The 56,614-nt window shown below is 62.4% G+C and carries 54 protein-coding genes (2 of these 54 cut by a window edge); 17 read left to right on the forward strand and 37 right to left on the reverse strand.

Features of this window, described 5'->3' with window-relative positions; translation table 11 throughout:
- Positions 1–471, forward strand: the 3' portion of a protein-coding gene (locus CS1BSM3_RS06100; protein ID WP_072386124.1) for a GNAT family N-acetyltransferase. It extends 429 nt beyond the left edge of the window; the window shows 471 of its 900 coding nt (coding positions 430–900); its start codon lies beyond the left edge, outside the window; its stop codon occupies positions 469–471.
- 111 nt (positions 472–582) lie between these two features.
- Here the strand turns inward: CS1BSM3_RS06100 and CS1BSM3_RS06105 are convergent, their stop codons facing one another.
- The gene (locus CS1BSM3_RS06105; RefSeq protein WP_072386125.1) at positions 583–1,056 is read right to left on the reverse strand and encodes a VOC family protein; all 474 of its coding nucleotides are present in this window, start codon (positions 1,054–1,056) and stop codon (positions 583–585) included.
- A gap of 183 nt (positions 1,057–1,239) precedes the next feature.
- Entirely contained in the window at positions 1,240–2,145 is a 906-nt protein-coding gene (locus CS1BSM3_RS06110; protein WP_072386126.1) for a LysR family transcriptional regulator, read from the reverse strand.
- A gap of 120 nt (positions 2,146–2,265) precedes the next feature.
- Between CS1BSM3_RS06110 and CS1BSM3_RS06115 the strand changes: the two genes are divergently transcribed.
- Positions 2,266–2,901 (forward strand): pyridoxamine 5'-phosphate oxidase family protein, encoded by a 636-nt coding sequence (locus CS1BSM3_RS06115; protein ID WP_072386127.1) that lies wholly within the window; start codon positions 2,266–2,268, stop codon positions 2,899–2,901.
- Between the two features lie 51 nt (positions 2,902–2,952).
- Here the strand turns inward: CS1BSM3_RS06115 and CS1BSM3_RS06120 are convergent, their stop codons facing one another.
- The 22 genes from CS1BSM3_RS06120 to CS1BSM3_RS06225 all read right to left on the reverse strand — a co-directional run bounded on the left by CS1BSM3_RS06120 (position 2,953) and on the right by CS1BSM3_RS06225 (position 28,102).
- Positions 2,953–3,861, reverse strand: a complete 909-nt coding sequence (locus CS1BSM3_RS06120) for a DMT family transporter (protein WP_072386128.1) — start codon at positions 3,859–3,861, stop codon at positions 2,953–2,955.
- A gap of 52 nt (positions 3,862–3,913) precedes the next feature.
- Positions 3,914–4,717 carry an ABC transporter permease gene (locus CS1BSM3_RS06125; protein ID WP_072386129.1) on the reverse strand — a complete coding sequence of 268 codons (804 nt, stop codon included), beginning with the start codon at positions 4,715–4,717 and terminating at the stop codon, positions 3,914–3,916.
- Positions 4,714–5,472, reverse strand: coding sequence for an ABC transporter ATP-binding protein (locus CS1BSM3_RS06130; RefSeq protein ID WP_244540435.1), 759 nt, complete (start codon positions 5,470–5,472; stop codon positions 4,714–4,716). Before CS1BSM3_RS06130 ends, CS1BSM3_RS06125 begins: the two co-directional genes overlap by 4 nt.
- A gap of 50 nt (positions 5,473–5,522) precedes the next feature.
- Positions 5,523–6,503 carry an ABC transporter substrate-binding protein gene (locus CS1BSM3_RS06135; RefSeq protein WP_072386131.1) on the reverse strand — a complete coding sequence of 327 codons (981 nt, stop codon included), beginning with the start codon at positions 6,501–6,503 and terminating at the stop codon, positions 5,523–5,525.
- Positions 6,504–6,551: 48 nt separating this feature from the next.
- The gene (locus CS1BSM3_RS06140) at positions 6,552–7,283 is read right to left on the reverse strand and encodes a TetR/AcrR family transcriptional regulator (protein ID WP_072386132.1); all 732 of its coding nucleotides are present in this window, start codon (positions 7,281–7,283) and stop codon (positions 6,552–6,554) included.
- Entirely contained in the window at positions 7,273–9,021 is a 1,749-nt protein-coding gene (locus CS1BSM3_RS06145) for a hydantoinase B/oxoprolinase family protein (protein WP_072386133.1), read from the reverse strand. The genes CS1BSM3_RS06140 and CS1BSM3_RS06145 overlap by 11 nt, the downstream gene beginning before the upstream one ends.
- Positions 9,018–11,117, reverse strand: coding sequence for a hydantoinase/oxoprolinase family protein (locus CS1BSM3_RS06150; protein WP_072386134.1), 2,100 nt, complete (start codon positions 11,115–11,117; stop codon positions 9,018–9,020). The genes CS1BSM3_RS06145 and CS1BSM3_RS06150 overlap by 4 nt, the downstream gene beginning before the upstream one ends.
- 222 nt (positions 11,118–11,339) lie before the next feature.
- Entirely contained in the window at positions 11,340–12,164 is an 825-nt protein-coding gene (locus CS1BSM3_RS06155) for an LOG family protein (RefSeq protein ID WP_143149091.1), read from the reverse strand.
- Positions 12,165–12,436: 272 nt separating this feature from the next.
- On the reverse strand, positions 12,437–13,057 hold the full coding sequence (locus tag CS1BSM3_RS06160) for a ParB-like protein (protein WP_072386136.1): 621 nt from the start codon (positions 13,055–13,057) through the stop codon (positions 12,437–12,439).
- On the reverse strand, positions 13,054–14,709 hold the full coding sequence (locus tag CS1BSM3_RS06165; RefSeq protein WP_072386137.1) for a SulP family inorganic anion transporter: 1,656 nt from the start codon (positions 14,707–14,709) through the stop codon (positions 13,054–13,056). The genes CS1BSM3_RS06160 and CS1BSM3_RS06165 overlap by 4 nt, the downstream gene beginning before the upstream one ends.
- A 376-nt stretch (positions 14,710–15,085) precedes the next feature.
- A complete protein-coding gene (locus CS1BSM3_RS06170) occupies positions 15,086–15,901 on the reverse strand; it encodes an ABC transporter permease (protein WP_072386138.1) in 816 nt (271 codons plus the stop codon).
- Positions 15,898–16,665, reverse strand: a complete 768-nt coding sequence (locus tag CS1BSM3_RS06175; RefSeq protein ID WP_174263633.1) for an ABC transporter ATP-binding protein — start codon at positions 16,663–16,665, stop codon at positions 15,898–15,900. Before CS1BSM3_RS06175 ends, CS1BSM3_RS06170 begins: the two co-directional genes overlap by 4 nt.
- A gap of 59 nt (positions 16,666–16,724) precedes the next feature.
- Entirely contained in the window at positions 16,725–17,741 is a 1,017-nt protein-coding gene (locus CS1BSM3_RS06180; protein ID WP_143149093.1) for an ABC transporter substrate-binding protein, read from the reverse strand.
- A 41-nt stretch (positions 17,742–17,782) separates the two neighbouring features.
- Positions 17,783–19,201 carry an MmgE/PrpD family protein gene (locus CS1BSM3_RS06185; protein ID WP_072386141.1) on the reverse strand — a complete coding sequence of 473 codons (1,419 nt, stop codon included), beginning with the start codon at positions 19,199–19,201 and terminating at the stop codon, positions 17,783–17,785.
- 35 nt (positions 19,202–19,236) lie between these two features.
- Positions 19,237–20,805: an acyl-CoA carboxylase subunit beta gene (locus CS1BSM3_RS06190; protein WP_072386142.1), complete on the reverse strand. Its 1,569-nt coding sequence runs from the start codon at positions 20,803–20,805 to the stop codon at positions 19,237–19,239.
- Positions 20,806–20,810: 5 nt separating this feature from the next.
- Complete coding sequence (locus tag CS1BSM3_RS06195) at positions 20,811–21,032, reverse strand: acyl-CoA carboxylase biotin carboxyl carrier protein subunit (protein WP_072386143.1); 222 nt, start codon at positions 21,030–21,032, stop codon at positions 20,811–20,813.
- 9 nt (positions 21,033–21,041) lie between these two features.
- On the reverse strand, positions 21,042–22,385 hold the full coding sequence (locus CS1BSM3_RS06200; protein ID WP_072386144.1) for an acetyl-CoA carboxylase biotin carboxylase subunit: 1,344 nt from the start codon (positions 22,383–22,385) through the stop codon (positions 21,042–21,044).
- A 9-nt stretch (positions 22,386–22,394) separates the two neighbouring features.
- Positions 22,395–23,936, reverse strand: coding sequence for an acyl-CoA carboxylase subunit beta (locus CS1BSM3_RS06205; RefSeq protein WP_072386145.1), 1,542 nt, complete (start codon positions 23,934–23,936; stop codon positions 22,395–22,397).
- Positions 23,933–25,198, reverse strand: coding sequence for a CaiB/BaiF CoA transferase family protein (locus tag CS1BSM3_RS06210; protein ID WP_143149094.1), 1,266 nt, complete (start codon positions 25,196–25,198; stop codon positions 23,933–23,935). The genes CS1BSM3_RS06205 and CS1BSM3_RS06210 overlap by 4 nt, the downstream gene beginning before the upstream one ends.
- A gap of 238 nt (positions 25,199–25,436) precedes the next feature.
- Positions 25,437–26,582: a CaiB/BaiF CoA transferase family protein gene (locus CS1BSM3_RS06215; RefSeq protein WP_072386147.1), complete on the reverse strand. Its 1,146-nt coding sequence runs from the start codon at positions 26,580–26,582 to the stop codon at positions 25,437–25,439.
- Positions 26,583–26,594: 12 nt separating this feature from the next.
- The gene (locus tag CS1BSM3_RS06220; protein ID WP_083528351.1) at positions 26,595–27,461 is read right to left on the reverse strand and encodes a GntR family transcriptional regulator; all 867 of its coding nucleotides are present in this window, start codon (positions 27,459–27,461) and stop codon (positions 26,595–26,597) included.
- Positions 27,462–27,610: 149 nt separating this feature from the next.
- Positions 27,611–28,102: an Lrp/AsnC family transcriptional regulator gene (locus CS1BSM3_RS06225; protein WP_072386149.1), complete on the reverse strand. Its 492-nt coding sequence runs from the start codon at positions 28,100–28,102 to the stop codon at positions 27,611–27,613.
- Between the two features lie 128 nt (positions 28,103–28,230).
- Between CS1BSM3_RS06225 and CS1BSM3_RS06230 the strand changes: the two genes are divergently transcribed.
- On the forward strand, positions 28,231–28,644 hold the full coding sequence (locus CS1BSM3_RS06230) for a RidA family protein (protein WP_072386150.1): 414 nt from the start codon (positions 28,231–28,233) through the stop codon (positions 28,642–28,644).
- A 149-nt stretch (positions 28,645–28,793) separates the two neighbouring features.
- Here CS1BSM3_RS06230 and CS1BSM3_RS06235 read toward each other — a convergent pair whose 3' ends face one another.
- Both CS1BSM3_RS06235 and CS1BSM3_RS06245 read right to left on the reverse strand, forming a co-directional pair.
- Complete coding sequence (locus CS1BSM3_RS06235; protein WP_244540436.1) at positions 28,794–29,627, reverse strand: sulfatase family protein; 834 nt, start codon at positions 29,625–29,627, stop codon at positions 28,794–28,796.
- Positions 29,628–30,047: 420 nt separating this feature from the next.
- Positions 30,048–30,773, reverse strand: a complete 726-nt coding sequence (locus CS1BSM3_RS06245) for a hypothetical protein (RefSeq protein ID WP_072386152.1) — start codon at positions 30,771–30,773, stop codon at positions 30,048–30,050.
- 99 nt (positions 30,774–30,872) lie between these two features.
- Between CS1BSM3_RS06245 and CS1BSM3_RS06250 the strand changes: the two genes are divergently transcribed.
- Positions 30,873–31,451, forward strand: a complete 579-nt coding sequence (locus CS1BSM3_RS06250; protein ID WP_072386153.1) for a MarR family winged helix-turn-helix transcriptional regulator — start codon at positions 30,873–30,875, stop codon at positions 31,449–31,451.
- Positions 31,452–31,730: 279 nt separating this feature from the next.
- On the opposite strand, the gene CS1BSM3_RS06255 is transcribed toward CS1BSM3_RS06250, so the two are convergent.
- The 4 genes from CS1BSM3_RS06255 to CS1BSM3_RS06270 form a co-directional block, all read right to left on the reverse strand.
- The gene (locus CS1BSM3_RS06255) at positions 31,731–32,975 is read right to left on the reverse strand and encodes a cytochrome P450 (RefSeq protein ID WP_072386717.1); all 1,245 of its coding nucleotides are present in this window, start codon (positions 32,973–32,975) and stop codon (positions 31,731–31,733) included.
- Between the two features lie 214 nt (positions 32,976–33,189).
- Positions 33,190–34,431, reverse strand: coding sequence for a serine hydrolase domain-containing protein (locus CS1BSM3_RS06260; protein ID WP_072386154.1), 1,242 nt, complete (start codon positions 34,429–34,431; stop codon positions 33,190–33,192).
- Positions 34,432–34,631: 200 nt separating this feature from the next.
- The gene (locus CS1BSM3_RS06265; RefSeq protein WP_072386718.1) at positions 34,632–35,171 is read right to left on the reverse strand and encodes a flavin reductase family protein; all 540 of its coding nucleotides are present in this window, start codon (positions 35,169–35,171) and stop codon (positions 34,632–34,634) included.
- 184 nt (positions 35,172–35,355) lie between these two features.
- A complete protein-coding gene (locus tag CS1BSM3_RS06270) occupies positions 35,356–36,189 on the reverse strand; it encodes an SDR family NAD(P)-dependent oxidoreductase (RefSeq protein WP_072386155.1) in 834 nt (277 codons plus the stop codon).
- Positions 36,190–36,551: 362 nt separating this feature from the next.
- On the opposite strand from CS1BSM3_RS06270, the gene CS1BSM3_RS06275 reads away from it, so the two are divergent.
- Together CS1BSM3_RS06275 and CS1BSM3_RS06280 are read left to right on the forward strand one after the other, a co-directional pair.
- Positions 36,552–36,935 (forward strand): hypothetical protein, encoded by a 384-nt coding sequence (locus CS1BSM3_RS06275; RefSeq protein ID WP_143149095.1) that lies wholly within the window; start codon positions 36,552–36,554, stop codon positions 36,933–36,935.
- 51 nt (positions 36,936–36,986) lie between these two features.
- Positions 36,987–37,424 (forward strand): universal stress protein, encoded by a 438-nt coding sequence (locus CS1BSM3_RS06280; RefSeq protein WP_072386157.1) that lies wholly within the window; start codon positions 36,987–36,989, stop codon positions 37,422–37,424.
- A 120-nt stretch (positions 37,425–37,544) separates the two neighbouring features.
- On the opposite strand, the gene CS1BSM3_RS06285 is transcribed toward CS1BSM3_RS06280, so the two are convergent.
- A complete protein-coding gene (locus CS1BSM3_RS06285) occupies positions 37,545–37,757 on the reverse strand; it encodes a ChaB family protein (protein WP_072386158.1) in 213 nt (70 codons plus the stop codon).
- A 195-nt stretch (positions 37,758–37,952) separates the two neighbouring features.
- On the opposite strand from CS1BSM3_RS06285, the gene CS1BSM3_RS06290 reads away from it, so the two are divergent.
- The 3 genes from CS1BSM3_RS06290 to CS1BSM3_RS06300 all read left to right on the forward strand — a co-directional run bounded on the left by CS1BSM3_RS06290 (position 37,953) and on the right by CS1BSM3_RS06300 (position 41,469).
- A complete protein-coding gene (locus tag CS1BSM3_RS06290) occupies positions 37,953–38,576 on the forward strand; it encodes a hypothetical protein (protein WP_072386159.1) in 624 nt (207 codons plus the stop codon).
- A gap of 513 nt (positions 38,577–39,089) precedes the next feature.
- A complete protein-coding gene (locus CS1BSM3_RS06295; RefSeq protein WP_244540437.1) occupies positions 39,090–40,238 on the forward strand; it encodes an MFS transporter in 1,149 nt (382 codons plus the stop codon).
- 271 nt (positions 40,239–40,509) lie between these two features.
- Entirely contained in the window at positions 40,510–41,469 is a 960-nt protein-coding gene (locus CS1BSM3_RS06300; protein ID WP_072386161.1) for a VOC family protein, read from the forward strand.
- A gap of 444 nt (positions 41,470–41,913) precedes the next feature.
- Here CS1BSM3_RS06300 and CS1BSM3_RS06305 read toward each other — a convergent pair whose 3' ends face one another.
- From CS1BSM3_RS06305 to CS1BSM3_RS06330, 6 genes are all read right to left on the reverse strand, one after another.
- A complete protein-coding gene (locus CS1BSM3_RS06305) occupies positions 41,914–42,615 on the reverse strand; it encodes a GntR family transcriptional regulator (RefSeq protein ID WP_072386162.1) in 702 nt (233 codons plus the stop codon).
- A 21-nt stretch (positions 42,616–42,636) separates the two neighbouring features.
- Complete coding sequence (locus tag CS1BSM3_RS06310; RefSeq protein ID WP_072386163.1) at positions 42,637–43,593, reverse strand: beta/alpha barrel domain-containing protein; 957 nt, start codon at positions 43,591–43,593, stop codon at positions 42,637–42,639.
- A gap of 25 nt (positions 43,594–43,618) precedes the next feature.
- Positions 43,619–44,869, reverse strand: a complete 1,251-nt coding sequence (locus CS1BSM3_RS06315) for a CaiB/BaiF CoA transferase family protein (RefSeq protein WP_072386164.1) — start codon at positions 44,867–44,869, stop codon at positions 43,619–43,621.
- Between the two features lie 96 nt (positions 44,870–44,965).
- Complete coding sequence (locus CS1BSM3_RS06320) at positions 44,966–45,313, reverse strand: DUF4387 domain-containing protein (protein WP_072386165.1); 348 nt, start codon at positions 45,311–45,313, stop codon at positions 44,966–44,968.
- Between the two features lie 2 nt (positions 45,314–45,315).
- Positions 45,316–46,674, reverse strand: a complete 1,359-nt coding sequence (locus CS1BSM3_RS06325; protein WP_072386166.1) for an acyclic terpene utilization AtuA family protein — start codon at positions 46,672–46,674, stop codon at positions 45,316–45,318.
- Between the two features lie 42 nt (positions 46,675–46,716).
- Positions 46,717–48,471 carry an ABC transporter permease gene (locus CS1BSM3_RS06330; RefSeq protein WP_083528357.1) on the reverse strand — a complete coding sequence of 585 codons (1,755 nt, stop codon included), beginning with the start codon at positions 48,469–48,471 and terminating at the stop codon, positions 46,717–46,719.
- A 272-nt stretch (positions 48,472–48,743) separates the two neighbouring features.
- Between CS1BSM3_RS06330 and CS1BSM3_RS06335 the strand changes: the two genes are divergently transcribed.
- The 8 genes from CS1BSM3_RS06335 to CS1BSM3_RS06375 form a co-directional block, all read left to right on the forward strand.
- Positions 48,744–49,757 carry an ABC transporter substrate-binding protein gene (locus CS1BSM3_RS06335; protein WP_083528359.1) on the forward strand — a complete coding sequence of 338 codons (1,014 nt, stop codon included), beginning with the start codon at positions 48,744–48,746 and terminating at the stop codon, positions 49,755–49,757.
- 17 nt (positions 49,758–49,774) lie between these two features.
- Positions 49,775–50,908, forward strand: coding sequence for an ABC transporter ATP-binding protein (locus CS1BSM3_RS06340; RefSeq protein WP_072386167.1), 1,134 nt, complete (start codon positions 49,775–49,777; stop codon positions 50,906–50,908).
- A 744-nt stretch (positions 50,909–51,652) separates the two neighbouring features.
- A complete protein-coding gene (locus tag CS1BSM3_RS06350) occupies positions 51,653–52,438 on the forward strand; it encodes an IclR family transcriptional regulator (RefSeq protein ID WP_072386169.1) in 786 nt (261 codons plus the stop codon).
- Complete coding sequence (locus CS1BSM3_RS06355) at positions 52,435–53,466, forward strand: extracellular solute-binding protein (protein ID WP_072386170.1); 1,032 nt, start codon at positions 52,435–52,437, stop codon at positions 53,464–53,466. Before CS1BSM3_RS06350 ends, CS1BSM3_RS06355 begins: the two co-directional genes overlap by 4 nt.
- A gap of 1 nt (position 53,467) precedes the next feature.
- Positions 53,468–54,547 carry an ABC transporter ATP-binding protein gene (locus tag CS1BSM3_RS06360; RefSeq protein WP_072386171.1) on the forward strand — a complete coding sequence of 360 codons (1,080 nt, stop codon included), beginning with the start codon at positions 53,468–53,470 and terminating at the stop codon, positions 54,545–54,547.
- Positions 54,544–55,404 (forward strand): ABC transporter permease, encoded by an 861-nt coding sequence (locus tag CS1BSM3_RS06365; RefSeq protein WP_072386172.1) that lies wholly within the window; start codon positions 54,544–54,546, stop codon positions 55,402–55,404. Before CS1BSM3_RS06360 ends, CS1BSM3_RS06365 begins: the two co-directional genes overlap by 4 nt.
- Positions 55,401–56,180: an ABC transporter permease gene (locus tag CS1BSM3_RS06370; protein WP_072386173.1), complete on the forward strand. Its 780-nt coding sequence runs from the start codon at positions 55,401–55,403 to the stop codon at positions 56,178–56,180. Before CS1BSM3_RS06365 ends, CS1BSM3_RS06370 begins: the two co-directional genes overlap by 4 nt.
- A 19-nt stretch (positions 56,181–56,199) precedes the next feature.
- A protein-coding gene (locus tag CS1BSM3_RS06375) for a dihydroorotase (protein WP_072386174.1) crosses the window boundary here: on the forward strand, positions 56,200–56,614 show its 5' end (the start). Its footprint extends 998 nt past the window's final position; only the first 415 of its 1,413 coding nucleotides appear in the window; its start codon is at positions 56,200–56,202; its stop codon lies beyond the right edge, outside the window.

Genomic DNA, 56,614 nt, shown 5'->3' on the forward strand with positions numbered 1-56,614 from the left:
AGCGGCACGCGCGATGCATTGGTAGGCCGCCTCAATGGAGACAAGCTGCGCTGCACACCTATCGAACCGAGAGCTCCGCACTTCGAGCTTTTGGCAAAGCTCGATCTAGGCGCCCTCGGCATCTCTCGTGAAAAGCATCACCGCTATCTTCTCGGCGACGCTACGATCAAAGGCGTTTTCCTCCATGACGCCGACGATTGCGTGGGCTACGCGTACATCTCAGCGTCGGGTCACGTGGGCCCCCTGGCCGTCGCTCAAGCGCGACAGATGGGCCCCGCTTTCCGTACCGCGTTGGACCTGGCTTCAGCAGGCACAAGCGCGCAAGTGTCGGCGTTTCTTCCCGGAGTGAGCGAGGCCCTCGGCATCGCCGCCGAGCATAGCTTGCGCATCACATTTCCGATGGTGCTGGTATCGACGCATGATTTCGGCGACTGGACGAGGTATCTCCCGCGAAATCCCGGCTTCATGTGATCACGCGTCGCTGATTGCAGTGTCTGCAGTTGCACCAACTGCAGATACTCGAGGCACGCAATCCGTAGCGGAAAGCTGCATGGAATGCGGCACCCCGCAAGTCGAGGGGGATCAGCCGCGTCGCGCGGCCTCGATCTTGGCGACGTCGATCTTCTTCATGCCCATCATCGCCTCGAACGCGCGCTTGGCCTCAGCGCCACCGGCCGCCATCGCCTCGGTCAGCACGCGCGGTGTGATCTGCCAGGAGATGCCCCACTTGTCTTTGCACCAGCCGCACTGGCTCTCCTGACCGCCATTGCCGACGATGGCGTTCCAATAGCGGTCGGTCTCCTCCTGATCGTCCGTGGCGATCTGGAATGAGAAGGCTTCGTTGTGCTTGAACGCGGGACCGCCGTTGAGACCAAGGCAGGGGATGCCGGCCACTATAAATTCGACCGTCAGCACGTCGCCTTCTTTGCCGGATGGATAGTCGCTGGGCGCACGGCGGACGGCACCCACTGAGCTGTCGGGAAAGGTTGCGGCATAGAAGCGGGCGGCAGCCTCGGCATCCCTGTCGTACCACACGCAGATCGTGTTCTTGGCCATGGCCTGTCCTTTCGTTTTCGAGAACCCCGATGATCTCTGCCACAAGGACGGATCGGGCCGCCCCGATCCGACATCGCGGCATTCTTTTTTTTCCACTCCTTGGACAGGTGATTTCGGCAACAACCGGTCCGTGGAGAGTTTGATCCCAATGCTGCCTCGATATCAGCGGGTTAGTGCGAGCGGCTAGAGGGACTTCAGATTGGCCCTCAGGCGCTCGGCCGCAAAATCCAGGAAGACGCGCATCTTTGAGGGCAGTGCGCCACGCGCTGCGTGAAGCAGATGAACCGGGAGCGGCTCGACTTCGTATTTTGTCAGGATGATCCGCAGCAATCCCTCTCGTGCCGGGGCGGCACATTGATAGTGGAGGACGCGCGTCACCCCGATGCCCTGGAGCGCCGCCCAAACGGCAGCCTCGGCGGTCGTTACCGTGAGGCGCGCGCGGACCGGCACTTGGAACGTGCGCTTGTCGGCCTTCGCTCGAAAGGACCACGTGGCGATGGGCGACATGGGCTCGAAGCTCACGCAGGGCATTTCGGCAAGGCCCTCCGGGGATCTCGGCTCGCGATGTCCCGCGAGCAGCTTCGGGCTGACACACACGACCGTGCGCATGGATCCGACGCGTGAGGCGACCATGGAGCTGTCCCGCAGCGAGCCTATGCGCACCGCCATGTCGACGTGATCCTCGACAAGATGGAGGTTCCTGTCGGAGAGCAGCAGCCGAATGTCGATCTCCGGATAGGCAGCAAGAAACTCTGCGACGATCGGGACGATGTGCAGGCGGCCGAATAGAACCGGGGCCGTGAGGACCAGCTCCCCGCGCGGGGCATGGAACTCCCCGGCCGCCGCACGCTCCGTCTCGCCGATCTCATCGAGAATGCGACGGGCTGACGTCACGTAGCTCGCGCCGACGTCCGTCAAGGCCACCTTCCGGGTCGTGCGGACGAGCAGCCGCGTGCCGAGGTGCCGCTCGAGCTCGCTGACCTTTCGGCTAACCGTGGCGAGCGGCATGTTGAGGTCGCGGCTCGCGGCCGAAAAGCTCCCGCGATCGACCACCCTCAGCAGGACAGCCATGGCTTCGAGGCGATCCATCGTTGTTCCAGATATTGAGATTATTATTCACGACAATAGCCGATTATCCTAATTTCCGAAACTGCCTAAATGCGCTGGTGAGAGGGCTGGTCTCCGGCTCTCGGTCGGAAGGAGAAAGCCATGTCGTATGGGTTCCTCGATATCGCGATCACACCCAGCGTGCGGGCCGCGCAAGCCAAGATGGGCGCGGATCACCTCTGGCAGGACTTCAAAGGCGACCGCACATTCGATCGCTTCAGGGAGAACGAGGCGGCGTTCATTGCCGAGCGCGACAGTTTCTACATGGCAAGCGTCTCAGAGACGGGCTGGCCTTATGTTCAGCACCGCGGTGGCCCGCGCGGCTTCCTCAAGCTGGTCGATGACCGAACCCTTGCCTTCGCGGACTATCGCGGCAACCGCCAGTACATCAGCACGGGCAACCTTGCGGCTGATGATCGGGCCTGCCTGTTCCTGATGGACTACACACGCCCGGCCCGGCTCAAGATCTACGCTCGTGTCGAGATCCTGGCGCTTGACGATGCGCCTGACCTCACTGCGCTCGTCACCGTGCCGGAGTACAGGGCGAAGCTCGAGCGCATCTTTCGGCTGCGCCTGGAGGCGTTCGACTGGAATTGTCAGCAACACATCACGCCGCGCTTCAGCGAGCGCGAAGTCAGCGAGGCGATCCGTCCTCTGCGCGGCCGCTTGGCTGAGCTCGAAGCCGAGAACGCCCAGCTACGCGCTCGCCTTGCCGCAAACTCTGGTGCGACGGGATAGGCTCGACCGCCCGCGCGCTTCCCTTCGTCCCAAACGGGGGTGCTCTGCCGCCTAGCGGTCGAGGTTGACGACCACGAGGCCGGTGATGATGAGCACAAACCCCAGCAGATGGAATATGTGCAGCGGCTCGCCGAGCAGAGCGACTGACAGGAGAGCAGCAAAAACCGGGCTCAGGTAGAGGAACGCGGCCGCGCGCTGCGGTCCCACCACGGAAACGCCGAACAGGTAGCACACATTGCCGAGCAGCGTCGGACCCAGGGCCACGTAGATGACACTCGCCCAGGCGTGCGCAGTGTCGGCATCGCGGAAGGCGATGGTTTCGCCTCCGAGCACAAGCCAGATCATGTAGACCGGCGCCATGATCGCCAGACAGCCGATCAAGGCCGTCACCGCGGTCAGGGAGAGCGAGCTTATCTCGCGGCTCCACGTGCGCACTCTCAGGGAGAACCAGGCGAACGCGATCGCGCCGAGGAGCGACCACAGATTTCCAATGCGGATATCGATGGTGGCGAGAACGGCGAGGCTGCCTTGTGCGACGATGACGACCGTCCCCAGGAACGCCAGCAGCAACCCCATCCAACCACGCGGGCCGAGCAGACTTTGCCCGCCGAGCCACGCGATCACAGCCACCCACGCCGGGGTCGTCGCATTGATGATGCCGACCTCGATGGCGAGACTCTGATACGCGCCGCCGACCAGCAGGAACGAGAAGATGCCAACGCCGATGATGCCGCCGAGGGCGATCTCACGCAGGTTCCGACGCAGCGGCGCATGATCTCTGCGCATCTGCGGCAGCGCAATCGGCAGGAGGATCACCAGCGCCAAGGCCCACCGCCAGAACACCATGGCGGGCAGCGGCACCATGTCGTGCACGGCGCGCGCGACCACGTGGTTGCTGCCCCACAGCACGGCCGTCAGCAGAAGCGCGGCGATCCCGAGGCCGATACTGGCCGGCGTCATGTCGGCATCCTGCGCATCATCGAAGCGCGGCGCCCCTCATGCTCTCGCGCGATCAGCCGCCGGCCACGGCGACATGCGGCCTCTGCGAAACGTGCCACGGCAGGAAAATCCGCTCTGCGAAGTCGACGAGATAGAAGAGCACCGTGCCCATGAGGCTCAGGAGGAGCAGCGAGACGAAGACGCGCGGCGTATCGAACTGTCCCTGCGCGACGAGAATCTGAAAGCCGAGGCCCGTGCCGCCCGCCACGAACTCGCCGACAATGGCACCGACCAGGGCAAACGATATGGCCACCTTCATGCCAGCGAAGAGGCTCGGCAGTGCACAAGGAAAGCGGATCTTGAACAGCACCTGCCATGCGGAGGCCTTCGACACGCGGGCAAGGCTCAGCATGTCCGGATCAACGGAGCGCAGCCCCAGGACCGTGTCGATCACGATCGGGAAAATCGCCAGCATGACGGCGACGGAGACTTTCGGCTCCGTGCCCGTCCCGAGCCAGATCACGAAGAGCGGCGCCAGCGCGACCTTCGGAATGCTGTTGAGGGCAACGAGAAGCGTGTAGATCGTCCGCTCCAGGAAGCGGGAATAGACGATGGCGACCGCCAGAACGATGCCGAGCACGACAGCGATCCCGAAACCGAGCGCGGTGACGGCGAGCGTATAGCCCGAATGGCGGATGAAGACCCAGGGAGAGGACCAGAACTCCGCGAAGATCGCCGAGGGGGCCGGCAGAATCAGCGGCGACGGCGAGAAGATATGGACGCACACCTCCCAGATGATCAGAAGCGCAGCAACGATGGCGAAGGCGTCTCGCGTCCGGCTCTCGGCCAACAGGCGCTTGAAGATGCCGTGCTTCATTCCTTCAGAATCCCCAGCTCTGCAAAGTGGTGGCGGATCTTTCCGGTCAGTTCTCCGAAGCGCGGCGTCTCCCGCACGGAAAGCGGGCGCGGCCTCGGAATATCGATGTCGATAACGTCGACGATCCGCCCCGGCGCCCGGGACATCATGACGACGCGGTCGGAGAGATAGACGGCCTCGACGATACTGTGCGTGATGAACAGCACGGTCTTGCGCTGGCCGTGGTTGCTATCCTGCCAGATGCGCGTGAGCTCCACGTTGAGATCATCGCGCGTCATGGCGTCGAGGGCGCCGAACGGCTCGTCCATGAGCAGAAGCTCGGGATCGCAAAGCAGCGCTCGGCAGATCGACGCGCGCTGGCGCATGCCGCCCGAGAGCTCCCAGGGATGACGGTTCTCGAAGCCGCCGAGACCGAAGCGCTTGAGGAGCTCCACGGCGCGCCCCTCGACTTGCGCGCGCTTCAGCCCGAGGAACTCGGCGGAGAGGAGGACATTGTCGAGGATCGTGCGCCAATCCAACAGCACATCACGCTGAAAGACGACGCCGAGGCGGTCGGGAGGCCCCTTGACCGGCGTGTTGCGTACCGAGATCTGGCCGGAGCTCACGCCCTCCAGCCCGGCCACGCACTTCAGAAGCGTGCTCTTGCCGCATCCCGACGGCCCCACCACGCTCAGGAACTCGCCGTTGCGGATGTCGAGGTCGATATCGGCCAACGCCGTCACGTCCCCGCGCGGAGAAGGGTAGACCTTCCCCACGCGGGAGATCCTGACATAGGACTGAGCGTTGGCCCGAGCGTCCATCCACACTAGTCCATCAGATTGTTGGTGTAGTAGTCGCTGGCCTTCCAGCCGGCTTTGACGACGCCGGCCTGCTCCATGGATTTCAGCGCCGCCTCCCAATCGGCCTCCGCCTGCCATCCAATGGGCTTGCCCGCGGTAGCCGGCGTCTCGAAGTACTCGATGGTCAGCTTGATCTGGCCCAGAAGCACATCAGGATTGAGCTTGGCATCGGGGCGCTGAGCCACGATCGCCTTCACGCCGTCGTCAGGATTCTTGGCGAGATGTTCCCAGGCGCGCTGCTGCACCTTGACCAGCTTCTTCAAGGCCGCGGCGCGCGACGTGAGCGTATCATCACGCGCGACGAGGCCATAGGCCGGGAACGTGATGCCCGCATCGGAGGCCAGCAGACACTTCGACGGCCGCGGCTTCTCCGCAACCGGAAGTGCCGAGCCGACCGTCGACATCAGGCCATCGGCGCGCTTGGCCGTATATGTCCCCCAGAGTGCTGCCGGATCGACGAACTCGACCTTGACCTGCTCGCGGTCCATGCCGCCGGACTTCAGATAGAGGTCGATGAACGGCGCCCATGGGCTCGCGGCGAAGACGACGACGGTCTTGCCTTTCAGGTCCGCGACCTTGCTGACGGGCGCGTCCCTGTCGACCAGAATGCACAGATCGGTTTTGCGCTGGAAGTTCATGAACGACTTGATCTGGGCGCCCTGCGCGCGCGCACCGCCGATCAGTCCGACCTGAACCTGACCGATGTCGACCTGGCCGGCATTCACGAGCTGGATCGTATTGCCCGAGCCGCGGCCATCCTGGATATCGACATCGAGCCCTTCGGCGGCAAACCACCCCTTGTCCTTGGCGAGGTGCATGGCGGCCTGAACGCCCCACGGCGAGAAGTCCAGCCTGACTGTCAGCTTCTCCTGCGCCGCAGCGGATAGAGAGAGCGAAGCAGCGAGGACACCCGCCAGCCCCAATGCCAGAACCATGCGTCGTTTCATCGTCACATCTCCCTTGTTCAAAGCGGTACAGGACGGGGTGATTGGCACCTATTCCAAACGTGATCGATCCTTTGGACGGCTGCTTCTTCGTGTTGTCTGCTTCGAGCCCGCCAAGGCAGCGCTATCTCCCTGCAAGTAGCCGAGGACCATCTCGACGACATGCGCGCGCCGCTCGGCGAGCCTCTTGGGGCTGTCGAGCTTCTGATTGAAGATCCAGGACAGCGTGTATCTGTTGGAAAGGTGGAAGTATGCGAGCGCCGAGATCGACAGGTAGAGATCCACGGGATCGACGTTAGCGCGAAACGATCCCTCCTGCTGGCCGCGCGCGAGGAGCGTCTTGAGCGTCTGCAGAAGCGGGATGTAGAGCGACTTCACGACCTTCGATTGCTTGAGATAGTGCGCGTAGTGGATGTTCTCGATGCTCATCAGGCGGATGAGCTCTGGCGTCGCCACGAAATGATCGAAGGTGTGGGCGACGAGCGCGCGCATGCCCTCGATCGGCGGGAGATCGCGCACCTCGAGATCGCGCTGGTGCTCGCGCATATCGCTGTAGATGCCTTCGAGGATCCGAAGGTAGAGCTCTTCCTTGCTCTTGAAGTAGTGATAGATGAGGTTCTTGTTGACGCCCGCCTGATCCGCGATGCGGTCCACGCGCGCGCCGGTCAGCCCATGTGTGACGAATTCCGCGCGCGCAGCCTCGAGGATCTTGGCCTGACTCGCCTCCGAATTCCGTACCGGCTTGTGACGCGAGCCGCCCTGTGGCCGCGGGCTATGCTCCATGGCCCGCTCCTGTCCGAGCAGCGGCCGTCTTCGCACGCCGAAGGCTCTGGCTGCCGGCCTCATCGACAAGACCGTTTGCGCCGAGCACGATGCCGTGCCGCTCGCGCGCGTAGGACGGCGTGATCTTGCCGTCGTGAATGTCTTCGAGAACGAGAGCCGCATCGCGCGTCAAGGGATCACCGAAGCCGCCGCCGCCGGCCTGGTCATGGACGATCACCGTGTCTTCCTCGACGCTCATGGTGATCTTGCCCGGCAGCGGGCGCGTCTCGCCGTTCCGCACCATCGCGTTGCGCGAAGGACCGCCTGCTTCGCCGCCGGCGAGGCCATAGGGGCGGAAAAGCACGCGATCCGTGCGCATCTGCAGCAGCGCCTCCGGCGCGAGAATGCGATAGGCGCGCCGCACGCCAATGCCGCCGCGCCAGTGCCCGGCCCCGCAGCTATCGGGCACGAAAGCGTACTCCTCCACGCGGACGGGATGCTCCGCCTCCATGACCTCGACCGGCATGTTGGAGAGGTTCTGCGAGGCATTGGTGACGGCTTCCAAGCCGTCCTTGTCGGGCCGGCCGCCCCACGCGCCGCAGATCATGTCGACGATGATGAAAGGCTTGCGATTGGCCCTGAGCCCGCTGATGCAGATGACGCTGTTGCCGCCCTCGCCTGCGGCCGGGACGCGGTCCGGGACGATCTGTGCGAGCGCGCCGAGCATCGTATCGAACACGCGATATCCCGTGAGCGCCCGCGCCGCACATGGCCCCGGCATCACCGGGTTCAGCACGGATGCCTCCGGCGCCTTCACGTCGATGCAGCGAAATACGCCGACGTTGTTCGGGACGTCACGGCCGAGCACGCAACGAACGCTCAGGTAGGTGAGCGAGTGCGTGAAGCTCAGCGTCGAGTTCAGCGCTCCTTTCACTTGCGGCGATGAGCCGGTGTAGTCGACCAGCAGCGTGCCATCATCGCGAACCGTGATGGCAACGCAGATCGGGATCGGCTTGTCCGAGAACCCGTCGTTGTCGATATGGTCGGTAAAGCGGTACGTACCCTTCGGCCACTGCCGGATCTCGGCTTTGGTCAGCCGCTCTGCGTAGTCGAGCAGCTCCTGCATGTAGGCTTCGACCTCGTCGGCGCCGTACCGCTGGAGAAGCTTGATCAGGCCACGCTTGCCGACCTGAGCAGCGGCGAATTGGGCCGAGAGGTCTCCCCAGACACGGTCCGGCACCCGCACGTTGATCTTGATCAGGGCTTCGAGTGTCTCGTTGAGCTTGCCGCGATCGTAGAGCTTCAGCGGCGGGATGCGCAGGCCTTCCTGGTAGATCTCGGTCGAGTCGGAGGCATTGGAGCCGGGGACGCGGCCGCCAACGTCGGTATGATGACAGATGACGACGGCGAATGCCCGACGCTTTCCCTCGAAGAACAGCGGCACGAACATGAACACGTCCGGCAGATGCATGCCGCCGTGATAGGGATCGTTCATGATGACGACGTCGCCGTCGTGCAGATCGTCGCCGTACTTATCCAGCACGGCCTGCATGGCTTCGGGGATTGCGCCGAGATGCTGGGCGATGGTCTTGGCCTGCGCCACCATCTGCCCGTCGGCAGCGCACAAGGCTGCCGAAAAGTCCATGACGTCCTTGACGATCTCCGATCTTGCGATGCGCACGACGGTGTACGCCATGTCGTCGGCGATCGAGTCGAGCCCGCTCTTGATGACCGCGAATGTGATCGGATCGACGTTCATGCGCTGCCTTCGATCTTGAGGACCAGATTGCCCATCCCGTCCCGGCTGATGGTCGCATCGGGCGGAACGACGATCGTCGCATCGAACTCTTCGATGATGAGAGGGCCCGATCGCTCGGCGGCGCCGATGGCGGCGCGCGATACGATCGCCGTCTCGACAGCCGGCACGCCGCGGGAGAAAGACACCAGGCGATAGCCGGCGCGCGCCGCGCCGGTTCGCGTCTCGATCTTCATGGCCTTGAAGTCCAGGCGACTCTCGCGCAAGCCCCGTCCCGTGACCGTGACCTTGACCAGCTCGAGCGGAGTCTGGTCCCGGTAGCCGTAGGTCTTCAGGTATTCCTCGACGAAGCGCTCGCTGATCTGGGCAAGGACGTCGCCGTCCGCGTCGAACGGCACCGGCAGCTCCGTCGCTTGCCCTTCATGGCGAAGCTCGGCCTGCCAGACGAGCTCTGTCCGATCCGCGCCGTAGCCATCTGCCGCGAGCCGGCTGGCAACCTCTGCACTAAGACGCGCCATGATGGTGGAAAGGTCCTGGGCGCTCAGATCATCGAGCAGACGCATGACGGTGACGAGCGCCGTGTGCTCGATGTCGGCCGCCAGCATGCCGACGGCGCTGAATACGCCGGCGAGGGGCGGTATGATGATCGTGCGCACGCCGAGCTGGCGGGCTACATCGACAGAATGAATGCCGCCATTGCCGCCGAACGCCATGAGCGTCAGATCCCGCGGATCTCGACCGCGCTCGACCGTAACGGCGCGGATCGCCCGCGCCATCGCCGCATTCGCGACCGCACGGATGCCATGGGCTGCCTCTTCCACCGAGAGGCCCAGCGGTGTCGCGACATGCTCTTTGATGGCGCGCTCCGCGAGACCGCGATCGATGGTTAGTCTCCCGCCGGCAAGGGCGCTCGGATTGAGAATGCCCAGCACCACATTGGCATCCGTCACCGTCGGCCGCGTATTACCGAGGCCGTAACAGGCAGGGCCCGGCGCAGCTCCGGCCGACTCCGGCCCCACCTTCAGCAGGCCACCGGCATCGATGCCCGCGAGCGAGCCGCCCCCAGCACCAACCTCCGCGATGTCGATCGCCGGCACCTTCAGCATATAGCCGCCGGCCTTGATGAACCGGCTGGACGTCGACATGCCATCGCGGAACTCGTACTCCGACGTCATGCTCGGTCGACCGTCTTCGATGATCACGGCCTTGGCTGTCGTTCCGCCCATGTCGAAGACGATCACATCGCGATCGCCGCGTGCCCTGCCCAAACCTGCCGCGCCGATGACACCACCTGCCGGGCCCGAAGCGACAACCATCACGGGGAGGTCGCGCGCCGCACGCGCCGCGAGCATGCCGCCGTTCGACGTCATAACCAGAATCGGCGCCACGATGCCAACTTCCGCGAGCCGCCCTTCCAGCTTCCGCAGATAGCCGCGCATGGCCGTCAGCAGATAGGCGTTGACGACCGTCGTGCTGGTGCGCTCGTATTCCTTCATCTCCGGCAGCACAGCGTAGGACGCCGTAACCGGCAGATCGGGGAAGCGCGCGTTGATCAGCGCCTCGGCCTTCTTCTCGTGTGCGGCATTGCGATAGCTGTTGAGGAAGCAGATCGCGATGGCTTCGATGCCGTCGGCGATCAACTGCTCTGCGGCAGCAGTGACATCGGTCTCCGACAGCGGATGGATCACCGTGCCGTCGGCGGCAATGCGCTCCGTCACTTCGAGCCGATGGCGGCGCGGCACGAGCGGCTTGGGCTTGTCCCAGGTGAGATCGAACATGTCGGGCATGCGTATGCGCCCGATCTCCAGCACATCACGGAAGCCGCGCGTCGTGATCAGGCCGGTCCGCGCGCCCGTCCGTTGCAGGATGGTGTTCGATCCGACAGTCGTGCCGTGCAGGACTTCGGCAACGCTGCCAGGCGCGGCCCCCAACTCGGCGAGGAGCGAGGCGAGCCCCTCGACGACGCCGCGGCTCGGATCATCCGGCGTGGTCGATACCTTGCTCTCGTGCAGGATGCCGTTGGCCGTCATGACGACGATGTCGGTGAAAGTACCGCCGACATCGACAGCAACGCGCACCGCGGGCTGATCTCGGGTCATGAGGCCTCGAGCAAGTAACCAACTGGTTAGTTAGTTAGCGCGCGTTTTCTGCTCGACGTCAAGTGGGATCGGTGGAAGGGGCCTTTTCCTTGATCAGCGCGCTGATCCCTTGTGCCAAGCGGCGGCTTGCTGTGATCGACTCCGGCGGCATCAAGCTGCAAGCTGCGTGGGACGGGAGCTGGCTGCGGCTTTCAGGAGAGCCGCGACGTCGAGGGTGTCGGCTCAGCCGATTGGCCCGTTGCCGTGCACTCGCACGCCACGCCGGACGAGAGACGCCCATCCTTCTTCTGCCGTCTCGGCGAACTCGAATAGTTTGAGGTCCACCGGCGAGATCATGCCTTCCTCCGCAAGAGCCTCGAAGTTGATGATCTTGCGCCAGTAGCTCTCGCCGAACAGCACGATCGGAGCGGGCGGCGCCTTCTGCGTCTGCTGCAAGGTCAACAGCTCGAACAGCTCGTCCATGGTGCCGAAGCCGCCGGGGAAGATCGCCAGCGCATTGGCGCGCATGGCCAAGTGCATCTTGCGCATGGCGAAGTAGTGAAAGCGGAAGCTCAGCTCCGGCGTGATGTAGGCATTGGGCGCCTGCTCGTGGGGCAGGGTGATGTTGAAGCCGATGCTCGGCGCACCGACATCCGCCGCACCGCGATTGGCCGCCTCCATGATGCCGGGTCCGCCGCCGGTCGCGATGACGTTGTCACGCCACCTGTTCCTGGGCGCGAAAGCGCCGCCACGCTCTGAAGCAATGCGGCCGAACTCGCGCGCGATACGATAGAACTCGGCGCGCTGCCGCAGCCCTTCCGCCCCCTGCTTTTCGGCGTCCGTGCGCGCGGTCTCGACTGCAGCCACGGCCTGCTCCGGCGAGGGGATGCGCGCTCCGCCAAACACGATGATGGTCGAGCGTATTCCCCAGTCGCGCAGCGCAAGCTCGGCCTTCCCGTACTCGAGCGCAAAGCGGATGGCCCGCATCTCATCGCGCAGCAGGAATTCGGTATCCTCGACGGCCAGCAGCGTGCTTCGCGAACCGTTCCGGGTTGTCGGTTGGCTCATATGAGTTTCATCCATTTCCGGCGCGGGATTATCCACGCGGGTTGTATCTTCTCGCGCAACGCTCCGCGGAAACTACCGCAAGATCAGAGGCCGCGTGTCATCTCGCGGACTGTATACCTGGAGCCCTCTCTCCGTGCACCCGTTGGCGGGGGCGGCCCGCTTTCCCCGCGGAGACTACTCGCAGCCGCCGTTCCGGCCGGGACGCGCAGCACGCCCGCCAAGTCGCCCATTCCCCAGCTTGCGCCGGGCGTCACCTGTGAGCCTCTGCCCCTTCAGGCGTCATAGGAACCGCACCAGCCCGGCAAGTAGCGCGCCGCGAGCGTGCGGGCCACCATTTGCGCCTGGGTGAGAGCCTTTTCCATATCCTTGTCGAGGAGCGCAGCGTCGATATGCCGGCGCAGGAAATCCGCCCACAGGAATTCCACGAACGGCGTCTCGACCTTGGCGAAGCCGCCGGTGCGGCGCAATTCCCCCGCCAGGGAGCGGAACGGATCGTCGGCCAGCCCCTCGAGGGATTTCGGGATATGCTTATAGGTCCTGCGCCGTCCGTCCGCGTCGAAAGGATGCAGCCAGCCCAGATTGTCCATGGCCGCCCAGAACGCGTCCTTCTCCAGATGATGGAGATCGGCCACCATGCGGGTCAGGACATGCGGGACGCCTTCCAGATGGAGCGCGAGTGCCAGGTGATGGTTGTCGATGAGATAGGGTCTGCCGGAGGGGCCGGTCACGACAGGCAGCATATGGCGACCGAGAAAGGAAGCCTCCCGCTGTATATCCTCTTGGCGCCATTCCGCCCGCTTGCGCTCGACCTCCCGCATGCCGACCGTGATCTGGGTGGGACGCAAATCGGTTACCTGTATGGGCATGAGTAGCGGTGCGGGCGCGACGCTCATGGCTGGACTCCTCCCTGGCTGATCATGGCGCGGACGGCCTCCTCGACGCTGTCAGTACGGCCGGTCTCGCCGAGTAGCGCCAGCACGCCCTGCCGCTCGAGCGAGCTTGCCGCGCGCACCGACTGCAGGCGGGCGACGACAAACCGGACATTTTCTGCCTGGCAATCGGCGATGACGCGCTGCAGCGTGTCGGCGGCAGTATAGTCGATATCGGCCACAGCGCTGGCCTCGAGGACGACCAGCTTCAGCCCGCTCCGCCGCTCGGCGATCATGGATTGCATCTGCCGCTCGAAGGTATCGGCATTGGAGAACAGCAAGGGCGCCTGAAAGGCGACGACCAGAACTCCCGGAACATGCTCGGCCCGCCGCTCGGCCGCCATCGGCCACCAGATGGTGGTGCCGGGCAGGCGCGCCAGCTCGACGAGCCTGGTATGGGTCGTCATCCAGACGCCGTGCAGCAGCGCCATGACGATACCGATGGCCATGCCGGACTGGATGGGCAGAGCCACGATGGCCAGCACCGTCAGCATGGACAACAGCGCTTCAGACGGGCTGCGACGCATGATGTTGGCCAGGGTGCGGAAACGGAAGATGCGCGCGGCGACAAACAGCAGTACGCCGGCAAGCGCCGCCTCCGGAATCGCCCCCAGCAGCGCGCCGCCCCACAGGACCAACGCGGTGACCAGCCCCGCGGCGACGAGCGGCCCCAATTGCGAAGTCACGCCGGCCTCGATCGCGACCGCCGTGCGGGGCGGGCTGGCATTAACCGGGAAGGCTCCCAGCACCGCCGCAGCCAAATTGCCGGCGCCGAGGCCGATGAAATCGGCATTGGTGTCGGCCGCACTGTCCTTGGCGAAGCCGCGATCGACGGCGGAGACCTGCATCATGATGACGAGGACCAGCAGCAATGCCAGGGGAATGAGATGCGGCAGGACCGCAAGGGGCGGAAGCGCGATCGAGAGCGGCAGGCTGGAAACCGCTCCGAGGGTGGCGACGCCGAGGCGTTCGGGACCATACGCCCAGGCGATGGCCGTTGCTGCCGCGACCCCGATCAGCGCGCCGGGAATGCGGCCATCGATCCGCTCAGCCAGGAGGATGGCTCCGAGCGTGCCCAGACCGAGGAGGAGCGTATAGGGATTGAGGCTGGGAAGGGCCTCGACGATGGCGAGCAAGCGGGCCGGAATGTTGGTCGGCGTCACGTCCACCCCCAGCACCGCGGGGAGCTGCGAGGCGACGATATGAACCGCGATGCCCGCCAGAAAGCCGGTGACCACAGGGGTCGACAGGAGGCTGGCGACGAAGCCGAGCCGGAGCAGGCCGGCCAGAAGGAGCAGAATGCCGACGAGAACCGCGAGCACGACGGCGCTGCCGCCCGGATCGGCCTGATAGGCTGTGGCGAGACCGGCCAGCGTCAGCGCGAAGATCGGCGTGATGGTCGAATCCGCCCCGCCGGTCAGCACGCGGCTGCGTCCGAAGACGGCGAGGCCGATCGTGGCGCCGATAAAAGCATAGAAGCCGACCTGCGGCGCGAAGCCGCCCAGCTTTGCCGTCGCCATCTGCTCAGGAACAGTGATGGCGGCAAGCGTCGCCCCGCCCAGAATGTCGGGCCAGGCCTGCCGAAATGTCCACCCTTTCAGCCCATCGAACAGCATCGTTCAGCTTTTTCGAGCGCGCAGCGACGGCCGCCAGGTGACCTGCCAATCTGCTCTCATACTCGCATTCTCGGAGACGCGCCTGCCGATCAGCGCTGCAATCCAGCCCGCTCGGTCGGATGGTCCGGGTATCCGACATTGTAACTTTGGCCAGCGGCAGCAGGGTGAGATGACGCCAACACAATGGCGTGACCGACGTCCTACACGTAACCGTAGGTCGTTTGCCGCGCCGCGCGGCCGCTCCCGACAAAAGCTGTCGGCCGTTTCTCAGCCATCGGGCGCAATGTGATTCTCGATGATGCCCCTCGCGGACAACAGCGCCCGACCTCAGGAGAACCCTCATACCCCAGCGAGCCTCGCTGTCGTCAGTGGCCCACTATGCCGTCTCGGTGCCCCATCGCTGAGTCGTGAGGCGCTGGAGCGCGATGAAAAGGCTTTCCGTCGCGAGACCGATGATGATGACCAGCATGATGCCGGCAAATCCGTCTGCCACGTTCATGAAAAGCCGACTGTTATTGATGAACCAGCCAATACCGCCGCCGCCGCCCGTCGCGCCAAATACCAGCTCCGCCGCCACAATGGTTCGCCAGCCAAAGCCCCAGCCGACTTTCAGGCCCGCGATCATCATGGGCAGCGCGGATGGAACCAGGACGGTCGTAACGAGGCTGATGCGGCTGAGCTCATAGTTCTGACCTAGCCGGACGAGCGTCGGAGAAACCGTTGCAAAGCCGACGGTCAGCGAGGAGGCGATGGGCCAAAGCATGGACATGACAACGACGAAGATCAGCGACTCCTGCGAAAAGCCAAACCAAAGGATGGCCATCGGCAGAAGCGCGATCGACGGGAGGGGTTGAAATATGCCGGTCATCACGCTCAGAACTTCGCGCGCCCATCGGTTTCCAACCGCGAGGCCGGTCATGAAGATCGCGAGGGCGACACTGATGGCGTACGCCTGCAGGAGAACGCGCAGCGTGTCCCAGATATAGCCCCAAAGCTCGCCCGAGCCACCCAAGCCTAGCCCGGCCGCCAGATGCATCACGACATCGCTGAAGGCGGGAAACAGCAGAGGGTTCACCTGCATGCCGCGGACGACGAGCTCCCAAGCCAGGCACAGCCCGGCAACGACGATGGGCTTGCGCAGCTTCTCGATGATCTCAGGAGATACGTTGTGGCCTTCGGCGAGCGCTTTCATGACACAGTATTCTCCGTATCCTTGAGCAGCTCGCGCAGCTCAGCCGCAAGAGGCATCGCGTCAGTGTGGAAGAGTGGAGAGCCGACATGCGGATTGTCGATCAGTGCGCGCACGCGCCCCGGCCCTCGCGACATCACCATGATGCGATCGCCGAGATGAACGGCCTCGTTGACGTCATGAGTGACGAAGATCACGGTCATGTCCCGCGCACCTTCCATGAGCATGCGGTTCAGCTCCGCCTGCATGCGCTCCCGATTGATCGCGTCGAGCGCACCGAACGGCTCGTCCATGAGAAGAAGTGCTGGCGCCACGGCAAACGCGCGCGCAAGGGCGCAGCGCTGCTTCTGTCCGCCCGAGAGCGTGTTCGGATACTGCGGCGACTGCCGATCGAGGCCAACGAGCGCGATGCACTCTCGTGCCCTTGCTTGAGCCTCGCTGCGGGACATCTTCGGGAAGCGGCGGCGAATGCCCCACGTCACGTTGCCGAGCACCGTGCGCCAGGGTAGGAGCTGCCCAAAATCCTGGAACACCATGATGCGGTCCATGGATGGAGAGCCCACAGGCTCCCCATCGATCTTTATGCTCCCCGAGGTCAGGGGGATGAAGCCCCCGATCGCCGTGAGAAGGGTGGACTTTCCGCAGCCCGAAGGGCCGAGAATGACGAACTTCTCACCCTTTCGGATATCGATCGAAACGCTATCCACCGCCAGCGTGGCCGCACGCCCGCGAGTGCTGTAAGCAATCGAGGCATCACGGATCGTCACCAGGGGCTCGCCTGGTGACAGTTGTTCGAAGCGAGCCGCCCGGTTCGCGGCGGTTGCCATCACCATTTCGTGCCAGCCGTATCCGGGAAAGCGTAGAAGTCAGCAGGCCCCGAGGGTTTACGCTTGATGACGCCAAGCGCCAGCATGGACTTCGCCTGACCCTGCAGATCCGCATCGGCGACGTACGTATCGTAGATGTCCGACTTCATGTACTTGAGGAAGTCGGCACTCGACACTTTGTTGTCGACCGATTTGCTCATCGCCTCGGCAGCGAGCTGCGGATTGGCCTTCATCCAGGCCGCTGTCTGGCGGAGCGCCTCGGCGTAGCCGCGCGTTATGGCAGCGTGCTCGTTGATGGTCTTGGTCAGTGCGCAAGCTCCGACCGCATACAGGGCATTGAAAATCTTACGGAACGATGCGATCTGGCGCATGCCCTGATCGGTGAGGCGCATTGCGAAGTCCGCCGTCGCCCAGTGACCATCGAGCTGCCCTGCAATGAGTGCCTGCATGGCATCGGGATGCGGCAGGTTCACGAAGTTGCGATCCAGTGCCTTAACGTCCTTGCCGGCGCGGTGCAGCAGTTCCTGCGCGGCAAAGTATTGGGCCGTATTGGGGCCCGGCGACAGCTTCTTGCTCGTGCCGATGAATTCGAGGATGTCCTTTGGGCCATCCGGCCGCACCATGAGATAGCCGTCGAATCCCGAGGTGACCTGGACCCACTTCCAGTCGACGCCTTTGTCCCACGACTGGAGATAAGGCCCTGGAGTGCACGACCCGAAGTGGAGGCGACCAGCGAGCATGGCATCACGCTGCTGCGCCGTGGTGAAGATGTTCTGCCACTCGATCTTGGCATTCGGAAATTTCTTTTCCATGACGCCAAGGACACGCGTGATCGGCATCGGCGCGTATATCAGGCCAAAGCCATGGGCGAACTTGTAGTCGCCAGTGACGGATGGGTCGGGGGTGACGCTGTAGCCTTCGGCGATGGTCACCTGCTGCGCGCTCACACTGCCGAGCGCGGCGCTGAGCGCCAAAGCCTGCATGGTCAGACCAATGGTCCTGACTATCCTACGCATGTTTCCTCCTTTTATGACTCTGTTTGTTATAGTCCCCGCTGTCAGCGTCGTAGCTTCGCTTCCTTCAGAGCGCTCCAGAGGCCATCGGTCGGCTTTCCGGGCTGCATATTCTTGATCGCCGCATCGAGCCGATCAGCGCTCGACTCGCTGATGGCGAAGATCACGTTGTCACGGAACTTGGCGTTTACTCCCGCCTCTCCCATCGGGAGTTTGGCCGAGCCAAGATTGTGCGGCACCGATGCTTCGTGCACGCTTCCGTCTGTCAGACGGACGCGCACCAGCGCCGGAAATGTTTCCGGAAACTCGGCGAAGGGGCGCGCGCGATAACTGACCTTACCTGCAATGCGGGCGACCTCGGGATCGGTGATGTTCTCCGGGAGGAAGCTCTTGACTCCGAGCTTGCCATCCAAGGCCGCGCGCGCGACGCAGAACTGCGCACTGAAGCGCCCCTCATAGGCATTTCGGGCCGCGACCTTCTGCACCGACGGCTCGAAAACGAGGTCGACGTACCACTGCGGCACCTCGCAGTGGATGTCCTCCACCATATCGAGGCGATCGAATACGCCGCGCGCGCGCAGATTGATCGTGCCCTGAACCATGGGGTGCACGCACAGACATGCGGGATACGGCTTAGGTGCCATCTCCTCGACCTCGAAGCGCGAACCGTCGAAGGAGAGGACCGCCTCTGGATCTATGTCGAGACGCGCATAGGCCTTGAAGACGCCGAACCTTCCTTCGAGCACTGTTGCCGGGCCGCTCAATCCGGCGCGCGCGAGTTGGACCGCGCGAATGCCAGCCTGTGCGGCCCAGCCAGGATGCATCTGCTTCACGTCAGTGCCGTCGGAGAGATACTCCATGAGGCCAGAGGCCATGCTTCCGGCAATGCCCATCGCATTGCGCGCGACGGAGGCATTCACCTTGAGAAGGCGGGCAGCAATAAAAGTCGACGCGAACACGCCGAGCACGGCCGTTGACTGGAAGCCGTGATCCTGGAATGGACCAGCGCCGAGACGGCCAAGGCGGGCCGATACCTCGTAGCCGAGAATGGCAGCCGAGAGGATCTCGCTCGCGGGAGCCTTGATGGCCTCGCCGATGGCCAGGGCAACCGGAATATTGACCGTGCTCGAATGCATGATCGCCGCGGGATGCGTATCATCGAAGTCGAGTGCGTGAGCCAGCATGCCGTTGGCGAGCGCGGCGTCGACACGGCTGGCACTGAAGCCGCCGCCCCACACGGTGGATTCGGCAGGGCCACCGGCCTCTGCGGCGACGCGCAGGCCGGACGTGCCGACGCCGAACGCTCCGCCAGCCAGCGCAACACCAATCGTGTCCTTCATGCAAAGCTGGACGGCGCGGACTGCCGACTGCGGAATTCGCTCTGCCGGATAGTCCAGGAATAGTGCGAGCAACCGCTCGGAAAAAGACGCCTCGCGCGTGGCAGCCGTTTTGATCTCGCTCATCGTAGGACTCCAAAATCGAAGTCGGCCCTACCCGCTCATGGGCGCACGCCTGATTGGAACTTCGGACCGAGTGTCGTCTTGAGGCGGCTCTCGGCGGCCGCCAATACGCGGCAGAGATAAGCGCGGGTCTCGCGCGGATCGATCATGTCCTCGACGGCAAATGCCTCGGCCATGCGGAAAGGCGACGCCAAGGCGCGCAACTCGTCCTCGATCTCGACTTGCCGTGCTGCGGGATCTTCCGCAGATTCGATCTCGCGCCGGAATGCGGCTCGCACGCCGCCTTCAACGGGAAGATTGCCGATCTCCGCCGAAGGCCAGGCGACCTTGAAATTGAGGCCGGCTTTGTCGCAGGCGGCCATGCCTGCCATGCCGTAGCACTTGCGAATGACGACCGTGACGATGGGAACGGTGGCCTTGGCGCCGACGTACACGGCGCGCATGCCTTCCCGGAGTGTGCCTGCCATCTCGGCCTGCGGCCCGACCATGAATCCAGGCTGGTCCACGAGGAACACGATCGGGATATGGAACGTGTCGCACAGCTCAGTGAAATGGATCTGCTTGCGTGCTGCCTTGTGATCCATGGCGCCGCCATAGATCATCGGATTGTTGGCGATCACGCCAACGGGCCGGCCATCGAGACGCGCGAGCGATGTGATGACCGACTTGCCGAAGGTGGGCTGCAGTTCGAACGCGGAGCCGCGATCGACGATCAGCTCGATGACGCGCCGCATGTTGTAGGGCGTGCGCCGATGCTTCGGCACGATGCCGAGAAGCTCCTCGTCGCCCCGCTCCACCGGATCGTCGCACGCGTGCCTCGGTGGCAGCTCCCAAACATTCTGCGGCATGAAGCTGAGGAAGCGGCGCACCATCTCGAGCGCTTCCTGCTCGCTCTCGGCGACATTGTCGATCGTGCCGCCGCCGTCGACGGCGATCTTGGCCCCACCAAGTTCCTCGCGGGAAAGCTTGATCCCCATCGACCGCTCGACGACCGGCGGCCCAGCAGCGAAGATCTGGCTTGTTCCCTTCACCATGACGGAGAAGTGCGAAAGCACGGCGCGCCCCGCGGGACCTCCGGCAGCAACGCCCATCACGGCGCTGGCAACCGGGACGATGCCGAGCAGCTCGACAGAACGCTCGAAGCCGTGAACGCCCGGAAACACAGCATGACCGCGCCGCTTGATCGAGGCCACGCTCCCGCCGGCGCCATCGATGAGATTGACGAGCGGAATGCGATAGTTGAAGGCCAGGTCCTCGATGAACCCGCCCTGCCCTCCTTTTCGCCGCTCGGAGCCCCAACTCGCGCCGCCGCGAATTGTGAAGTCCTCGCCGCCGAGAGCGACGTCGCGCCCGTCGATCCGCGCAAGTCCCATGATGTAGGGTGCCGGCTGTACGCGCTGCACCTTCCCGCTGTCATAACGCCCTTGGCCGGTGAGCGCCGAAATCTCCTGGAAGCTTCCCTCGTCGACGAGCGTCGAAATGCGCTCGCGAATGGTCGAGCGGCCAGCCGCGTGATGGGCCGCAACGGCTTCGGGGCCGCCATGCTCCTCCGCCCAGCGGCGGCGCTGGTGGATCTCTTCCGTTTCGGAGCGCCAGCTATCGGACATGAGGCCTACACCTCCACGATGGCGACGGTCTGCCCCTCGTTGACCGCCTCGCCTTCCTTGACCAGGATCTCGGTGACCTTCCCGCCGTCGATCGCAAGGACGGGAATCTCCATCTTCATCGACTCGAGAATGATCACCGGCTCGTCGACGCCGACTACGTCACCCGGCTTGACCAGGATCTTCCACACTGCGCCGGTGATCTCGGATTTGACTTCGGTCTTTGCCATGATGCTTCCTCAAGTGGCCTGTGCTTCGGCAAGGAGGCCGGTGTGTACGGCACCTGCGCGGAATGGCTCGTGACGCAGAATTCGGAGCAACGCGGGAATGTTCGATTTCAGTCCTTCGACCGTGAACGCTTCCAGCGCTGCTTCGAGGCGGGCTATGGCTTCGTTGCGGGTCGCACCGCGCGCGATCACCTTCGCGAGGAGCGGATCGTAGTTGGGTGTTACGGTTCCACCTTCGGCATAGCCGGTCTCGACGCGAATGCCTTCTCCTCGGGGCGGGCGGAATGTCTTTAGCGGCCCGGGCGAAGGAAAGAAGCGGACCGGATCCTCCGCATATACGCGCGCCTGAATGGCGTGCCCCGACGGCTCGATGGCTGCAGGCAGGAAAGTATCGAGCGCTTCGCCTGCAGCCGAACGGATCTGAGCCTCGACGAGATCGATGCCTGTCACTTCCTCCGTCACGCCATGCTCGACCTGCAGGCGTGTGTTCATCTCCAGGAAGCTGAACGACCCGTCGTCGCCCATCAGCATCTCGATGGTGCCGATGTTGTCGTAGCCTATAGCCGCCATCATCTCGGCGACGCGCTCGCAGAGGGCAGTGACCTTCTCGCGCGGCATGCCGGGAGCCGTGGCCTCCTCGATGACTTTCTGATGGCGTCGCTGGACGGAGCAGTCGCGCTCGAAGATATGGCGAACGCGTCCGTGGCGATCACCGAGCACCTGGATTTCGATATGGCGCGGCCGCTCGATCAGGCGCTCGAGATAGACCTCGCCATTGCCGAAACCGCGCATGGCCATGGACTGTGCCTGCGTAACGGCAGCAGCAAGCTGCTTGGCATCCCGCGCCGCAATCATGCCGATGCCACCGCCGCCCGCGGCGGGCTTGACGAGCACCGGATAACCAATCCGTTCCGCTGCGGCAGCAACGGCAGCCTCATCGGCAGGGAGCACGCCGGAGCCGGCGTTCATGGGCATACCGTGGCCCATCATGAGCTCCCGGGCCCGCGTCTTATGCCCCATCGCATCGATAAGACCCGCATTCGGCCCAATGAACGCAATGCCGGCTTCGTGGACCTGCCGCGCGAATGCGGCATTCTCGGAAAGAAAGCCATAGCCGGGGTGTATTGCGTCGACGCCGAGCTTGCGTGCGAGTTCGACGATCTTCTTGCCGTCGAGATAGCTCTCGCGTGCTGGGCCGGGCCCGATGCAGTGCGCTTCGCCTGCGCGTGCAAGGTAGGGCGCGCCGGCGTCCGCCTCAGAGTAGACCGCGATGGACGCAACGCCCATCTTGTCCAGCGTGCGAAGCACCCTGGCGGCAACGGCACTGCGATTGGCAACGAGTACCTTCTTGAACATGCTTCCCGCCTAGCTGCTCGTCGGCCAGGCCCGCATGAGATGCTGGCCAATTCCATTGCTGAGGCGGAGCTGATGCACGTCCAGCAGACGAATGAGGTGATCGCGCGTCTCCTGCGGCTGGATCACGTGCTGCACGCCATACATCGAGGCAATGCCCCAGACCTCGTTCTCCTTCTCCATCTCCGCCAGCTTCTCTTCGAAGCCCGGATCGCCGCGCCGCAAGCCATGAACCACAGTTACGGCGAACGCGGGTGTCATGAAGCTGACCTCCGCCGTCGGCCACGCAGCAACCTCGTCGGAGTTTCGACCGCCGCCCATATTCAGATACGCTTGGCCGTAGGTCTTCCGGATGATCACGGAGATCTTCGGTACCGTCACGAGCTGCAGGGCATTCATGAAGTTGACGATCTTGCCGGTGGCCCGGCGCTTCTCCGCCTCGGCGCCGATCAGGAAGCCTGGTGTGTCGACCAGCATCACGATGGGGATGTTGAACGAGTCACAAAGGACCAGGAAATCGATGATCTTGTCGCAAGCATCCGTATCGAGCGTGCCGCCCTTGACCATCGGATTGTTGGCGATGATGCCGACCACGCGCCCTGCAAGGCGACCGAGCGCTGTCACGGCGACGCGGCCGAAGCGCGCCTTCATCTCGAAATAGCTGTCGTTGTCTACGATGCGCTGGATGATCTTGCGCATGTCGTAGACCTGAGTCCGGCTCGCCGGCAGGAGATCCTGGATGGTGCGCATCCCCTCGCCCGAACCTGCCGGCGTCGGCCTTACGGGTGGCATTTCCTTATGATGGGTCGGCATGTAGCTCAGGAATTTGCGTAGCGCATCGAGCGCTTCCTCATCCGTATCGACGACCATGTCGACCATGCCGGTCGTCTCGGCGTGGATGCGCCAGCCACCAAGGTCCTCAGGACTGAGCTTCTCTCCCGTGGCCAGCTCGATCAGCCCGGGACTGGAGACCGCCATCACCGCGCCCTTGCGTATGACGCTGAAGTCCGAGCAGCAGTTGTAAAGAAACGACGAGCCGTAGCAGTATCCGAGAATTGCGGAGACCCATGGCGTCTCTCGCATTCGCTGATACTGCGTCGGATCATTGCCGAGCATGGTACCCATGCCGCGCGAGCCCTGATTGTCCGGCAGGCGGGCCCCCGAAGATTCGCCGAGCCAGACCATCGGCAGGCCGCGCATCGCGGCGATGCGGCGCATCTGCCCGATCTTGCGCATATTCGTGAGGCTGCTCGATGCGCCCTTCACCGTAAAGTCGTTCGAGATCACCGCAACTTCGCGGCCATCAATGCGCGCATAGCCGGCGATCTTTCCGTCGGCAGGTGTGGTGGCTTCGTCACCAGGCATGATCGATCGCCCGAACAAACCGGACTCGTAGAAGCTGCCGGGATCGATCAATCGATCGATGCGGCTGCGCGCATCGAGGACGCCCTTCTCGGCGCGCGCGCGAAGTTTCGCCTCTCCGCCCATGGCGAGAGCGGCGCGGCGGCGCTCCTCGAAATCGTTCAGAGGCTGCTCTTTCTTTTCCGTGGTCATGCGTGTCTTCTCGCCTCGGAGCTGGAGTCTGCGTGGCTGCAGCGGACGATGCCCTGCTGCTCGAGTTTCGCAATGTCAGCCTCGGAGAGACCGCATCTCTGCTGCAAAATTTCGCGCGTGCTTGAACCAACGCGGCCGCCGGCGTGCGCTATGCGGCCGGGCGTCTCAGAAAGCTTAGGCGTGACGCCCATCAGCGTGACTGCGCCAAGCTCCGCGTCCGGCACGTCGACCAGCATTTCCCGTGCGCGGAAATGTGGATCCTTGAAGATATCGGAAACGTCATAGATCCGCGAAGCAGGCACCGAGGCACCGCGCAGCGTTGCCTCCACGGTGTCGAGATCATTCGCCTCCGTCCACGCGGATATTATCGCGTCGAGCTCGGCTTCGTTCTCGTTCCGGTGAATTGTCTTGTCGAAGCGCTTGTCGGCGGCCAGCTCCGGCCGGCCCATCGCCTGTGCAAGGCGCGCAAACACACTATCGGCCATCGCGGTGATGTGGATGTGCCGCCCGTCCCTGGTCGCATAGAGATTGTTCGGCGCCGAACCCGGCAGCCGTGATCCTTCGCGCTGCGCGACGATACCGAGCGCACCAAACACGGGCACATGCGGCTCGATCATGCTGAAGGCGGAATCGCAGAGCGCCGCATCAATGCATTGCCCGCGTCCAGTCGCCGCGCGCGCCTGCAAAGCCAACACTGCACCGAAGGCTGCGTACAGCCCCGTAATCTCATCGGTCAGCGAAGTATTGATGCGGCCCGGCGGACGATCGGGATCACCCGTCAGGTGGCGCAACCCGCTCATAGCCTCGGCGACGACACCGTACCCAGCGCGTGCGCGATGGGGGCCTGTTTGGCCGAAGCCCGTGATGCGCACCATGATCAAGCGCGGATTGAGCGCGCTCAACACATCGTAGCCGAGACCCCAATCCTCGAGCGTGCCGGGCTTGAAGTTCTCGATCAGGATGTCGCTTCCAGCAGCTAGCTGCTTGACAAGCTGACGACCGGTCTCCTGACGCAGATCGAGAGCCAGCAGACGCTTGTTGCGAAAGATGCTCGCTGCATAGAGCGAGCGATCGCCAACGCGGCGGCTCATCGAACGAACGACATCACCTTCTGGCGGTTCGATCTTGATGACTTCGGCGCCGAAGTCGGCGAGCAGGCGACCGCAAAATGGACCGGCAACGCTGGAACCAACCTCAAGCACGCGCAGACCCGCGAGCGGACCTCGTCCCAAATCCACCATGGCGTTCCTCAAAAGGCTCATCGGCCTCGTTCTTGTTGAGGGCAATGTTCCGTCTTGGCGATAATATTGTCAACAATCTTCGCGCCTCTTCTGTTGCGCGTTGTGCAACATGAGATCCGAGCGCAGTACGGGATTGATAGGCAAGCGAGTTTTCGCGAGCGCTCGGCCGATCGAGAGCAGCTCTCGGCCAAAGATGGTCCGATCGCCGTTCCGCTAGCCGGAACGGCGGTCTTGGTGGATCGCAACGGATCTTGTTGGACTAGACGACGTCTCTCTCGCGCAGTCTCGCGATCTCGTCGTCGTTGAGACCGAATTCGGCTAGGATCTCATTCGTATCCTGACCGGGCGCTGGTGCCGCGCGCTCGACGCGACACGTGAAGTCGCTCATCTTCACCGGAAATGCAAAGCTCGTCGCGCCGGCATCGTCCTTCATTACTGTGCCGCGAGCAACGAACTGCGGATGTTCCAGGGCCTCGGCGAGCGTGAGGACCGGCTCGGCACATGCCTCGCTTGCCGCGAGGCGCTTTTGCCAATAGGCGAACGGTTGGCGAGCGAATGCTGCTTCCAGAGCCAAGCGGACAGGGGCACCCGGTGTGCCCACGGCAGCGTGCTGATCCTTGAGGTCGGGGCGCTCGATGATGTCGCACAGAGCATCCCAGAATGGCTTTTCCTGCGTAGCCACCGAGATGAAGCGGCCGTCAGAGGTGGCATAGAGGCCGTAGCGCGCATTGCCACCTGTGTGTGTTCCGCAGCCGCGACCGCGCGGCGTTGCGCCTTCATTGTATGACGCGAGCGCAAGAACGTTATGCGCCAGGACACCATCCGACATGGAGACATCGACAAAACGGCCCTGCCCGGTGCGCTGCGCGTCGACGATGGCCGCCAGAATTCCCACGGTAGCTGTCAATGTGCCGCCCAGAATATCTCCGAGCAAAAAGCTCGACAGCGCCGGGGGCGCATCCGGATTGCCGGTCTCATCGACGATGCCGGCAAGACTGCAGTAGTTGAGGTCGTGGCCGGGCACGTCGCGATAGGGACCATCCTGGCCGTAACCGGTGATGGCGCAGTAGACCAGTCGAGCATTCTCGGATGCCAGCGCGTCATAGCCCACGCCAAGCCTCGCCATGACGCCAGGACGAAATCCTTCGACGACAACGTCGGCCGCGCGAGCCATCCGCTTGAAAAGCTCAACACCTTCGGGTTTTTTTAGATCCAAGCAGAGCGCGCGCTTGTTCCGATTCACCAGATTGCGGATCGCCGGACGAACGTAATCGCCGCGTCCTTGGTCCTCAATCTTGATGACGTCCGCACCGAGATCCCCGAGATGCTGGGCACAGAGAGGGCCCGGCAGCAGACGCGTCAAATCAAGAACGCGAAGTCCCGACAACGGCTTGGGTCGCGCCATGGCAACAGCGTCCTAAAATACGAAGTGCTTGTAGCGCTGAAGATCCTGAATAGCGCTGCGTATGTTCGCGCGCTTGAGGCGCTCGGCTTCGGCGGCATCTCCTCGGCGCATTGCTGCCAGGACCTGACGGTGCTCCTTCAGTCCTTTTTCCGCGCGGCCGGGAAGTATCATGACGCGGCGCATGATCACGCGCGTCTTCTCGTAGATACTGTCCAGCATTCCACTCAGGACTTGGTTTTGTGCGGCATCGATAATGCGCCTGCGCATCTCGGCATATGCCTGTGCGTAAGTCTCGATATCGCGCTTCTGAAGCAGATCGTCCATCGGCTTGCCGAAGGAGCGGACCAGATCCTCCCAGCTCTCGGGCGGTGAATTCTCGGTCGCAAGCCTTACGCAAAGTCCTTCAAGAACTTCGCGGACATCATAAATTGCAAAGACTTGCGCAATGTCGAAGCGAGTGACGATGGCGCCGCGATTGGGAATCCGTTCGACCAGTCCGCGCATCTCGAGCGCGCCGAGTACTTCGCGGATGCGGGCCCGCGAAACGCCAAACTCGCTGCTCAGCTCCTGTTCGAGCAGCTTCGCGCCCGGGGGAATCGAATGCGAAGCGATCCGCTCTCGCAGCGCCTCTTCGACCCCATCACCATTCCGGCGCCCGCGGCCCTGCAACTGTGCAGGCTCGGAGGTCTTGGAGCGCCGGGCGCCCGTCGCCGCTCGACTGGACTTTGCCATAGCGTGTAACTGCCGTTCTCTGCTCAACACTGCGCAATATACAAACTCAACGAGATTGGCGACACAATTGTTGAGCCGCCAATGCGGAAGGTCGCTGAAAATAGCGCTAGGGACGTTAACGGCTGCTATCGGGCGCCATCTGCGCATTGTTGGGCGCGTCGATACAGCTAACGCATAGCAACTTCCGCTTCATCTCTCTGAGGCGGTTGCCAGCAACCAGCATCATGGGGAAAGGGCTACTTCGAGGCATTCCGGCCAGCGGTGAATTTAGCTGAAGTCGGGGTACCAGCCGACATTCACTTGCCGTCCGAACCGAAGTGTCCGAGTGGAAGTGGTGCGTCCGCCTTCAGCGATTGTATGGCGATGCTGCTGCGCACGTCGCGCACGATGGGCAATTCCAGAAGTTTGCCGACAAGAAATTGCTGATAGCACTCCATGTCGGGCACCACGACCTCAAGAAAATAGTCCGCCTCTCCAGCCACGAGATGGCATCCGACCACTTCGGGCATGGCGGTCACGGCGTGCTCGAAATCGAGCGCTCGCTCGTTGGCGTGCCGATCGATCTTCACCGCAAGGAAAACTGTGAGGCCGAGGCCAACACGGTTGCGATGGAGAACCGCGCGGTATCCAGCAATGACCCCTTCATCGGACAGCCGTCGCACCCGCCGCAGGCAGGGAGATGCGGAAAGTCCTACGCGGTCAGCCAACTCAATGTTGGATAGTCGCGCGTCCGCCTGCAATTCGGCGACGATGCGGCGATCTATATCGTCCAATGCAGGATTTGGCATCACTGCTCACATTTTCGGCCATCGGCGGCGACTTATTGCGTCAGAGCGCCCTACTATAGCGTAGTTCGCAAAGATCTGCCCGTAGATCATGAGGCATAGTTCGTGCCGCCAAACCATGGAGCCGTCTCATGCCAACCGATACCGCCATCGTCCGCTACCTGAATCCGTCCGCCCTCGAACGGCCGCCCGGCTACTCCCACGTCGTCGACGTGCGCGGCAACCGACTGGTCTTCATTGCCGGACAGGCCGGTGTTGATGCCACCGGTACGATCGTTGGCGCGGACAACGTGGAGGCGCAAGCCGAGCAGGCATTCCACAATCTGTCGGCGGCGTTGGAAAGCGTGGGATGCACTCCTGCAAATTTAGTGAAGCTGACCGTCTTCGTTCGCGACATGGGCCGGTTGGCGGACTACCGCCGTGCGCGCGACCGCTTCTTCAATTCGGTGACGCCGGCCGTCGCACCAGCGGTGACCTTGGTTGAGGTTTCGCGCCTCTATTCGGAGCGCCTGCTCATCGAGATCGAGGCCGTGGCAGCGGCATAGCCAGTCGCGAACGGCGCAACGGCGGACAACATTGTTGCGACCGGTGCACATGGCGGCACCTTAGCCGGCTTCCTCATCGAACTATCGAATGAAGCCTCTCCCAGAAGTGCGATAGGCAAAAACGGTGCGCTACCATGCACAGCCCATCTTCAGTTCTTGGGCAGAGTCGCCGACGGGGCCACGGGCGCGGGGTTAACCACGCCATAGCGATCGGCCGTAAGATTGCCTGGATGGACGTAATTCGCCGGCCGCGCCCGTTCTGGCAGCATGGTGGCGTTCCAAGCCTCCCAATCGGCCTTCAGTCGATCGAAGACATCCTTCTCCCGATCCTTGAGATTGGCGCGCTCGCGTGGGTCTTTGACCACATCGAAGAGGAATTCGTTTCCGGCAATGCGCAGGTATTTCCAGTTGCCGTCGCGAGCGGCGCGTTGCGATCCGGCCTTGTAGCGCCAATAGAGCTTTCGTGGATAAGACGTGGCACCGCCAGTCAGAACCGGTCCCAGGTCTTCCCCGTCGGATGGATAAGCCGCGTCCGAAGAGGCACCAGCGGCGGCCAGCAGGGTCGGCAGCCAGTCGATCGTGGCCATCGCCTGATCGGAGACCGATCCCGCTGCGATCCGGCCGGGCCAGCGCACGATCGCCGGAATCCGAAGCCCTCCTTCCAGCAGCTCGTGCTTCATGCCCGAGAACGGCCAGGTATCTGAGAAGCGCTCGCCGCCATTGTCGCTGGTGAAGACCACGATGGTATTGCTTGCAAGGCCCGTCGCGTCGAGCGCCTGTAGCACTCGGCCGACATTGGCATCCAGGCTCTGCACCATGGCGGCATAAGTCCTCCGCGTGCCGCCGTCGCGGTGCAGGATGTTTCGGATGCGCCGCGACTCGGCCTCATCGTCCGGGCCCTCCCACGGCCAGTGCGGAGCCGTGAAGTGCAGGCTCAGGAGAGCCACGCAGCCGGGGCAGAGCGTCTGGAAGGCATGGATCAACACCGGTCGTCCGCGCAAGTCGGAGGGCAGCGTCGGCGTGTCAGTGTCGAACCAGTGGCCAACGACGATCTCCGGTGCGACAGACGACGACACCATAACTCTCTACCCCTGGGATGCAGCGGGGGGCACTTCCAGCTCCGCGGAGCGAGATCATCACAGCTGGGCGAGTTCGGCGCCGAAGTTGATGTGATAGGGGTGGCCGTCGATCACCAGGGGCCGGGACGGATTTCACGCCGGCCGCCTCGGCCTCTGCGATACGGCTCTTGTCGGTGCCGAGATGGACGATCTCGACCTCATAAGCCGCCGGATCGAGGGCGCCGGCCAGACGCTGCTCGGCGTCGACGCAGACGCTGCAGCCGGCATGGTAGAAGATCGCTTTCTGCTTCATGGCTAGTTTCCTTTCGATGAGATGCGGGAGGGTCATTTCTTGGTGATGACGCCCGGCAACGAGAGAGTGCCTGAGGCGACCTTGTAGGTTCCGGTGACGCACAAGAGTGGCACCTTGCCCTGCTCATGCACCTGCAGCTTGGCGGCAACCGCATCGAAATTGACGTTCTCGGCACCCTGCACAGGGACAGTGATCCTGATCGTCGCGCCCTTGATGAGCGGGCTCATGCCGGGGCTGTCGAGTGCGAGCGGCAGGCCCGGTGCGGTCGCCGGGAGCACGTCCTGGCCCGGCGAGACGTCGCGCACCTTGAGGCCACCACCGCACGCCTTGTCCTCGACCAGCACGACCCAATGCGAATGCCAATCGGCGCCGTCATTGTTCGGATCGCCATCGCCGTTCTCATCGAACAGTGGCGTGTCGTCGAAATCCGGGTGGGCGGTGATCGCTAGTGCCAGAATGCCGGAACTTTTCTCGAAGCCAACAGCCGACGGATCGAGCTTGGTCGGCCAGACGTAGGCATCGACCTTGGAGCCCTGCAGCTTGCCGACCTTCTTAGGCTTCTGCGTGCCGGCGTTGCCGGCAACCTCCATGATGAAGGTGGCGAGCCGCCCATCCGTGCTGGCCGACGCCTGCAGGATATCGAATGCTGCCGGAACGTTCGCATCGCGCTTGGCCCTGATGTCATGCGCGAGAGCCAATTGAGAGGTGAGCGCCAGGCCGGCGGCAAGCGTCAGCGGAAGAGAGGTAGATTTCGACATAACGGAATCTCCCGTGGATCGGTTGCAGAAATGGTATCGACTAGCTATTAGTATGCGCGACCTAAGATCGCCGTCAACAGATAATATCGAGTCGCTACCATGAATGCTTCGAGCCTTGCCCTCGACGCCGCACACCTCATCGACCGGCTGGATCGGCTGGCGCGCAGCGGCGAGGCGACGGGGGACCTCAATCCAGCGCAATGGGAAGCTCTGCGCTTCATCGCGCGGGCCAACCGCTTCTCGCGGACGCCGGCGGCGCTGGCGGAGTACCTCGGCTCAACCCGCGGGACGGTTTCGCAGACGCTGATAGCGCTCGAGCAGAAGGGGCAGATCACGCGTCAGCCAAGTGCTCGTGATCGACGCTCGGTGATGCTTGCCCTGACGGCGGTTGGTGAACGGAGCTTGAAGGATGATCCGATCCTTGCTCTCGCCGCCGATCTTGCCGGGGCTGATCCGGAGAAGCTTTGCATCGTAGCCGAGACCCTGCGCCGGGCCCTCCAGGCCATGATCACGCGCAATGGCGGTCGCGCGTTCGGTGCCTGCTACGCTTGCCGCCACTTCAGTAAAGGCGGCAGCGCGCGTTGGCCGCACCACTGCCTGCTGCTCGACGAGCCTCTGTCGGAGGCCGACAGCCGTGCCATTTGTGTCGAACAAGAGCCGGCACTGCCTACCCTCTGATGCTGTTGGCGAACGACATTGACCATCAATAGCACGTGCGAGCGCGGCCCGGGCAATCTGAGAGGATGCTCGTCAGCTAGTTCACTAGGCGTATGCGTTGAAGAAAGCGGAGATGCGTGGCTTCAGGAGCCGCTTGCGTGCCGACTGGCATCGCGCATCGATCGAGTATGCGATGCAGAACGTTGCCCTGGTGACGAAGGTCGACGCGGTGATTGCCGGCTTGGGCTGAGACGCGTTAGGGCTCGGGCGTCCAGCGGTACCGCCGGATGCGTGGCTGTCTCATTCGAGCACGGCCGGGATCGAGAGATAGCCGCGGAAGCGGGCGCGGCGACCGCGCAAGGGGAGACCGGCAAGACGGTAGCGCGGATAGCGGGCGAGGAACCGGCCGAGAGCGATCCGACCCTCGAGCCGCGCCACATTCATGCCGACGCACTGATGCGGACCGGACGCGAAGGCGAGATGCCGGTTCGGATTGCGGCCGACATCGAGCCGGTCGGGATCGGGAAAGCGTTCGGGATCACGGTTGGCCGCCCCGATCAGCAGCGTGATCGAGGTCCCGGCGGACAGCTCGATGCCGCCGATGGTAACCGGAGCCGTCGTCCTTCTGTTGCCGAGCTGGTTCGAGCTCTCGAAGCGTAAGAGCTCCTCGACGCAGGTGCGCAGGAGCGATGCATCCGCGGCGAGGCGCGCGCGCTCGTCCGGCCACTCCGTCAGCGCGACCAAGCCATTGCCTATGAGGTTCGTCGTCGTCTCGTGTCCGGCATTGAGAATGAAAATGCAATTTTGCAGGAGCTCGGCCTCGCTGAGCCTCACGCCATCGGCCTCGCCGAGAACAAGGCGCGTGAGGACGTCCTTGTCCGGGTCCCCGGGTCGCAGCCTGCGTTGGCCGATCAGGCGCTCGAGATAGGAGAGGAACTCGCGCACCGCCCGATTGCCGCGCTCGAGCTGGTCCTTGCCCGGCGCCGGCTCCAGCGCTCCGAGAATGGCAAGCGACCAGTCGCGCAATGGGTCGCGCTCGTCGCGCGGCACATCGAGCATGTTGCCGATGACTTCAATGGGAATGGCGGCAGCGAAGTCCCCGATCAGATCCACGCGGCCTTCTCGCGCCATCCGCGCTTGCATCGCATCGAGCAGGCGATCAACAAGCGCGACCACAGGCCCCTCCATATTGGCGATGGCGCGTGGCGTCAGGGCGCCGGCCATGATGCGACGGACCCGGGTGTGACGGGCGCCATCGTTGAAAACGAGGCTCGTGGTATGGTGATCGTAGAGCGGACTCTCTCCGAATTTCGGCCGGAACTCGACAGTCTTGTCCGACGAGTAGAGGGCAGTGTCCTTGTAGATCGCCTCGAGATCGACGTGCCGCGATATGAGCACGCTGCCTGAGGCCATCGCGCGCACCGGCGCGTACATGCGGAGCGCGTGGTAGACCGGATAGGGGTCATCATGAAAGCCCGCGGGCAGATCGACAAGATCGAAGCTCGCGGCGATGTCGCGCGCTCGATCCTCGGGAAGGAGCCGCATCCCTTGCGGATTCAGAGGCCGGCTCCCGGGAAACGGCTGCATCGGCTGGCCCATCTTCACACCTCGACGACCTCGTCCGAACCCAATCAGCGAAAGCCCCCGCTCGGGGTGCGCAACATCCGCTCCTCACACGAAGGCAGAAACTAGCCGGGTGCAGCCGGCGTGTCGAACGGCTCACGATCTGTTTGGGCGCTCTTGGAAAGCGCCGGCGCGACTACCAACTACCGAACTGTGCGACGAGACCGCGCCAAAGCGCGTCCCGCTCGCTCGCAAGGCTTTCCTTTCCAACCGAGGCGTTTCGGGCGACCGCCGTGATGACGAGCACGAGCTTCAATTCCGGGTCGACGAAGATCGATTGTCCATAGACACCAAGCAGAGCGAAGCGCCGCTTGCTGCCCGGATAGGTCCAGAACTGATAGCCGTACCCAAAATAGGACGTCGCCTTGCGAGGCTGAAACGCTTCAGGATGCCGGCGCCAACTGGTCGCCTCGAGCAGGTAGTCCTTCGGGACGATCTGCTTGCCGTTCGCTGCACCATCCGCAGCCAGCAGGATGCCTAGGCGAGCATAGTCCCGAAGAACGGCATTGAAGCGGCCGCCGCCATTCTCGTAGCCGTCCGACCGCGTTGTGATCCAAGTGGCGTCGGCTTCCGCACCCATCGGCTGCCAGAGGCGCTCACTCAAATAGTCGCTGACCGAGCCACCGATAGCCGCCCGCAGCACCGCGACGAGCGCGACCGTCTCGGCGGATGAATACCTGAAGCGCGTCCCTTCCTTGGCCTCACGTTCATTGAACATGCGAAGAGCGGGAATAGTGCCTTCTTTGACGCGCTTCACCCCAAGGCGCGTCAGATCGTCCTTGCCGTCATAGACCTCCCGGAACCTCACACCGGACGCCATGCGAAGAAGGTTCCGTATGGATGTCTCGCCGTACGCGGAACCCGCGAGCTGCGGTACGTACGTTGCAGCGTTGTCGTCCAGCGAGCGGATCTTCTTCTCTGCCAGAGCCATCCCGATAGCGAGGCTCACGATCGACTTCGCCATGGAATGAGAGACCAGACGGTGTTGAGGGGCGCGATCATACTGGTAGCGCTCGGCCAGGATCTCGCCGTCCTTGATGATCATAAGACCGGTGATGCGCTGGCGATCGAGAAAATCCTCGAGCGTCAGTGTCCGATCGTCGAATTTGTAGGTGATACGCGGGGGCTTCGCCGCCGATTTGAGAATCGATGGAGCTGGCGACCTCTTCAACGTGTTGTGGGGAAATATCCGATCGAGATTGCTGAACGAGCCGACACGTACGCTTTCGTCCAGCGACCAGTTGCTGGCCTTGCCGATCGGATATCCTTTCTTCTTTCCGAGCAGCTCTTCATCCGGAGCCGCGCATAGCATCTGCGGCCAGAGAGCCACCAAAACCGCAACGGCCAGGAGCCGCCGCACGTGCAATGTCACCAGCATGTGTCGCCCCCCAGATCGTGCCGCTCGGCAGGGCATGGCGGCATCCAGTGCCGTGGAGGATATGCGGTTGCCGGGCCGTCCGCAATTTGCGGACGTGGTGCTGCATCGGCTCTTCGCGTCACGTGACCGCCCTGCCGGGCATGAGGATCTCCGGATAGCGCTTGACAACGACGCCGCCGGAGACTGTCTCGCCGGCGGGCTTAGATGCCCGGCGGAAGCTTGGAAGCCATCATCTTCCTGCGGTCGAACTTGCGGCCATCGACGATGAAGGTTCCGTCGCCAACAGCGTGAATCGTGCGCTTCTCCTTACGCGCGGGATCCACATATGCCGCGACCGCCTCGAGCACAACGATGTTGTACTTGGCGATCATGTCGATGACCTTGCACTCGATGTTGGCCAGACATTCCTTGATCAAAGGCGCATTGACAAGCTTGCCGGGCACAGCCGTGAGATTGAACTTGGCGAACTTGTCGGTGTCGGCACCCGAGCACGTTCCGATCCCGACCACCGTGTCCAATAGATCGATGGTCGGTACGGCGATCACGCATTCCCTTTTTTGCAAGGCCGCGAAGGAGTAATTCCAGGCGCCCGTCGTGATAGCGAGCATCGGGGCAAAGTCCAGCACCATGGTCCACGAGATCGTCATGACGTTGTTCTTGCTTCCGTCGCGAGTCGTGACGAGGATCACGGGCCCCGGTTCTATGAGGGTGAAGGCTCGGCTCAATTTCAATGCGCGCATCACGGCCACCTGCGGTTCTATCCAGTATTGAAACGGCCTAAACGGCGACGAGCCCGAAATGACACGGTGCATCCGAGTGCCCCGGGTGTCCCGAAAGCCGCCGGCTGTCGAACGGCCTCGAATCCCGCAGCGACATGGCCATGGCACTGGTACTGCCGCCGCGCCAACATGGCGTGTCATCCCCTTACGAAGGCGGTGTGTGCCCCGTCGAGCCGCTAGATGGCGGCTGGTGCGACATCAGATAGTTGCCTATGGCCAATGACAGGGAGTGAGGCGCGACCCGCCCGGACATCGCCATCAGGGCGTTGAGCCTGCCGGCAACGACAACGGAACGGTTCGCTTTCAGGCCCTGGTAGCCCAGATGCGCAACTTCGGCGGCCGTCATCACATGCGCCGGCCCATTGAAAAGCGGCACGTCCTCGATGCCTGCGATGCGCGCGAACCCGGTGGCTGTCGGGCCGGGACACAGCGTGGTGACATGCACGCCTGTGTCCCTGAGCTCATACGTAATGGCCTCGCCAAAACTCAAGACATAAGCCTTGCTTGCGCTGTAGACGGCCATCTGCGGCCCCGGTTGAAACGCGGCGGTTGACGCGACCAGCAAGATTTTTCCGCGCCCCCTGCTTACCATGCCCGGAAGCAGCAGCCGCGTAAGTTCTGTCAAGGCGACCACATTGACCTGCAGCATTTCGGCGAGGCGAACCGGATCTGATTGATCAAAGCGGCCATTGCCGCCGAGGCCGGCGGCATTGACGAGAACGTCGATCGCAACAAGACCCTGCGCCTCGATCTCGCCGATCAGCGTCTGCGCTGCTCCGGCCTTGCTCAGGTCGCACGCAAGCACCGTGGCGCTCGCTCCGCTAGCCTTGATCTCATCCGCGAGCGCCTGCATGGGCGCGGTTCGCCGTGCGACAAGCACAAGATCATAGCCATCTTTCGCCAACTCTCTCGCCAGATCAGCGCCAATACCGCTCGACGCTCCCGTGACGACCGCGAGGGGACGGTCCAAACTTGCCATGACGGATGCCTCCTCGTCTTCAACACAGATGCCGGGTAGCTTTGGTCAGATGGGTGCACTGGCGCATTGACGTGCCTCAATGTGAGGTGCCGCGAGCGCCGAGGAGTTTAATTTGGTACCTATGCGGCGCTGAGAACGCCTGTCGCTTGAATCGAACCTGGCCAGCGGTGTGAAATTCGCCCGCGCACGACGAGTCGGGTGTGCGCATTGTCCAGCGGCACGAGCAGGAACTCCCAACTGACCTGGTTGGCGCCTATGCCGCTGATCGGCCTATCGTGTTGAGCTGCATCAAAGCGCATGAATGTTCCGGACCGCTAAACTAATAAATATGGCCGATGCGCTTAGCTTATGGGAGCCAAGTCATGCGTGAACCAAAGTCGAGCACCCGAAGACTGGATGATGAAAGTCGGGATACAGCTCCTCTGCCATTCGATTTGTGGAATCCCGTCGTGGCATTCGGCGCCGAGTGGAATTCCCGGTTCGTCGAGCAATGGGCCTCGATGAGCGGCGAATGGCAGGCCTTTGTAAAGCGCAGGCTCAAAGAGGATCTCAAGCTCGGCCAGCATCTCGCCGCTGCAAAAGGTGCGGAAGAGATGTGGAAGATCTACATCGACTTTTGGCAAAAGGCGCTACGGGAGTACGCGCATGAATTTGCCTTGCTTTCGAAGAAGGCCGGAAGTGTTCTTGAAACCGGCATCGAAGCTGGGCAGCGTTCGGCGGAGCAATCGGCGATGCCGCACCACTGAAGCGTTTCTTTTTTCGGCGTACGCTCCAACTCTCGTCTTGGTGCCAAACCTATGTACAAGCACATTCTGATTGCGACCGACGGCTCGGAGCTGGCAGCCAAGGCCGTAGACGCGGGACTGAAGCTGGCAAAGGCATTGAATGCCAGCGCCACGGCTGTGACAGTCACCGAGCCGTGGGTAGCATACGTAACGCCTGAGGCCGCAATCGCATTTCCGTTCGATGAGTATGAGAAATCAGCCGCGGAAAGTGCCAGACGCACGCTTGCTGCCGTCGACGATGCCGCGAAGAAAATTGCCGTCAATTGCGGGACGATCCACGTGAAGGATCAATATCCAGCCGATGGCATCCTCGATACCGCCAAGTCGCAGGGATGCGATTTGATCGTCATGGCATCCCACGGCCGGCGAGGTCTGGGGCGGCTGCTCCTCGGCAGCGCTGCCGCCAACGTTGTGACCCACAGTACGGTGCCGGTGCTTATCTGCCGGTGAGCAAGACCATCACGTGGCTGGTTCATCGCCGAGCCCGTCGTTGCCACGTGTCTAGAACGGCCGGCCTTTTCTTTTGCAAACAGAGTTCATGGCGCCGCCTCAGTGAATAGGCCGTACGGACTAGCGCTCCTCCCATTGACCGGCCTCCTTGCGATAGCGCTGTTTTACGGCTGCCCAAGCGATCCGATGCGCCGTCACCTCGCGTTCGTCAGGCGGTTGGTTGTCATAGCTCAGCCACGCACCGTTGAAAGCGCCGCGATAAATCTCCTGCGCGTGTATTGGGAGATGGGATTTGACCGATATGGGAAGATCATCAATCGATGCGTACGGCATCTTGCTACCTTCTACGCTGAGGTCCGCCTATCAGTTAGTGTCTCGCCGACAGCGATCTACGATGCCTCCTGGACAAGTTGGCATTGTTTGCGACCACCTCCCTCATAGGTATCGTGGCACTCACTGAGTTTGAACTGTCGGCGTTCTGGTTGCTCGAACGCTCATGCGATCACACATAGCTATGAGGTATGCGGTATGAGCGATCACGAAGCGCGAAGCTCGGTAAACCATCTGATGGATCGGATCGCAGCACTCGAAGCAGAACTCGCGGCCGAAATCGCCAAAGAACGGGCAGGACTACGCGAGGGCCTGGAACGCGGGCGGATCGCTTTCGAGCAGGAGGTGCTTCGGAGGCATCAAGAACTCAAGACCAGCTTGTCGCACTACGTTTTGAATGCGCGTCCGCTCGTGATCCTGACCGCCCCCGTGATCTACAGCCTGATCGTGCCTCTTGTGATCCTCGATATCGCAGTCAGCATCTATCAAGCCATCTGCTTTCCGATATACGGCATAGAAAAGGTGCGCCGCCGAGACCATTTTGTTTTCGATCGCGCTCACTTGGCATATCTGAATGCATTGGAGAAGTTGAACTGCGCCTACTGCTCCTATGCCAATTGTCTGATTGCCTACGTGAGGGAGATTGCCGGGCGGACGGAGGAATACTGGTGCCCCATCAAGCACGCGCGACGCATGATCGCTGCACACGATCACTACCGGCAGTTCGTCGACTATGGCGACGCTGAAGCCTACCATGAGCGGGTTGCAGAGCTCTCCAAGTCACATCGCGCCCAGCCGCCGCCCGGGTCGCCTGCCACGTGACTCTCTTTAGTGATCAACGCCATGCATGAGAGATGGCAAACTGGCTTTGGTGGTGGCATTCGCAATGGTCACCGAAACACCCTTCTCGTCGACACCGACGGCATCGGCGGCCTTGAAGCATCAGTGTTGAGGTGCGGCAAGCTAGTAAGCCCGCTTCGGGTCAACAGCATCGATACCGCTGACGGATAGTGACGGCTCCCCCACAGCGAACCGAAATTGCCTATGGTTGTTTCCGTCGCGATGGGCCCGAAACGGCCATTTAATCGCCGCCAAGTTCAATCACCTCCATCACGGGATGTCCGCTTTCTACGGCCGACCGCATGATCTCTAGCTCGCAGGCCGAGGGCGCTGTTCCCCAACGATGTGCTGCACTCTCCGCAACATCGGATCGCGCGGTGATGGGAGGAAGTCGCGTTGAACCCAAAGCCGAAGTCCACGAGATCCGCGTCGGGCCAGGACGATGAGTCGTCATGGCGCTATCCCGGTTGGCGGGTTGTCGCGATATGTTTTCTGGTGGAACTCTTCATCTTTGGTTTTGGGCTCTATGGCCACGGCGTCTTTCTCACCGAGCTACAGCATCTGCAGGGCTGGCCCACTGCTCTCATTTCGAGCGCCAGCACACTCTCCTTCTTGCTCGGCAATCTTCTGGCCCCTTTCACCAGTGACGCCCTGCATTGGGTCGGGCCGCGGCGCCTCATGTTGTTTGGCATATCTGCGCTTGGCACCTCGACGACGTTATTGGCGTTCACCGCTACACCCTGGCAGCTCTATACGGCCTACATCCTGATGGCCTTCGGCTGGGCTGGCATGGGTACTGTTGTCGTCGCGACCATCCTCCGGTCCTGGTTTGATCGTCGCAGCGGGCTGGCGATTAGCTTGGCGTTCAACGGTGCGACCTGCGGCGGGATCATTGTGGCGCCAGCGCTCGTTCTCCTCATCGGGGAAGTCGGATTCAAGTTGGCGATGCTGGCGATGACAGTCATCATGATCGCCATCCTTGTGCCGGCGGTGATGTCTCTGCCTCTCGCGGACAGCGCGTCAGAGCGCAGGGCAGAGAATGCTCCGCCACGCGGCAATCCCATGTCGCCAAGTCTATCGCGATGGCCCCTTCTGCAAAGCTTCGGATTTTGGACGATCACGGCCCCGTTCGCGCTCGCCTTGTCGGCGCAGGTCGGATTCATCGTTCACCAGATCGCGTTTCTCGAGCCGACGATGGGCCGCTCGGATGCCGCGATTGCCGTGTCCGTCACGACGACCATGGCCGTGATCGGGCGCCTCTGCCTCGGCATGATCGTCGATCGTCTCGAGCCGCGCCGGACGACCGCGATATCTCTTGCGACCCAGGCTGGCGCCCTCCTCGTCATTGTGCTGGCGCCGGACAGTAGAACCCTTTTTCTTGCTTGTGCTGTCTATGGCTTTTCGATTGGCAATCTCATCACGCTCCCCGCGCTGATCATTCAGCGGGAGTTCGATGCGGCCACATTCGGTATGGTGTTGGGACTATCTACGGCGATTGGTGGCATGGTCAGCGCCCTTGGGCCTGGGCTCATGGGCCTGATGCAGAGCGCAACTGGCGGCTACGATGCGGCACTCGTGTTGTGCCTGATCCTCAAGCTTGTTGCAGCAGCGATCGTACTGCTGCGCCCGCGACGGCGGCGTTAGGTCCTCGACACATGCCGGCGTCGGGGCATCAGCGTCGATGCTACTGGTGGATGGCGGCTTCCGTTCAACCTCTACGAGCCGACATCGCCGACAATTGATGCCATCGTCGCGATGGGCCAGAAGCAGACATTGGGCACGAACATCCCCATCCGTACGGCGATCAAGCTTGTGCCTCAGCTGCATCAGCCGGCGTGCAAGTGGACACGACGTCGTCGGCCGGCTAGGATTGGCGAATTCAACCAGTTGGCGCTCTGGATTGAGGTTTTGAGTGATGCTGAGCGAGGCGTGCCACGACGTCGCCCACCTCGGCCACGTCGAAGTGCTAACCGACAAATTCGACGAGAGCCTCGACTTCTTCACGCGCGTGCTTGGACTGAAGCTTGCCGGGCGCGACTCGACCAGCGCCTACTTGCGCGCTTGGGACGACTACGAATTTCACACTCTCAAGCTCAGCGCTCATCACACCACTGGCGTCGGTCACATCGGCTATCGAGTGTCGTCGCCGGAGGCGCTGGAGCGGCGCATTGCGGCCATCGAGGCGAGTGGTTTCAAATCGCTGGGCTGGGTTGAGGGTGACATGGGGCATGGCCGCGCCTATCGTGTTGAAGATCCTTTTGGGCACGTCTTCGAGCTCTACTGGGATACAGTGAAGTACAGGCCACCCGCATCAGACGCGCCTGCGCTCAAAAACAACGCGAGCCGCTTTCATGCCACTGGCGCCTCCCCGCGCCGCCTCGATCATCTCAATCTGCTTGCCGAGGACGTGACTGAGTTCCGACGCTTCATGGAAACTTGCCTAGCCTCCCGCGTAACTGAGCTTATCCGGCTGGACAATGGTCGAATCGGCGGGTGCTGGTTCACCGTCAACAACAAGACCTATGACCTCGCCTGCGCCGAGGAGCACGGTCGAGGCCGCGGCCGGCTGCACCATGTGACCTATGCGACAGACCAGCGCGAGGACATCCTACGTGCCGCGGACATCTTCCTCGAGAACGGCGTGCACATTGAACAGGGGCCGCACAAACACGCGATCCAGGGCACGTTCTTCCTCTATGTGTGGGAGCCGGCGGGCAATCGCATCGAGCTCGCCAACGCGGGCGCACGGTTGATACTCCAACCGGACTGGGAGCCGGTGATATGGACCGAGACCGATCGGAAAAAAGGCCAGGCTTGGGGCCTCAAGCTTGTTGAGACTTTCCACACGCACGCAACGCCACCGGTCAAGCCCTGAACAGGTCCTTGTCATGCGCGCGCCTAAGCTGAACGCTCTGTTGGCGATGATGCGATCATGCTGCCCCGGAAACGTAGCCGGATCTCCTCGCCGTTCGTCGCTCGAGGGCGGCTCGGGGTCATCAGCGTCGAATTTACGATGTCGGCGATAGGTCCGCTCTTACCCCAGCTGCAGACACTTCCGCTCGCCCACCGCAATTACTACTCTGGGCCCACGAGCGGACACCATCAGCCATCACGCGCCCGCGCCGACGCGGCGCCCCGTAGGGGAATCGAACCCGTCTTTTCAGATTGAAAGCGGCTATATACGCCAATGATTTCAAGGTCCATGTCGACTCTTCTTGAGGGTCCGGAATTTAGAGAGAAAAAATCAAATGTATTAGAGACGAGTAGTGCGGCGGCAAAACAGCCATATCGGCGTAGCGACCCAACGAACGTTGCAGCGCTAGATCTGATGGATCCGGAACGCCGTCATCACGTCGATCTGCTCCCTTAGCCCGCGTTCACGGTGGCGACGGTAAAGTCGGCGTGCCGCACTGGCATCGCCCCGGCGGATAGCCTCGATGATCTCGTAGTGCTCCTCGATCGACTTCGAGGGCCGCGGATGCTGACGGAGCCGCAATGTGAAATAGCGGGCGCGATGAACCTGGTCCCAGCAGTTGAGTACGATATCGACGAGACGCCGGTTGTTGCTGAGCTGCACGATGTCCAGGTGGAATTCTTCGTCGGCGAGCGCCCATTTCTCCATCTCACCACGCGCGAGGGTGTCGGCCATCCTCTCGCAGGAAGCCTCGAGCTTGCGTAGCTCCTTCGGCGATGCTCCGCGCGCCGCCAGCAGCTCGGCGGCGCGCGGCTCCAGACTGATGAGAACGTCGTAGATCTCACGCATGTCGGATACGGCGATGGGAACGATGCGTACGCCATGCCGTGGAACGATCTCCAGCAGCCCCTCATTCTGGAGTCGTATTACGGCCTCGCGAACGGGTGTCCGGCTCACGCCGAGCATGACGGCGAGCTCCTGCTCAAGGATCTGCGACCCCGGCGCAAGCTCGCTATCGAGGATCTTCTTGCGGATGCGCTCATAGATGCTGTCGATCGGGGTGCGGCGCGGCAACTTCAGCTCCGACTTCTGATTGGCATCAGCCATGGCTCAGCACCTCTCTAGACCCTAAACGGGATGGGACCGGGCGCTGTTCTTGGCGCTCTTCAGGACCTCCGCGCGCGTTCCCGCCGCTGTCACGTAGCTCTGTGGTTTGATATCGAGCATGGCCGCGACATCTCGGGCCGCGGCAACGACGTCTTCCGTCTTGATACCCGTCTCAACGCCCGTCTCGTTCAGCAGGTGGACAACATCCTCGCTGGCGAGGTTGCCAACCGCACCCATGGTGGTCGGCGTCATGATGCCGCCGCCAATGCCGCAGATGGCGCCCTCGATGAAGGACGCGCCGGCATCCAGCGCGGCTATGATGTTGGCGGGACCGTTGCCGGAGAGATTGTGGACGTGGAAGCCGACCTCGATGTCGGGGAAGCGATCAAGTGTCTGGCTAAAGAGACTGCTCACATGGCGCGGGTCCTCCATGCCGAGCGAGCCAGCGAAATAATAGCGCTTGATGCCGCCGTTACGGAACTTTCCGACAAGATCGAGTACGTGGCTCTCCGGAATGCGGCCCTCATAGGCGCACCACATGGTCATGCCCATCGCCAGCACGAAGGGAATATGCGCCGCATCGGCGATCCGAAACGTCTCGATGGCCGCCGTGACACCCTGCTCGAGCGTCATGTTCTGGTTCTTGAGGTTGTAGGCCTCACTCGCCGTGATGAGGCCGAGGATCTCCTGCGATTTTGCGGCGACGGCGCGCTGCGCACCGCGCGGGTTTGGCGCCTGGGCCCGATAGACGATGCCGGGGCGGCGCTTGATCCGCTCCATGACCTCCTCGGCGTCCTTGAGATGAGGAATGACGCGCGGATGAGCGAAGTTCGTCACCTCGACGACCGGAAAGCCGACCTCGGAAAGGCGATCGACCATCGCCACCTTGGTGTCCGTATCGACCCAGCGGTGGAAGCTCTGCAGGCCGTCGCGCGGGCCAACTTCGACGACAGTCGTGCGAGCGGGGAGAGTCAGCATGTCAGTCCTCTATCCTTGAAGCCGTTCAGGCGCGCGCTCGCTCAGTCGAAAGCTTGCCCGTGCGCAATTCCTCCTCAGAGAATCCGAGTTCCCCGATCAGGATGTCCTCGTTGCTCGACCCAAGCCGAGGGCCTGCGTGCTTGACGTGGCCCGGCGTCGCCGAGAGCTTGCCCGCGATGTTCTGGAAGCGCACCGGCCCGCCGAGCTCATCGTCGAAAACTGTGACGATGTTCTCGCGTGCCTGGAAGTGCGGATCGTCGAATACCTGGGCGATGTCATTGACCGGCGCCACTGCCGCCTCGAGCTTGATGAACTGCTCCATGAGCTCGTCAAGCGTGAAACGGGCAACGGCAACCTGCAGCAGCGGATCCATCTCCTTATTGTTCTGGATGCGCAGGCGGTTGTCCTTGAAGCGCGGGTCCTCGGGAATCTCCGGTACGCCGAGCGCGGCGCACATGCGCTCGAAGGTCGACTGCGAAGCGCCGGCAATGGCGACGTACTTTCCGTCCTTGGTGCGGTAGCAGTTCCGCGGCGCGGTGAACGAGTGCAGGCTGCCGTTGCGCTGCTGGATAAGGCCGAGCTGGTCGTAGTTGACAGCTTGCGGCCCGAGCAGCGTGAAGAGCGGCTCGTAGAGCGCGAGGTCGATGTACTGCCCCTTGCCACCGTTCACCTCGCGCCCCTTGAGCGCGACCATGGCGAGGTAGGCACCCATGAGACCAGCGGTGGAATCGGCGAGGCCGAACGCAGGTAGGATCGGCGGCTGCTCGGGAAAGCCATTGATGAAGGCAAACCCGCTGTAGGCCTCAGCGAGCGTGCCGAAGCCAGGGCGCGACGAATTGGGGCCGGTCTGCCCGAAGCCCGTGATGCGCAGCATGATGAGACCGGGGTTGATCTTCGAGAGGACATCCCAGCCGAGGCCCCACTTCTCCAGTGTCCCTGGACGGAAGTTCTCGACGAGAATGTCAGCCGTCTTGACCAGCCGCTTGACAATCTCGACGCCCATCGGCGTGCGCAGGTCCGCCGTAACGGAGCGCTTGTTGCGGTTGAGGACCTTGTAATAGAGGCCGACGCCGTTCTTGCTGTTGCCCCAGTAGCGCGACTCGTCGCCCGTGTCCGGGCGCTCGACCTTCACGACGTCGGCGCCAAAATCCGCAAGAAACATGGCACCAATCGGCGCGGCGAGGAACGACGCAATGTCGACCACGCGGACCCCTTCGAGCGGCAGACGCGGCCCGGCGTTGCCTGAAGTCGATGCCCTGCCTGCTGCCTCCGCCATGATAATCCTCCTCGGTCGTTTCTCGTGTTTGCGATCCGATCTATGTATACATTAAATTATTTATTGTCGAATCCGCAGTCACCTTTTTTGCGCGCATCAAGGGATGAGAATGTCGATCAGCGGCACGTGCTGCTGGGCGCCGTAGACGTCTCTGTCTCCTGGCGCCCCCGACGTTGGGCCTGTACGAGGGATCGTGATCTTGATCGCGTTCGCGGCCTCGAATGCCATGATCTGCACGTCGGCCGGTGGGAGATCGTAGAGCCTGCCGATCAGCTCAGGCGTCAGCACCTCGCTCTCGACAACCCGACGGTAGGTGGCGGCATCCGGCAGGATCACATCGAAGGTAATGAGGAGCGGGCCGGCATTCTTGCTGCGCAGGACCTCCGCGAGATCGTAGAGGCGCTCGCCGCGCGCATTCGGAAGGATGCGTGTATCGGCGTCCATGTTCAGGCGACCTCCCTGATATCGACCGGAAAGAGCGCGTCCGGGTCGTCCACTTCCATCACGTGGTAGATCGTGAATTCGTAGACAGGGCCGCCCTCGAAATCCGACGGCGAGAAGGGAAAGGCGAGGTTGCCTGCAGTGGCCTTGCGGCCATCGAAGTAGCCGTGCAGGAACGAGCTGCGCGCAAGCGACAACACCGTATTCGCCGCCTGCTGCGTCGCCGCGATTGCCTCGATCACGATGCCGACCTCGTGCGGATGAGCGACGGCGCCGCGAATGGGCCGAACACCATCACAGCCGTAGTAGATGAAGCGCAGCTCGTAGTCCTCGGGCCTGAGCGTCCCCTGGACAAGTCGCGCGACGCCATCGCGCACGCGCTTCTCGACCTCGTCGACGCTACGAATGAGGCGCGGATCGGTCATGCCGGCGATGGTGATCGTGCGATAGCCGCGCAGCTTCACGCCTTCGAGCTTGATCGTCGGCTTGCCCGTCGAGACGAGGCGGCTGCCGGTCACCTTCACACGGCGCGGATCGAGCGAGACGATGTGACTCCTCTCGAGATCGACCATGCCTTCGGGCTCGAAGAAATGGTGCGGGTCCGGCTGCTCGTACATCATGTGCGCGGCGACCGAGGTCGGCGTGAGCCGCATGTCGAGATTCATCGGCTCGAGCTCGAAATGATCGCGCCTGAGCGTCCCGAGAATGCAGTCGTTGGCAGCGAGCGGAATAGCGCACTGCGCGCCGCATTCGATGATCTTCGCCATGTGAAAGGCGAGGCCCATGTCGAGCCCCTTGTAGGCAGCGAAAGACGCGTAGATGGCCGTGTCGCAGGCGCGGCCGGCGATGATCACGTCGGCGCCCGCCTCGAGCGCATTGACGAACGGCCCCGTCCCCATCTGTCCGACGATCCGCGCGCTCTCGTCGACCATCTGCTCGGTCAGTTCGGGCAGCGGCCCGAGCGGCCGCACGCGCCCTTCACGCACGGCTTTCTTCACCAGCTCCTTGTCCAACTCAGCCTGGATGGTGGCGAGGCGGTAGCGATGACCATCGCGCTTCGACACTTCGTCGAGAATGTCGAGAAAGCCGTCGAGATGCGGACGGCCGCCCGCTGTGCCGGCCGTGCCGATCACGTAGGGCACGCCAAGACGCCGCGCCGCCGCAAGCGACAACCCGAGATCGCGCCGCACCTGCTCGCGCTTCGTGAGATGCTGGCCGCTGCCGAGGTAGTAGGGGCCGGGATCGGATGAACCGTTGTCGGCGCCGATCATGTGCGGATTGCGGGACGCGCCTTCCAGGAGAGATTTTTCGGGGAAGCCATAGCCGAGGTTCCCCGTCACCGAGAGAATGCGCACTTCATCCATGGTCGCCGTTCCTCAGGTATTTGCGCTCTAAGCCTGTGTTTCTCACCGCACCGTCGTCATTCGTCCGAGCAGGTTCGCGCCGCCCACGATGAAGAGCAGGAGCACGACCTGAAGCACGCTGAATGCAGCGGTGGCACCGGTATGGCCGCCCTCGTGGAAATCGAGCAGCAGCACCGGCATGACGATCGTGCTGTTCGTGAAAAGGAAGAGCGACGAGCCAAGCTCTCTGATCGAGAGGATGAACAGTAGGCTCATCGCCGATATGAGGCCCGGAAGCGTCAGCGGTACGATGATGCGGAGGATTGTCTGCAGCGTTCCGGTACCGCAGATCTTCGAGGCCTCCTCGAGCTCTCGATGGATCTGCATGAGCGATCCGCCGAGGACCTTCAGCGTATCGGGCAGGAAGCGGGCAACAAGCGCCAGCGCGATGATCCACGTCGTTCCCCACAGGAAGCCGGAGAAGGCAACCCAGGCCCACAGGTAGGCGACGCCGATGACGAGGCCCGGCACAGCCACGGGCGCGGTGCCCATCATGTCGAGCGTGCGCCGGAATGGCAGGTTGGTACGGTGGATCGTGTACGAGAGCGCGAAGGCCAGCAGACCACCGATGAGCGCGCTGATTATGCCGACCTCGAGTGTATTCCAGAACGAGCGCCACACGAGTGCGCTGTCGAAGAGATTCTGAAAATGGCCGAGCGAGTATTGTTTGGGATCGAACAGGCTCGCGAGGTTCGGCACAAACAGAAACTTGCGGAAAGCGGCGACAAGAAGCCCGATGCACGGCACGACGACAGCCACCAGCGCATAGAGGCACGCAAGGCCGAACGTGACCCAGCGCCACGGACCGAGCTTCAGCGTGCGCGGCTTGAACGACTTGCCCGTGACCGTCACGAAGCTGCGGCCCGAAAGCGCCCAGTGCTGCACTGCGACGCAAAGCGTCGTAACGACGACCATGATGATGGCAACAGCCGCGGCAGCATTGAAAAGCGGCGGCGTCCATGAGGTGAGCTTGAAGAGATAGGTCGTCAGCACGTCGATGCGCGCCGGCGCGCCGAGGGCAGCCGGTATGCCGTAGATGCCGAACATCACAACGAAGGCGAGCAGGCTACCCGAGAGGATGGCTGGCGCGACGAGCGGCAGCGTGATGGTGAGCATCGTGCGCACCGGGCCGGCGCCGGACATCTGCGCGGCTTCCTCGAGCGCAGGGTCCATGTTCTTCAGTGCCGCCGAAACGAACATGTAGACATAGGGCGCATAGTACATCGCGAAAACCGCGACCATGCCCGTCATGCTGTACATGTTGAGACGGAACTCCCAGTCGAGCTCCTTGAAGAACATGTTGATGAGACCCGTCGTCGGCGAGCCGACGTAGGACCATGCGACAGCGGCCACGAGCGGCGGCATGAACAGCGGCATGATGCTCGCCGTCTCGACCCAGCCCCGCATGGGCGTATCGGTGCGAGCGACAATCCACGACAGGCCCACGCCGATGATCACCGCAAAAAAAGTGCCGAGACCGCATGAGATCAGCGAGTTCACTGCGGCCGTGCGCACCTGCTCGTTGCCGAGCGTCTCCTGGAAGTTCTGCAGCGTCAGGATGCTGGAGAGCCCTTCGAGCGCCGGGTTCGTCGTCGTCAAGGCCCCGAGGACGAGCATCGCCAGCGGATAGACGACAAGAACGATGAGAGTCAGGATCAGAAATCCGGCCCACGCATAGCGCCGCCAGAAATAGGCGAAGCGCAATGCGGTGCGGTCGGTCCGCGCATCCGCAGACTTGGCCACGGCAATCTCGGCCATACAGGCATCTCCTCGTGCGGCCGATCTGCGTCGGCTCGAAGCCTGCGCCGGCGGTCGCGCCGGCAGGCGCGACATTCAATCCAGTGCTGGCGCGGCAATAATGTATGCATAGTAGCGTTTATCAAGTGATTTTTTGAGCGCCATGATCCGCGTATCCGCAATTTGACTCCCGGTCATTGCTTGCTATAGTTCGGGCGCTCAAAGGCGCCTCAGTCGCGGCAAACCATGCTTGCCGGGCTTCACAGAACCGGCGCCGGCACCAGGAGGAAACGATGATCCCGGCCTTGCGAGCAGCTTTGGCTGCCGTCTCCGTTTTTGCTTTTTCCCATACCGCCACCGCGCAGGACTGCTGCCCAAAGGAGCTCGTCGACGCCGCGACGAAGGAAGGCAAGCTGCTGCTCTACAGCGCCGTCGTGCTGGACAACGAGCAGATCCTGGCCAAAGCATTTTCCGAACGCTTTCCGGGCGTGAAGGTCGATATCGTCCGCGCGCCAGGCGGCCGCCTCTTCACGCGCATCGAGACCGAAGCTGCTGCCGGCAAGCTGACCGCCGACGTCGTAGACCTGACTGACCGCATGCTCGCGGTTCGCATCAAGCATCTCTTCGCCGACTACGCCCCGCCGAACGCAGCCAAGTGGGACACCACGTCGATGCCGCTGCCGAACCTCTGGCCGCGCACACTCTTCGTCTACGCGCTTGCCTACAATTCGGCCCTGATCAAGCCGCCGGCACCCACCTGGAAGGAGATCGAGGATCCGAAGAACAAGGGCAAGGTCGGTGTGATCCTTGCGGGCTCCGGCGGCAGCGCCTGGGCACTCACGATGTTCCAGCGGAAAGTGATGGGCGAAGGCACCTGGAAAGCAATCGCTGACCAGTCCCCACGCCTCTTTGAGTCGAATGGTCCGATGTCGAGCGCCGTCGTCCGCGGCGAAGTCACAATGGCAACGGTGCTCACCGCCACAGCCCTCGCGCTGAAGTTCCAGGGCGCACCGATCGATGTCGTGTATCCCAAGGAAGGCCTGCCCGCGGCGCCAGGTGCAGCCGGCATCTTCAAGGATGCACCGAACCCCAATGCGGCGCGATTGTTCATGAACTGGTCGCTCTCCGAGGAAGGGCAGAACGCCATTGTCGAGCGTCTTGGCGGTATGTCGCTCCTTGCCGGCGCCAAGAAGCCCGTCGGCGCGCCGGATGACATCAAGATCTGGATTCCCGCAAACGACGAGTTCGACGCCCTCCGCGACCCGTGGGTCAAGGAATGGGACGCGACCTTCGGCTACCGCAAGTAAGCGGAGGGAGCACGACTGTGTCGGTTGCACTTACTGTCGGAAACCTGAGCAAGTCCTTCTCGCCTGATCTCCCACCCGCCGTCGACGACGTGAGCTTTGTCGCGGCGCCGGGAGAGATCATCGTGCTGCTCGGCCCCTCGGGCTGCGGCAAGACAACGACACTCCGAATGGTCGCTGGGCTCGAGCAACCGACCCAGGGCCTGATCCGCATCAACGATCAGGCCGTCTACGAATCGGCAACAGGCGCGCTCGTCGCCCCGCAACACCGCCAGATCGGCATGGTGTTTCAGTCCTATGCCGTCTGGCCGCACATGACGGTCTTCGAGAACGTTGCCTACCCGCTGCGACGGCGGCGCCTCACCAAAATGGAGCTGCGCGACCGCGTCACCGATACGCTGAAACTCGTCGGGCTCGAAGACTATGCTGGGCGCTCGGTCGTTGCGCTGTCCGGCGGGCAGATGCAGCGCGTTGCGCTCGCACGTGCGCTCGTCTACCAGCCGCGCATCGTGCTGCTCGACGAGCCGCTGTCGAACCTCGATGCCAAGCTCCGCATCCGCCTGCGTGACGATCTTCGCGCGATCATCAAGCAGCTCGGCCTGACCGCCCTCTACGTCACGCACGACCAAGAGGAGGCTGTCGTGATCGGCGACCGCATCGGCGTCATGCGGGATGGAAAGCTCCTGCAGATGTCGGCCGCTGTCGACCTCTACAATAATCCCGCGGACCTCTTTGTCGCGAACTTCACGGGCGTGACGAACACGCTGAGCGGCCGCATGGTCAACCGCAATGGCGTGTACGGGCGCGTGAACCTCGACGGCAGCACGGCTCACATTCTTGCGAAAGTGCCGGAGGCTCTGCGCGACGGCGAGGCCGTTCTCGTGGGGCTCAGGCCGGAGAACATCATGCTGTCTGAGCCGACGGCGGCGGGTTCAGCCCCTCAGCAGTTTGCCGGGAAGATCATGCGTCGTCGCTTCCACGGCGGACAGAGCGTCTACACCGTGGCGCTCCTCGGCACGAAGCTCGACGTCGTAGAGCTCGGAACGGCGCCGCGCTTCGCCCCCGACGCCGACGTCCTGGTCGGTATTCCGCCTGATCTGTGCTGGGCGTTCCCGGCTGCCGGGCTCGACGCTGTTGCAGAAGAGTATGTCTAATAGCTGTCGAGACGATTTTCAGGGCAAGGCCCCGGCTCGGCTCGACGACGAACAGCGCACGCGCGATCGATACCATCTGCATCTCGCTGCCCGAGAGGCTCTCGGCTTCTCGAAGCATGAGATATTCGATCGGCAAGAAGATCGAGAAGGTCGCGTCGATCACCCAGATGCGGAAAAACATCGTTTTGAGCGCAATACGCAGGTTTTTGGCGACTGTGAGCGTCGGGCACTCAGCGCAATCTCGACTAGGACTTGCTCTGCTCCATGTGGGCGGCGGCCATGGCGCACATGCTCGTGAAATAGCAATCGTACTTCGGTAGATCTCCGAGGTGCATGGTCGCCCCGAAGCCCTCCTTCTCGTGCCGCCGATGGATCCAGCATGAGCGCAAACGATGGGCGTTCGCAGGCTTGTGATCGTGAAACAGGCTCTCGGCGGTGTGCAAGATCTCAGCCTTTTGAATTCCGTTCCTGCCATCACCTCCGTCAAACATTCGAAGTTCAGAGGGCCTGGCCAGTGCGATGCGAGAACCCGCGCGCCACCTTGGAAGCAAGCTCGACCACCGCTGATCAGCTCTTTCGCGCAGGATCTTCTTTGCCGGTTCTGTCGAGGCACGATATGCGGCGCTATTGATCACAGCCCGCGACACAAACAGATCAGCTCGCGTCAACAAGCCTACCGCTTGACACGCCTAATTGGGTTTGACACCATAATTGAAACATTGTGCCACATAGTGAAACACGAGCGTGACTTCAAAAACAGTCGAGAAGAGCCTCTCTGTTCTCGAGTTCCTCGCCCGTAGCGGCGAGGCGTGTGGCGTTTCCGATCTCAGTCGCGAACTCAAGATGCCGAAGAGCAACGTGTTTCGCTTGCTCGATACGCTCGTCAGTTGCGGGTATCTTCGCCGCCGGCCCGACACCGGGCGCTACGAGCTGACATTCAGGCTCTGGGAGCTCGGCAACCTCGCCTTCTCACAGAAGAGCCTCGTTGAGGTAGCCGGACCGTTCCTGGGCCGGATCGTCGACGAGATTGGCGAGTCGGCTCATCTCGCGGTCTTCGACGACGGCGACTCCGTCTTCATCGACAAGAGGGACGGCAAGCAACCAATCCGAGGCTTCACGGAGATTGGAAGCCGCGCGCCAGCCTATTGCTGCGCGACAGGTAAAGCGGCTCTTGCCTTTCAACCAGACGCAGAGATCGCACGCAGTACGAAGCAGCTCAAGAAATTCACGAAGACGACTGTCATATCGGTCGCGGCCCTGCGACGTGAACTCGAGGAGATCGCGAGCAGAGGGTACGCGGTCAATCGCGGCGAGTGGTATGAGGACGTTTGGGGCGTCGCGTCGCCGGTCCTCTCTGGCGACGACACCGTTTGCGCGACGATTGGTATCTGGGCACCGAAGCATCGGATCGAAGGCAGAGTTACTGCCATGGGGGAAGCGGTTCGTGCAGTAGCGGCCGATCTGTCGATCGCGCTTGGCTGCACACCAGGGAGCCTACGTGCGTCAAGTAAACAGAGAGGACGGAAATGAAAGCAGCTCTTGCCTCCCTCGCTATCGCTCTCGGAGTGCCTCTGATCTCCTCGGCCAATGCGAACGAACTGCACGTTTACATGCCTCAGGGCGCTGTCGCTCCGGTCGAGAAGGTCGTTGCGCCCATTATGCGCGACAAGTTCGGAACCAAATTGGTCATTACGCCCGCGCTCAGTGGTCAGGCTCTAACGAAGGCCATTGCGCAGCGAAATAAACCCGAGATCAGCGTATTCATGCTCGATCAAGGGCCATGGTTGCAAGGCAAGCAGGCCGGACTGTGGGAGAAGATCGACGGCCTTCCCAATCTCAGCCAGATACCCGAGAAGCTGAAGGATGCCGATGGGCAAGGAAGCGCATTCCTGCTCTATCTTCTGGGATTGATATACGATGAGAAGGCATTCGCGGATGCGAAGTTGCCGGTTCCGAGTTCCTACGAGGATCTCTGGAACCCAGCACTCAAGGGCAAAGTCACCATACCCGACGCAAACAGCACCTTCTCCTATGCGCTTCTCTTCAAAATAAACGAACTCCAGGGAGGCGACGCAGCAACAACCGTCGATCCTGGCTTCAGTAAGCTGGCTCGGCTCGCTCCCAGCATCGGCACGTTCCACGGAGGTGCTTCGACGCTCATTCCACTGTTTTCTCAGCGACAGCAGTGGATCGGCTTCAATGCGAGTTTTCCGGCGCAGCGTCTCGCCAACGATGGCCTGCCAATCCGATGGGTGGCGCCAAAGGAAGGTGCAATCGCTATTGCGGCTTACGTGACGATTGCGAAGAACGCACCAAACCTGGAAGCGGCCCGGCACTTCGTCGACATTCTTCTCTCTGCCGAATATCAGTCCGTTCAAACTCAGATGGCTTTCGGCGGATACGTGAATCCCAACACGAAGCTCCCTGAGGCCTTTGCCAAGACCTTCCTCGTGAAGCCGGACGACATTGCAAAGGCATCGGGCATGCCTTGGGAAACGTTTCTCGCAAAGCGCGCAGAGCTGAGCGGCCGCTGGCAGCGCCAGATCGAAAGCAAATAGCATGTCAGGCGCAACGACGCTGTCTCTGCGCAAGGCATCCAAGGTCTATGCGGGAGCGACGATCCTCCAATCGATCGACCTCGATGTTCAGGAGGGTGAGTTTATTTCCCTCTTAGGTCCGTCCGGATGTGGCAAGACGACGACGCTGAATATTATCGCGGGCTTCGTTCGGCCTGATGAAGGCGAAGTTCTTATCGGAGGGCAGTGTGTCAACGACGTTCCGCCCTACCAACGCAACCTCGGCATGGTCTTTCAAGGCCATGCCCTTTTTCCGCATTTGACCTGCTTCGACAATGTGGCCTTCGGATTGAGAATGCGCAATCTGGATGAGGCCACAATACGCGCACGCGTGGCTCAGGCTCTCGATCTCGTGCGACTTAACGGATTTGACGAGCGCTTCCCGCGCCAACTCTCCGGGGGGCAGCAACAGCGCGTTGGCCTCGCTCGCGCGCTCGTCATTGAGCCGCGCGTGCTCCTTCTCGATGAACCGCTCAGCAACCTGGACGCCAAACTGAGGCGCGCGATGCAGAGTGAGCTCAGAGCGATTCACACCAAGACCGGCACCACAATGATCTACGTCACTCACGATCAGGAGGAGGCTCTAACGCTCTCGGATCGCGTGGCCGTCATGAATGCCGGGCGCATTGAGCAGCTCGATACGCCTGAAGGTATCTATCGACACCCGAGAACGCGCTTCGTTGCCGACTTCATCGGCTCGTCCGCGTTCTTGCGGGGAGAGGTGGGGGAGAAGCGCTCCGACAGCATCCTCGTTCGAATTGGCGAGGCAGGGTACGTCGCAGTGCCGCACTATCATCAAATCGCACAGGGTTCCGCGGTCCATCTGGGCATCCGATCGGATCAGATCCGCATCGACACTGGCGCGACAGCATCCTCTCCTGAACTTTCACTGCAGGGGCGTATCGTCGACCGAGCATTCGCGGGATCGGTATCGCATATCACCATCGAACTGACGGATAGGCAAACCATCGTTGTGCACCTGTCGAACCCTCCAGACGACGCGATTCCAGGGGCGGCTGTGCACTTGGGGGGCGCTGTCGCGAATTGGATGGTTCTGCCATGAACGGGCGTTCGCCGCTCACGCTGGTCCTTCCGGCTACACTATGGCTCGCGGTCGCCTGGGGATGGCCATTGGTTCTGGTGCTCAGCATGAGTTTCCGGAACATGGACCCCATGACATTCGAGCTCAGCGGCTTCACGCTGAAACACTTCCGTGAGGTCCTGACCGACTCCTTCTATCTCGATGCGATCTTCCGATCTCTCCGCATCGCTACAATTGTGACCATCCTCTCCTGCGTTCTTGGCTATCCGGCCGCCCTGCATATTGCCAGGACGACGTCTCAACGCGCGCGGGCAGCATACACGCTTATCTTGCTGATCCCGGTCATGATCAGCCTGGTCGTGACGGCGTTCGCCTGGATCCTCATTCTGGGTCCCAGTGGCTTCATCAATCGGGCGCTCGCCTCGCTGCACCTGACGAGCGAGCCGCTGCAGTTTCTGAACTCCGAGGCTGGGATTATCGCCGTTTTAGTCTACAGCTTTGGCCCCTATATGATCATCAACATCTGCACGGCACTCGAGAAAATCGATCCGGCGATTCTCAGAGCTGCTGAACTTCACGGTGCCAACCCGCGACGCGTGTTTGCACGAGTGACGTTGCCGCTGAGCTTTCCCGGTATCCTTTCCGGGGGCCTGATCGTGTTCTCGCTGTCGGCCGCAGCGTTCGTCACGCCCTACGTAATCGGTGGCAATCGAGTCAAGGTCGTACCTCTGCAGATATACAATGCAGCCGTCACAACCTTCGACTGGCCTATGGCTGCGACGCTAAGCATCGTCTTGCTCATCCTATCCATTCTTCTGACGACAGCAGTCGCTCGCCTCACGGAGCGGCGCTTTGCGGCGTGGCTGGGGGGCTCATGAAGCTGTCTGTCATCCCTCTCCTCGCGTGGATTACGTACGCGATCATCGTCGTGCCCATCATCATGGTTCTGGGCGCGTCGTTCACCGAGACCCGCTTCATAACATTTCCACCTGCAGGCTTCACGCTGGATTGGTACAGCGCCGCAATCGCTGATCGCGCGTTGATGGGTGGGTTGTGGCTCAGCACCACCGTCGCACTGGCATCTGTGTTGATTTCAGTCTGCCTTGGCACGGCAGCCGCGCTCTATCTGTCCCGCCCTCGTGCTTTCCTGCGTGGCCTACTATCCAGCTTCTTCCTCGCCCCCTTGAATGTTCCATCAGTTATGACGGCATTTGCTCTACTGCTTGCCTTCACGCAGTGGCATCTCATCAACTGGTATGGTCTGGTCATCGCTCATGTCATTCTAACATTGCCCTACATCGTTCGATCGGTGCTCGTCAGTCTTGCGGGGCAGGATCAATCCATCGAGCGTGCTGCCTCCATTCTTGGTGCGAGTCCATTCCGTGTTTTTTGGCTGATTACCTTACCGCTGATCCGCCCGGGCGTGCTTGCAGGCGCGACATTCGCCTTCCTCATCTCGTTCAACAACGTACCTGTGTCCGTCTTCATATCGACGCCGGGCTCGGCACCGCTACCCGTCGTGCTCTTCAACCGCATGCAATGGCTCGCGGAGCCATCTGTAGCAGCCGCGGCCGCCCTGACTATCGTTGCAACGATCACGGTGATGCTCATTCTTGAGCAACGGTTCTCCATCTATCGGTCGATGTTCCGATAAATGCCAAAGAGGAGTGAACATGAAAGCTGATCTGGTTTTATCGGGCGCCGATGTCGTGACGCCGGGGGGCGTCGTTCGAGCGGATATTGCCGTGAAAAACGGTAAGATCGTTTGCCTGACGGCTGGCGAGATGACGCCGGCTGCAGACGAACGCATCGATGTGGGCGGCAAGATCGTGCTGCCGGGGGGCGTCGACACGCATACACATTTGCGAGAGCCGGGCTTCACTCACAAGGAGGACATTCTGTCGGGCACGCGCACAGCCGCCGCCGGTGGATATACGACAGTGTCCGGCATGCCAAATGTCGAGCCGGTGACGACGACCGTCGAGAGGTATCTCGATGCCATCGAAATGTATAAGCGAAGCTCGCTGGTCGACTTCAATCACAATCCTTCACCGACTAGGCTCGAGGAAATACCGAAGCTGGCAGCAG

Origin of the sequence: Hyphomicrobium sp. CS1BSMeth3 (genome assembly GCF_900117415.1) — a bacterium.
In the GTDB taxonomy this organism is placed as follows: Bacteria; Pseudomonadota; Alphaproteobacteria; order Rhizobiales; family Hyphomicrobiaceae.

Excerpts from the sequence above, each read along its gene's own strand:
- CS1BSM3_RS06105 (WP_072386125.1), bottom strand. The coding sequence starts at position 1,056 with ATGGCCAAGAACACGATCTGCGTGTGGTACGACAGGGATGCCGAGGCT.
- CS1BSM3_RS06110 (WP_072386126.1), bottom strand. The coding sequence starts at position 2,145 with ATGGATCGCCTCGAAGCCATGGCTGTCCTGCTGAGGGTGGTCGATCGC.
- CS1BSM3_RS06115 (WP_072386127.1), top strand. The coding sequence starts at position 2,266 with ATGTCGTATGGGTTCCTCGATATCGCGATCACACCCAGCGTGCGGGCC.
- CS1BSM3_RS06120 (WP_072386128.1), bottom strand. The coding sequence starts at position 3,861 with ATGACGCCGGCCAGTATCGGCCTCGGGATCGCCGCGCTTCTGCTGACG.
- CS1BSM3_RS06125 (WP_072386129.1), bottom strand. The coding sequence starts at position 4,717 with ATGAAGCACGGCATCTTCAAGCGCCTGTTGGCCGAGAGCCGGACGCGA.
- CS1BSM3_RS06135 (WP_072386131.1), bottom strand. The coding sequence starts at position 6,503 with ATGAAACGACGCATGGTTCTGGCATTGGGGCTGGCGGGTGTCCTCGCT.
- CS1BSM3_RS06140 (WP_072386132.1), bottom strand. The coding sequence starts at position 7,283 with ATGGAGCATAGCCCGCGGCCACAGGGCGGCTCGCGTCACAAGCCGGTA.
- CS1BSM3_RS06145 (WP_072386133.1), bottom strand. The coding sequence starts at position 9,021 with ATGAACGTCGATCCGATCACATTCGCGGTCATCAAGAGCGGGCTCGAC.
- CS1BSM3_RS06150 (WP_072386134.1), bottom strand. The coding sequence starts at position 11,117 with ATGACCCGAGATCAGCCCGCGGTGCGCGTTGCTGTCGATGTCGGCGGT.
- CS1BSM3_RS06155 (WP_143149091.1), bottom strand. The coding sequence starts at position 12,164 with ATGAGCCAACCGACAACCCGGAACGGTTCGCGAAGCACGCTGCTGGCC.
- CS1BSM3_RS06160 (WP_072386136.1), bottom strand. The coding sequence starts at position 13,057 with ATGAGCGTCGCGCCCGCACCGCTACTCATGCCCATACAGGTAACCGAT.
- CS1BSM3_RS06165 (WP_072386137.1), bottom strand. The coding sequence starts at position 14,709 with ATGCTGTTCGATGGGCTGAAAGGGTGGACATTTCGGCAGGCCTGGCCC.
- CS1BSM3_RS06170 (WP_072386138.1), bottom strand. The coding sequence starts at position 15,901 with ATGAAAGCGCTCGCCGAAGGCCACAACGTATCTCCTGAGATCATCGAG.
- CS1BSM3_RS06180 (WP_143149093.1), bottom strand. The coding sequence starts at position 17,741 with ATGCGTAGGATAGTCAGGACCATTGGTCTGACCATGCAGGCTTTGGCG.
- CS1BSM3_RS06185 (WP_072386141.1), bottom strand. The coding sequence starts at position 19,201 with ATGAGCGAGATCAAAACGGCTGCCACGCGCGAGGCGTCTTTTTCCGAG.
- CS1BSM3_RS06190 (WP_072386142.1), bottom strand. The coding sequence starts at position 20,805 with ATGTCCGATAGCTGGCGCTCCGAAACGGAAGAGATCCACCAGCGCCGC.
- CS1BSM3_RS06195 (WP_072386143.1), bottom strand. The coding sequence starts at position 21,032 with ATGGCAAAGACCGAAGTCAAATCCGAGATCACCGGCGCAGTGTGGAAG.
- CS1BSM3_RS06200 (WP_072386144.1), bottom strand. The coding sequence starts at position 22,385 with ATGTTCAAGAAGGTACTCGTTGCCAATCGCAGTGCCGTTGCCGCCAGG.
- CS1BSM3_RS06205 (WP_072386145.1), bottom strand. The coding sequence starts at position 23,936 with ATGACCACGGAAAAGAAAGAGCAGCCTCTGAACGATTTCGAGGAGCGC.
- CS1BSM3_RS06210 (WP_143149094.1), bottom strand. The coding sequence starts at position 25,198 with ATGAGCCTTTTGAGGAACGCCATGGTGGATTTGGGACGAGGTCCGCTC.
- CS1BSM3_RS06215 (WP_072386147.1), bottom strand. The coding sequence starts at position 26,582 with ATGGCGCGACCCAAGCCGTTGTCGGGACTTCGCGTTCTTGATTTGACG.
- CS1BSM3_RS06220 (WP_083528351.1), bottom strand. The coding sequence starts at position 27,461 with ATGCGCAGATGGCGCCCGATAGCAGCCGTTAACGTCCCTAGCGCTATT.
- CS1BSM3_RS06225 (WP_072386149.1), bottom strand. The coding sequence starts at position 28,102 with ATGCCAAATCCTGCATTGGACGATATAGATCGCCGCATCGTCGCCGAA.
- CS1BSM3_RS06230 (WP_072386150.1), top strand. The coding sequence starts at position 28,231 with ATGCCAACCGATACCGCCATCGTCCGCTACCTGAATCCGTCCGCCCTC.
- CS1BSM3_RS06245 (WP_072386152.1), bottom strand. The coding sequence starts at position 30,773 with ATGTCGAAATCTACCTCTCTTCCGCTGACGCTTGCCGCCGGCCTGGCG.
- CS1BSM3_RS06250 (WP_072386153.1), top strand. The coding sequence starts at position 30,873 with ATGAATGCTTCGAGCCTTGCCCTCGACGCCGCACACCTCATCGACCGG.
- CS1BSM3_RS06255 (WP_072386717.1), bottom strand. The coding sequence starts at position 32,975 with ATGCGGCTCCTTCCCGAGGATCGAGCGCGCGACATCGCCGCGAGCTTC.
- CS1BSM3_RS06260 (WP_072386154.1), bottom strand. The coding sequence starts at position 34,431 with ATGCTGGTGACATTGCACGTGCGGCGGCTCCTGGCCGTTGCGGTTTTG.
- CS1BSM3_RS06265 (WP_072386718.1), bottom strand. The coding sequence starts at position 35,171 with ATGCGCGCATTGAAATTGAGCCGAGCCTTCACCCTCATAGAACCGGGG.
- CS1BSM3_RS06270 (WP_072386155.1), bottom strand. The coding sequence starts at position 36,189 with ATGGCAAGTTTGGACCGTCCCCTCGCGGTCGTCACGGGAGCGTCGAGC.
- CS1BSM3_RS06275 (WP_143149095.1), top strand. The coding sequence starts at position 36,552 with ATGCGTGAACCAAAGTCGAGCACCCGAAGACTGGATGATGAAAGTCGG.
- CS1BSM3_RS06280 (WP_072386157.1), top strand. The coding sequence starts at position 36,987 with ATGTACAAGCACATTCTGATTGCGACCGACGGCTCGGAGCTGGCAGCC.
- CS1BSM3_RS06285 (WP_072386158.1), bottom strand. The coding sequence starts at position 37,757 with ATGCCGTACGCATCGATTGATGATCTTCCCATATCGGTCAAATCCCAT.
- CS1BSM3_RS06290 (WP_072386159.1), top strand. The coding sequence starts at position 37,953 with ATGAGCGATCACGAAGCGCGAAGCTCGGTAAACCATCTGATGGATCGG.
- CS1BSM3_RS06300 (WP_072386161.1), top strand. The coding sequence starts at position 40,510 with ATGCTGAGCGAGGCGTGCCACGACGTCGCCCACCTCGGCCACGTCGAA.
- CS1BSM3_RS06305 (WP_072386162.1), bottom strand. The coding sequence starts at position 42,615 with ATGGCTGATGCCAATCAGAAGTCGGAGCTGAAGTTGCCGCGCCGCACC.
- CS1BSM3_RS06310 (WP_072386163.1), bottom strand. The coding sequence starts at position 43,593 with ATGCTGACTCTCCCCGCTCGCACGACTGTCGTCGAAGTTGGCCCGCGC.
- CS1BSM3_RS06315 (WP_072386164.1), bottom strand. The coding sequence starts at position 44,869 with ATGGCGGAGGCAGCAGGCAGGGCATCGACTTCAGGCAACGCCGGGCCG.
- CS1BSM3_RS06320 (WP_072386165.1), bottom strand. The coding sequence starts at position 45,313 with ATGGACGCCGATACACGCATCCTTCCGAATGCGCGCGGCGAGCGCCTC.
- CS1BSM3_RS06325 (WP_072386166.1), bottom strand. The coding sequence starts at position 46,674 with ATGGATGAAGTGCGCATTCTCTCGGTGACGGGGAACCTCGGCTATGGC.
- CS1BSM3_RS06330 (WP_083528357.1), bottom strand. The coding sequence starts at position 48,471 with ATGGCCGAGATTGCCGTGGCCAAGTCTGCGGATGCGCGGACCGACCGC.
- CS1BSM3_RS06335 (WP_083528359.1), top strand. The coding sequence starts at position 48,744 with ATGATCCCGGCCTTGCGAGCAGCTTTGGCTGCCGTCTCCGTTTTTGCT.
- CS1BSM3_RS06355 (WP_072386170.1), top strand. The coding sequence starts at position 52,435 with ATGAAAGCAGCTCTTGCCTCCCTCGCTATCGCTCTCGGAGTGCCTCTG.
- CS1BSM3_RS06360 (WP_072386171.1), top strand. The coding sequence starts at position 53,468 with ATGTCAGGCGCAACGACGCTGTCTCTGCGCAAGGCATCCAAGGTCTAT.
- CS1BSM3_RS06365 (WP_072386172.1), top strand. The coding sequence starts at position 54,544 with ATGAACGGGCGTTCGCCGCTCACGCTGGTCCTTCCGGCTACACTATGG.
- CS1BSM3_RS06370 (WP_072386173.1), top strand. The coding sequence starts at position 55,401 with ATGAAGCTGTCTGTCATCCCTCTCCTCGCGTGGATTACGTACGCGATC.